Source organism: Paraburkholderia metrosideri (genome assembly GCF_904848625.1).
Taxonomy (GTDB): Bacteria; Pseudomonadota; Gammaproteobacteria; order Burkholderiales; family Burkholderiaceae; genus Paraburkholderia; species Paraburkholderia metrosideri.
On record NZ_CAJHCP010000018.1, the window covers coordinates 1 to 57006 of the forward strand.

Annotated in this window: 52 protein-coding genes and 2 pseudogenes (1 of these 54 only partly in view); 27 read left to right on the forward strand and 27 right to left on the reverse strand. The window is 59.6% G+C overall.

The features are described 5' to 3' along the window. Positions 1 to 459, reverse strand: a 459-nt coding sequence (locus LMG28727_RS34690) for a hypothetical protein (RefSeq protein ID WP_407945886.1), incomplete at its 3' end; no start/stop codon positions are given. A 31-nt stretch (positions 460 to 490) separates the two neighbouring features. Between LMG28727_RS34690 and LMG28727_RS30140 the strand changes: the two genes are divergently transcribed. Together LMG28727_RS30140 and LMG28727_RS30145 are read left to right on the forward strand one after the other, a co-directional pair. Next, positions 491 to 1633 carry a collagen-like triple helix repeat-containing protein gene (locus tag LMG28727_RS30140; RefSeq protein WP_328811511.1) on the forward strand — a complete coding sequence of 381 codons (1143 nt, stop codon included), beginning with the start codon at positions 491 to 493 and terminating at the stop codon, positions 1631 to 1633. Between the two features lie 90 nt (positions 1634 to 1723). Continuing rightward, on the forward strand, positions 1724 to 2989 hold the full coding sequence (locus LMG28727_RS30145) for an isoprenylcysteine carboxylmethyltransferase family protein (RefSeq protein WP_201645991.1): 1266 nt from the start codon (positions 1724 to 1726) through the stop codon (positions 2987 to 2989). Between the two features lie 111 nt (positions 2990 to 3100). Here the strand turns inward: LMG28727_RS30145 and LMG28727_RS30150 are convergent, their stop codons facing one another. Next, positions 3101 to 3964, reverse strand: coding sequence for an EAL domain-containing protein (locus LMG28727_RS30150; protein ID WP_236592483.1), 864 nt, complete (start codon positions 3962 to 3964; stop codon positions 3101 to 3103). A gap of 389 nt (positions 3965 to 4353) precedes the next feature. On the opposite strand from LMG28727_RS30150, the gene LMG28727_RS34860 reads away from it, so the two are divergent. Continuing rightward, entirely contained in the window at positions 4354 to 4632 is a 279-nt protein-coding gene (locus LMG28727_RS34860; RefSeq protein ID WP_201645992.1) for a transposase, read from the forward strand. Positions 4633 to 5164: 532 nt separating this feature from the next. Further along, on the forward strand, positions 5165 to 5491 hold the full coding sequence (locus LMG28727_RS30160; RefSeq protein WP_201645993.1) for a DUF4148 domain-containing protein: 327 nt from the start codon (positions 5165 to 5167) through the stop codon (positions 5489 to 5491). Between the two features lie 327 nt (positions 5492 to 5818). Here LMG28727_RS30160 and LMG28727_RS30165 read toward each other — a convergent pair whose 3' ends face one another. Both LMG28727_RS30165 and LMG28727_RS30170 read right to left on the reverse strand, forming a co-directional pair. Beyond that, positions 5819 to 6067, reverse strand: coding sequence for a hypothetical protein (locus tag LMG28727_RS30165; RefSeq protein ID WP_201645994.1), 249 nt, complete (start codon positions 6065 to 6067; stop codon positions 5819 to 5821). A 244-nt stretch (positions 6068 to 6311) separates the two neighbouring features. Then, on the reverse strand, positions 6312 to 7358 hold the full coding sequence (locus LMG28727_RS30170) for a phytoene/squalene synthase family protein (RefSeq protein WP_201645995.1): 1047 nt from the start codon (positions 7356 to 7358) through the stop codon (positions 6312 to 6314). Between the two features lie 408 nt (positions 7359 to 7766). Here LMG28727_RS30170 and LMG28727_RS30175 point away from each other — a divergent pair, with 408 nt between their 5' ends. From LMG28727_RS30175 to tehA, 3 genes are all read left to right on the forward strand, one after another. Next, a complete protein-coding gene (locus LMG28727_RS30175; RefSeq protein ID WP_201645996.1) occupies positions 7767 to 9257 on the forward strand; it encodes an ATPase domain-containing protein in 1491 nt (496 codons plus the stop codon). A 6-nt stretch (positions 9258 to 9263) separates the two neighbouring features. After that, a complete protein-coding gene (locus tag LMG28727_RS30180; RefSeq protein WP_201645997.1) occupies positions 9264 to 9614 on the forward strand; it encodes a response regulator in 351 nt (116 codons plus the stop codon). Between the two features lie 296 nt (positions 9615 to 9910). Then, a complete protein-coding gene (gene tehA / locus LMG28727_RS30185; protein WP_201645998.1) occupies positions 9911 to 10936 on the forward strand; it encodes a dicarboxylate transporter/tellurite-resistance protein TehA in 1026 nt (341 codons plus the stop codon). 111 nt (positions 10937 to 11047) lie between these two features. Here the strand turns inward: tehA and LMG28727_RS30190 are convergent, their stop codons facing one another. Continuing rightward, positions 11048 to 11539, reverse strand: coding sequence for a DUF4126 domain-containing protein (locus tag LMG28727_RS30190; protein WP_201645999.1), 492 nt, complete (start codon positions 11537 to 11539; stop codon positions 11048 to 11050). Positions 11540 to 11827: 288 nt separating this feature from the next. Between LMG28727_RS30190 and LMG28727_RS30195 the strand changes: the two genes are divergently transcribed. After that, on the forward strand, positions 11828 to 12706 hold the full coding sequence (locus LMG28727_RS30195) for a LysR family transcriptional regulator (RefSeq protein WP_201646000.1): 879 nt from the start codon (positions 11828 to 11830) through the stop codon (positions 12704 to 12706). On the opposite strand, the gene LMG28727_RS30200 is transcribed toward LMG28727_RS30195, so the two are convergent. Further along, complete coding sequence (locus tag LMG28727_RS30200) at positions 12703 to 12957, reverse strand: hypothetical protein (RefSeq protein ID WP_201646001.1); 255 nt, start codon at positions 12955 to 12957, stop codon at positions 12703 to 12705. The two genes, LMG28727_RS30195 and LMG28727_RS30200, sit on opposite strands and share 4 nt — an antisense overlap. Positions 12958 to 12983: 26 nt before the next feature. Next, positions 12984 to 13505 (reverse strand): lecithin retinol acyltransferase family protein, encoded by a 522-nt coding sequence (locus LMG28727_RS30205; protein ID WP_201646002.1) that lies wholly within the window; start codon positions 13503 to 13505, stop codon positions 12984 to 12986. Positions 13506 to 13983: 478 nt separating this feature from the next. Here LMG28727_RS30205 and LMG28727_RS30210 point away from each other — a divergent pair, with 478 nt between their 5' ends. Continuing rightward, positions 13984 to 14271, forward strand: coding sequence for a hypothetical protein (locus tag LMG28727_RS30210; RefSeq protein WP_201646003.1), 288 nt, complete (start codon positions 13984 to 13986; stop codon positions 14269 to 14271). A 5-nt stretch (positions 14272 to 14276) separates the two neighbouring features. After that, positions 14277 to 15047, forward strand: coding sequence for a PP2C family protein-serine/threonine phosphatase (locus LMG28727_RS30215; protein ID WP_201646004.1), 771 nt, complete (start codon positions 14277 to 14279; stop codon positions 15045 to 15047). A gap of 19 nt (positions 15048 to 15066) precedes the next feature. Here the strand turns inward: LMG28727_RS30215 and LMG28727_RS30220 are convergent, their stop codons facing one another. From LMG28727_RS30220 to LMG28727_RS30260, 9 genes are all read right to left on the reverse strand, one after another. Then, positions 15067 to 16428: a sigma-54 interaction domain-containing protein gene (locus tag LMG28727_RS30220; RefSeq protein WP_201646005.1), complete on the reverse strand. Its 1362-nt coding sequence runs from the start codon at positions 16426 to 16428 to the stop codon at positions 15067 to 15069. Next, entirely contained in the window at positions 16428 to 19484 is a 3057-nt protein-coding gene (locus tag LMG28727_RS30225) for a peptidase domain-containing ABC transporter (RefSeq protein ID WP_201646006.1), read from the reverse strand. Before LMG28727_RS30225 ends, LMG28727_RS30220 begins: the two co-directional genes overlap by 1 nt. A gap of 54 nt (positions 19485 to 19538) precedes the next feature. Further along, positions 19539 to 20291, reverse strand: coding sequence for a peptidylprolyl isomerase (locus tag LMG28727_RS30230; protein WP_201646007.1), 753 nt, complete (start codon positions 20289 to 20291; stop codon positions 19539 to 19541). A gap of 49 nt (positions 20292 to 20340) precedes the next feature. Continuing rightward, a complete protein-coding gene (locus LMG28727_RS30235; RefSeq protein ID WP_201646008.1) occupies positions 20341 to 21714 on the reverse strand; it encodes an HlyD family efflux transporter periplasmic adaptor subunit in 1374 nt (457 codons plus the stop codon). Continuing rightward, positions 21692 to 24274 (reverse strand): FHA domain-containing protein, encoded by a 2583-nt coding sequence (locus LMG28727_RS30240; RefSeq protein ID WP_201646009.1) that lies wholly within the window; start codon positions 24272 to 24274, stop codon positions 21692 to 21694. The genes LMG28727_RS30235 and LMG28727_RS30240 overlap by 23 nt, the downstream gene beginning before the upstream one ends. A gap of 227 nt (positions 24275 to 24501) precedes the next feature. Then, on the reverse strand, positions 24502 to 25986 hold the full coding sequence (locus LMG28727_RS30245; RefSeq protein ID WP_407945885.1) for an efflux transporter outer membrane subunit: 1485 nt from the start codon (positions 25984 to 25986) through the stop codon (positions 24502 to 24504). A gap of 219 nt (positions 25987 to 26205) precedes the next feature. Continuing rightward, on the reverse strand, positions 26206 to 26487 hold the full coding sequence (locus tag LMG28727_RS30250; RefSeq protein ID WP_201646010.1) for a hypothetical protein: 282 nt from the start codon (positions 26485 to 26487) through the stop codon (positions 26206 to 26208). 256 nt (positions 26488 to 26743) lie between these two features. Then, complete coding sequence (locus LMG28727_RS30255; protein WP_201646011.1) at positions 26744 to 27178, reverse strand: DUF4399 domain-containing protein; 435 nt, start codon at positions 27176 to 27178, stop codon at positions 26744 to 26746. Positions 27179 to 27224: 46 nt separating this feature from the next. Further along, positions 27225 to 27710: a DUF4399 domain-containing protein gene (locus tag LMG28727_RS30260; RefSeq protein WP_201646012.1), complete on the reverse strand. Its 486-nt coding sequence runs from the start codon at positions 27708 to 27710 to the stop codon at positions 27225 to 27227. 392 nt (positions 27711 to 28102) lie between these two features. On the opposite strand from LMG28727_RS30260, the pseudogene LMG28727_RS34865 reads away from it, so the two are divergent. Both LMG28727_RS34865 and LMG28727_RS34870 read left to right on the forward strand, forming a co-directional pair. Then, a pseudogene (locus LMG28727_RS34865) lies at positions 28103 to 28777 on the forward strand (caspase family protein); the annotation flags it as partial. Then, on the forward strand, positions 28778 to 30004 hold the full coding sequence (locus tag LMG28727_RS34870; RefSeq protein WP_407945887.1) for a formylglycine-generating enzyme family protein: 1227 nt from the start codon (positions 28778 to 28780) through the stop codon (positions 30002 to 30004). 28 nt (positions 30005 to 30032) lie between these two features. On the opposite strand, the gene LMG28727_RS30270 is transcribed toward LMG28727_RS34870, so the two are convergent. Continuing rightward, positions 30033 to 32231, reverse strand: coding sequence for a serine/threonine protein kinase (locus LMG28727_RS30270; RefSeq protein WP_201646014.1), 2199 nt, complete (start codon positions 32229 to 32231; stop codon positions 30033 to 30035). A 424-nt stretch (positions 32232 to 32655) separates the two neighbouring features. On the opposite strand from LMG28727_RS30270, the gene LMG28727_RS30275 reads away from it, so the two are divergent. From LMG28727_RS30275 to LMG28727_RS30315, 9 genes are all read left to right on the forward strand, one after another. After that, positions 32656 to 32934, forward strand: coding sequence for a hypothetical protein (locus LMG28727_RS30275; RefSeq protein ID WP_201646015.1), 279 nt, complete (start codon positions 32656 to 32658; stop codon positions 32932 to 32934). A 91-nt stretch (positions 32935 to 33025) separates the two neighbouring features. After that, positions 33026 to 33310 (forward strand): hypothetical protein, encoded by a 285-nt coding sequence (locus LMG28727_RS30280; RefSeq protein ID WP_201646016.1) that lies wholly within the window; start codon positions 33026 to 33028, stop codon positions 33308 to 33310. Between the two features lie 183 nt (positions 33311 to 33493). Then, positions 33494 to 33712: a hypothetical protein gene (locus tag LMG28727_RS30285; protein ID WP_201646017.1), complete on the forward strand. Its 219-nt coding sequence runs from the start codon at positions 33494 to 33496 to the stop codon at positions 33710 to 33712. Between the two features lie 316 nt (positions 33713 to 34028). Continuing rightward, positions 34029 to 34235, forward strand: coding sequence for a hypothetical protein (locus tag LMG28727_RS30290; protein WP_201646018.1), 207 nt, complete (start codon positions 34029 to 34031; stop codon positions 34233 to 34235). A gap of 264 nt (positions 34236 to 34499) precedes the next feature. Next, positions 34500 to 34655, forward strand: coding sequence for a DUF3309 family protein (locus LMG28727_RS30295; RefSeq protein WP_074771229.1), 156 nt, complete (start codon positions 34500 to 34502; stop codon positions 34653 to 34655). A gap of 167 nt (positions 34656 to 34822) precedes the next feature. Beyond that, a complete protein-coding gene (locus LMG28727_RS30300; RefSeq protein ID WP_201646019.1) occupies positions 34823 to 35623 on the forward strand; it encodes an SDR family oxidoreductase in 801 nt (266 codons plus the stop codon). Positions 35624 to 36295: 672 nt separating this feature from the next. Next, the gene (locus LMG28727_RS30305; protein WP_201646020.1) at positions 36296 to 36676 is read left to right on the forward strand and encodes a hypothetical protein; all 381 of its coding nucleotides are present in this window, start codon (positions 36296 to 36298) and stop codon (positions 36674 to 36676) included. Positions 36677 to 37208: 532 nt separating this feature from the next. Beyond that, the gene (locus LMG28727_RS30310) at positions 37209 to 37682 is read left to right on the forward strand and encodes an Lrp/AsnC family transcriptional regulator (RefSeq protein ID WP_201646021.1); all 474 of its coding nucleotides are present in this window, start codon (positions 37209 to 37211) and stop codon (positions 37680 to 37682) included. A gap of 72 nt (positions 37683 to 37754) precedes the next feature. After that, entirely contained in the window at positions 37755 to 37901 is a 147-nt protein-coding gene (locus LMG28727_RS30315; RefSeq protein ID WP_236592485.1) for a hypothetical protein, read from the forward strand. A 58-nt stretch (positions 37902 to 37959) separates the two neighbouring features. Here LMG28727_RS30315 and LMG28727_RS30320 read toward each other — a convergent pair whose 3' ends face one another. Continuing rightward, positions 37960 to 39198 (reverse strand): YbfB/YjiJ family MFS transporter, encoded by a 1239-nt coding sequence (locus tag LMG28727_RS30320; protein ID WP_201646022.1) that lies wholly within the window; start codon positions 39196 to 39198, stop codon positions 37960 to 37962. 319 nt (positions 39199 to 39517) lie between these two features. Here LMG28727_RS30320 and LMG28727_RS30325 point away from each other — a divergent pair, with 319 nt between their 5' ends. The 3 genes from LMG28727_RS30325 (at position 39518) to LMG28727_RS30335 (ending at position 41684) form a co-directional block, all read left to right on the forward strand. Continuing rightward, entirely contained in the window at positions 39518 to 40180 is a 663-nt protein-coding gene (locus tag LMG28727_RS30325; protein WP_201646023.1) for a nitroreductase family protein, read from the forward strand. Between the two features lie 178 nt (positions 40181 to 40358). Beyond that, positions 40359 to 40838 (forward strand): hypothetical protein, encoded by a 480-nt coding sequence (locus LMG28727_RS30330; RefSeq protein ID WP_201646024.1) that lies wholly within the window; start codon positions 40359 to 40361, stop codon positions 40836 to 40838. Between the two features lie 12 nt (positions 40839 to 40850). Then, complete coding sequence (locus LMG28727_RS30335) at positions 40851 to 41684, forward strand: 4'-phosphopantetheinyl transferase family protein (protein WP_201646025.1); 834 nt, start codon at positions 40851 to 40853, stop codon at positions 41682 to 41684. A gap of 16 nt (positions 41685 to 41700) precedes the next feature. On the opposite strand, the gene LMG28727_RS30340 is transcribed toward LMG28727_RS30335, so the two are convergent. The 6 genes and pseudogenes from LMG28727_RS30340 to LMG28727_RS30365 form a co-directional block, all read right to left on the reverse strand. Further along, a complete protein-coding gene (locus tag LMG28727_RS30340; RefSeq protein WP_201646026.1) occupies positions 41701 to 42399 on the reverse strand; it encodes a 4'-phosphopantetheinyl transferase family protein in 699 nt (232 codons plus the stop codon). Between the two features lie 87 nt (positions 42400 to 42486). Next, a pseudogene (locus LMG28727_RS30345) lies at positions 42487 to 42660 on the reverse strand (MFS transporter); the annotation flags it as partial. A 228-nt stretch (positions 42661 to 42888) separates the two neighbouring features. Further along, positions 42889 to 43554 (reverse strand): DUF799 domain-containing protein, encoded by a 666-nt coding sequence (locus LMG28727_RS30350; protein ID WP_201646027.1) that lies wholly within the window; start codon positions 43552 to 43554, stop codon positions 42889 to 42891. Positions 43555 to 43564: 10 nt separating this feature from the next. Then, the gene (locus tag LMG28727_RS30355; protein WP_407945888.1) at positions 43565 to 43924 is read right to left on the reverse strand and encodes a DUF4810 domain-containing protein; all 360 of its coding nucleotides are present in this window, start codon (positions 43922 to 43924) and stop codon (positions 43565 to 43567) included. 74 nt (positions 43925 to 43998) lie between these two features. Then, complete coding sequence (locus tag LMG28727_RS30360) at positions 43999 to 44667, reverse strand: CsgG/HfaB family protein (protein WP_201646029.1); 669 nt, start codon at positions 44665 to 44667, stop codon at positions 43999 to 44001. A gap of 48 nt (positions 44668 to 44715) precedes the next feature. After that, positions 44716 to 46473 carry a ShlB/FhaC/HecB family hemolysin secretion/activation protein gene (locus tag LMG28727_RS30365; protein ID WP_201646030.1) on the reverse strand — a complete coding sequence of 586 codons (1758 nt, stop codon included), beginning with the start codon at positions 46471 to 46473 and terminating at the stop codon, positions 44716 to 44718. Positions 46474 to 46957: 484 nt separating this feature from the next. Here LMG28727_RS30365 and LMG28727_RS30370 point away from each other — a divergent pair, with 484 nt between their 5' ends. Then, positions 46958 to 47125, forward strand: coding sequence for a hypothetical protein (locus LMG28727_RS30370; protein WP_201646031.1), 168 nt, complete (start codon positions 46958 to 46960; stop codon positions 47123 to 47125). 365 nt (positions 47126 to 47490) lie between these two features. On the opposite strand, the gene LMG28727_RS30375 is transcribed toward LMG28727_RS30370, so the two are convergent. Beyond that, positions 47491 to 47763, reverse strand: a complete 273-nt coding sequence (locus LMG28727_RS30375) for a hypothetical protein (protein WP_201646032.1) — start codon at positions 47761 to 47763, stop codon at positions 47491 to 47493. Further along, positions 47760 to 48956, reverse strand: coding sequence for a hemolysin (locus LMG28727_RS30380; RefSeq protein ID WP_236592500.1), 1197 nt, complete (start codon positions 48954 to 48956; stop codon positions 47760 to 47762). The genes LMG28727_RS30375 and LMG28727_RS30380 overlap by 4 nt, the downstream gene beginning before the upstream one ends. 83 nt (positions 48957 to 49039) lie before the next feature. On the opposite strand from LMG28727_RS30380, the gene LMG28727_RS34390 reads away from it, so the two are divergent. Both LMG28727_RS34390 and LMG28727_RS30385 read left to right on the forward strand, forming a co-directional pair. After that, positions 49040 to 49225 carry a hypothetical protein gene (locus LMG28727_RS34390; RefSeq protein ID WP_236592487.1) on the forward strand — a complete coding sequence of 62 codons (186 nt, stop codon included), beginning with the start codon at positions 49040 to 49042 and terminating at the stop codon, positions 49223 to 49225. A 185-nt stretch (positions 49226 to 49410) separates the two neighbouring features. After that, positions 49411 to 49713 (forward strand): hypothetical protein, encoded by a 303-nt coding sequence (locus LMG28727_RS30385; RefSeq protein WP_201646081.1) that lies wholly within the window; start codon positions 49411 to 49413, stop codon positions 49711 to 49713. Positions 49714 to 49970: 257 nt separating this feature from the next. On the opposite strand, the gene LMG28727_RS30390 is transcribed toward LMG28727_RS30385, so the two are convergent. Next, positions 49971 to 57006 carry the 3' portion of a hemagglutinin repeat-containing protein gene (locus LMG28727_RS30390; protein WP_201646033.1) on the reverse strand. Its footprint extends 1943 nt past the window's final position, so 7036 of the gene's 8979 nt are visible here — the last part of the coding sequence; its start codon lies off the right edge, out of view; the stop codon is at positions 49971 to 49973.

The following is a 57006-nucleotide window of genomic DNA, read 5'->3' on the forward strand; positions in this document are numbered from 1 at the left end:
TACTTCAGGTACTTCAGGTACTTCAGGTACTTCAGGTACTTCAGGTACTTCAGGTACTTCAGGTACTTCAGGTACTTCAGGTACTTCAGGTACTTCAGGTACTTCAGGTACGTCGGGCACTTCGGGTACTTCAGGCACGTCAGGTACTTCAGGTACGTCGGGCACTTCGGGTACTTCAGGTACTTCAGGTACGTCGGGCACTTCGGGTACTTCAGGTACGTCGGGCACTTCGGGTACGTCAGGTACTTCGGGTACTTCGGGTACTTCGGGCACTTCGGGCACTTCGGGCACGTCAGGTACTTCAGGTACTTCAGGTACTTCAGGTACTTCAGGTACTTCAGGTACTTCAGGTACTTCAGGCACTTCAGGTACTTCAGGTACGTCGGGTACTTCAGGCACCTCAGGCACCTCAGGCACCTCAGGCACCTCAGGCACCTCATCCACTCCGCTCGGCACCATCCTCACCAACGGCGGCAATCTCGTCACTGCCGTGGGCACAACCGTCTCCGATACCGGCACCAAGGTCACCGGCACATCGGTCCCCGGCCTCAACAGCGGGACAACGACCAACCTCGGCGCCGCTGTCACCGATCTCGGCAACGGCGTGAAGGCACTGGGCAACGGCACCATCGCCGGCCTCGGCACCTTGGGCAGTTCGACCAATCCGCTCGGGCCGACCTTGACGTCCACCTCCACCGTCGTCTCGGACGCCGGCTCAGCCGTCAAGGCAGTCGGCGGCGTCGTGTCGAGCCTCGGCAGCGGACCGCTCGCGCCGCTCGCACCGGTGACGTCGACTTTGGGCACCGTCGTCGACGGCGTCGGCACAGGCGTCATCGCGGTCGGTTCCGGATTGAACAAGGTGCTCTCCAGCGGACCGGTTCAACAGGTCGAGACACAACTCAGTTCGGCGATCAATCCGATCACCACGACCGTCTCCAACACGACCCAGACAATCGGCAACGCCACCGGACTCGGCGCACCGCTCAACGGCCTGCTCAGCACGATCGGCAACGGACTCGCTTCCGCCGGCACGAAAGTGTCGGGCGCCACCGGCAATCAGGTCGGCAAGGACGTCGGCGGAATCGTGAGCCAGTTGGGGAACACGGTCACCAGCACGGGCGGACTGCTTACGGGAGCCACCACCAATCCGCTTGCGCCGCTCACCGGCTTGCTGGGTGGAATCGGCGGCACGGGTAGCGGCAGCGGCGGCACGATCTCCATTCCACCACTGACCGGTCTGCTCGGTAATCTCGGCTCCCTCGGCTCCCTCGGCTCCCTCGGCGGAACGGGCGGCACGAGCGGGACGACGGGCCTTGGCGGCCTGCTGAGCCCGATCACCGGTCTGCTCGGCAAGGGCGGCGCCTCCGGCACGACGAATCCGCTCGCGCCGGTCGTCAGTCTGGTCGGATCGCTGACGGTGACCGTCACCGGCGGTGTCAGCGCAAGCGCAGGCACCAGCACCACCAGCACGACGCAAGGCGGCACGGCGAACAATCCGCTGAGCACGCTCATCAGCGGGCTGACAGGCGGCACCGCAAACGGCTCAAGCAACACGTCGAACAAGAATCCGCTCGCGCCGGTGACAAATCTGGTCGGCGGATTGCTCGGCGGCATCACCGCGGGTGGCAAATAAGCGTTACTTCAAAGCGTTATTTCGACGAAACGGCCGGGCCTCAAAAAACCAATAGCCCGGCCGCCGCAATGTCATGACGACGAGGATGACATGAACTCCACTTTCGACACTGTCGCGCCCATTCGCGACTCGCGACCGCGCTCGGCCACACCGTTTTCGGTCGGCCTGCTCGGCATCGCGGCCGGGCTGTTCACGCTCTGGCTGCTGCGCGACAGTACGTCGCTGGACGGCGCGACCCGCAGCACGATCGCAAGTCTTGCGATCATCGCCACCATCGCCGTGTACGAACTGTTCGTCGCACGCGTTTATCTGCGTCCGAGCGCTGGCCTCGCGAGTGGAGCGTTGCGTCCGCTGAGCATCGCGCGCGTCGGTTTGAGGCTGGGCGCACTAGCGTCCATCTATGCAGGCATCGGCCTGCTCTACTGGCTATTACCCGAATACCACGGGGCGTTCTACAACCCGTTCTGGTCGCTCCTCCGTACGCTCGCGCCGTATGTGATCGTCGCCGCGCCGTTCTACTTTGCCTGGATGGACCGGCATCAAAGGGAAACCGATGATGCGTATCTTGTCTGGGCACGCCTGCTGTTTCGCGGCGAACGTCCGTCGGGCTGGCGACCGGTGCGCGAGATGATGGCAGGCTGGATGGTGAAAGCGTTCTTCCTGCCACTGATGACCGTCTATCTGTCGACCAATGCGGATCACCTCAGTGCATCGTTGACGACTGCACTTGACGCGCCCTTTTCGCTCGCGTCGTTCCGCTTCATGTACGACCTGTCATTTGCAATGGATCTGATGTTCGGCACTGTCGGCTACCTGTGCACATTCCGAATTCTCGACAGCCACGTTCGCAGCGCAGAGCCGACCACGCTCGGCTGGCTGGTTGCGATCATCTGTTATCAACCGTTCTGGTCGTTGATCTCAAGCCAGTACATCCACTACGAAGGCTCAGTGTTCTGGGACAACTGGTTGATCTCACTGCCAATCGTGCGGATCGTGTGGGGCACGGTGATCGTCGCGCTGCTGTTATGTTATGCGCTCTCCACGATCTCGTTCGGCTTGCGGTTTTCGAATCTGACCAACCGCGGAATTATTACTTCGGGACCCTATCGATTGACGAAGCATCCCGCGTACATAGCGAAGAACCTGTCGTACTGGATGATTACGGTGCCATTCATTGAGCCACTGGGATGGAAAGTGGCGGTGATGCATTGCGCGGCGCTGATCGCGGTGAATCTGCTGTACTTCATCCGCGCCAAAACCGAGGAACGGCACCTGATGAACGATCCGGAATATCGCGCGTACGCAGAATGGATTGCGAGAAATGGGATGGTGGCGAAGTTGACCCGGATATTCTGAGTCGCGCGCGGGTTCCCTCGATCCATGCATCTGTTTGAGATGCCCGCGCTACCTGGTGATTTTTATCCGATGGGTAGATAGTCAGAATCTATAAATTGAGTACGGCTCTCCTCACCCTACCCACTTCCCCAACCCCGCCTGCGGCCGCGAAAACGCAAACCCCTGGGCCAATGCGTGCGGCCATTTGCTCACCCACTGCAACTGTTCCGGCGTATCCACACCGTCGACCACCACTCGCATACCGAGCGAATGAAGCAGGTCCATCAGCGATGCCAGCACCGCACACGCGCGCTTATCGCGCGGCACCGCGCCCATCAACTCGCGCGCGATCGTGATGGTGTCCACATCGAGCGCGCCGAGCATTGCAAGCGACGATGTCCCATTACCCCACTTGCCCAGCGACAACCCAACGCCCGCCTCACGAAGCGCTGCGGTCAGCGTACGCAACGTCAGCAGCTTCGCCGCTTCAGCGCTATCGGTCACTTCAATTTCAAACAGATCGAGCGGCACGCCATAAGACGCAGCCACACGTGCGAGATCGTCGGCAAATGAATCGAGCAACGCAATTTGCGCGGGAACCGTGATCGCGATCGGCACCAGCGGCATCTGCGCGGCAAGACAAGCACGCACTTCGCGGCATACGCTGTCAACGACAAAGGCCGCCATTTCGTGCGCGACCTCAGGATTCTCAAGCGGCATGTTGAAGATGCCGGGAAGCAGCAGCCCATAGTCAGGATGCGCCCATCGAACCTGCGCCTCGAGCCGCGCGAGTGTGCCGTCAGCCGCGCGATAAGCGCCCTGGAACACGAGATGAAATTCGCCAGCGCGCAGGCCGTCGCAAACCCGGCTTTCCAGTTCGCTCAGACCCACGGAGGGATCGCCAGGAATCTGTGGATCGTTGGCAACACTTGCCACCATTGGCATGGTGAAAGAGCGCGCCAGCGATATGTGTTTGGCATAGTCGAGCGTGTGCATGGCAATGGCACTTTCTTTTAACCCGGCCAACGTACGCACATGTCGTGCCAATTCGGAAATGCAAGCGCAATAAAAATGGGGGACTACGCTGAAAGCCCCGCCCCACCGCATTTCCAGCGATTTTCTACCCAGCAATCTAATTGCTTGTGCTCGGCAATCAAACGTTTGCGTGCGCCGACGTTACGTAGCGTCACGCCGCGACGTAACAGAACGTCTCACATTTGAGACAGCAAAGGCTGCAGCTTTCTAAAAGACCAGCGGAATTTGACGGCATTTTTTACCCGATCGCGCTGCACCTTTACGATTTGACCCGTTAAAAAAGATTGACTAGTATCCGCAAAACGCAGCAACACCGACTGCGAATTTCTCTAACAGTCACCAAGTAGCCGATGCTAGAAATTCCTCTTTCCGATACCGATTGGGCTCGCGTTCAATGCCTTTTCCCCGAGCTAGCTTCTACACGCGGCCGCCCCCGACGTAGTGATCGCGAGATCCTCAATGCGGTCCTTTGGATACGACAGCAGAAAGAAAAATGGCACAGGCTGCCTGCAACATTTCCCCCCCAGCAGACCTGTTATCTCCGTTATATGGAGTGGAAAAAGACCGGCACTCTAAATCGCGTTTATGAGCTTCTTTTCGCTGTAGAGCCGGAGTTGTCAGGCTGCTGATTCAAGCATTGAATCTCTCCACATACGTACGAATGCAGAAACATTCGGCCGCATGTGGAGCAGGGCCTAACCAGGCAACCGCTTGACTTAAAGCGCTGCCAAAAGAATCGCTACGCGGGTCAGACGATCGTAGTCATCGCTGCGTCGAGACAGAACAATCAGACAGGCCCAAAATGGTTAGCGATCCTTCCCGACCTGAATGAAAAATTCACCGATCAAACAAACGGGATAACTGAACACTCAATGCCATCAGCGAGACTCGAAAATCCCCGCTTCGACCTATCGCAAACCTAACCTTCACCTTCGTCTCTACGACGTATGGTCAGCAGATAATTCGACTACGTCCCCAAAATGACGGATCGAATCGCCAATTTTTTGCGCTGAACAGTTCCGGGCATTTATCTCAAATTTCACAATAAGCCTTAACTGAATCGGCCATTACTCTCGCCAGTTCGCAAAACTACAATGTAACTACTGAGTACGAACAACATCGTTCGCAGCAAGACAAAAACCGAACTGGAGGTAGTTCATCATGAAATCGCTTATTCAAGCTGTTGTTATCGCCGCTGTAGTGGCCGCCCCTGTCGCATCGTTTGCTCAATCCAATCAGCCGATGACCCGCGCTGAAGTGCGCGCAGAACTGGTCCAACTCGAAAAGGCGGGTTACCAACCCGGCATTTCCAGCCCGCATTACCCGGCCGATATTCAGGCAGCACAAGCTCGTGTGGATGCGCAAAATGGCACAGCTCAACCCGCGGAAAGCAGCTTTGGTGGTGTCGTGAGCGGTTCGTCGCAATCGGGTCAATCGAGCCACGCAGTTCAGGCAAATGGCCCGCAGTCGATCTACTTCGGCCACTAAATAGCCAGGGCGCATGCTGCATTGCAGCAGCGGTTCGACATAAAGAAGACGAGCCGCAGTCGTCAAGCGCCACGTGTTAATGCGCCGCTCAGCATGCTGGGTGCGCAAGTCCGGATATAAACGAGCTGGCCCGCGACCGGGTTTCTCCGATCGCGGGCCAGTTTTGTATGGTTTACCTCCGTCATCGGGCTCCCGATGACTTCGCCCGGTCCCTCGCGGTCCGGGCGCTTTTTCGCTAAAGCCTCGCGCTGCCCCTCTGTCTATTGCCCTGACCGGTCGCTCGAAGCGCCCCGTTCAGGCAGGGTTGTCAGCGAAACGGCGAGCGGGTTAATCGCGCGCGACCAGATCGCCCACTTGACCCCGGCCAGTAATCAGGCAGCTCGACAGGAAGTTTTCCCCTTGGCTGCTGGCCCCGACCTCTCCAAAACCCTTCTTCAACGCGTCCGACTTCACCATGGATGCACCTTGGTGGCAGGTTATTGTCCCTATTTCTCCTGCCTGCGCGCGCATCAAGGCTCTATCAGCCATCAGATAACCGAGCAACAGCACGACGGCAATATTGAACGCTTGTCTCATGGTTCGCCTCCTCTTTAGAAGAGACTAACGCGAACCGGAGGTGACTGGTGTTAGGGGTTTCCCGATTAATAGTTAGGCAGTGATGCAGATTAAATCGCTTCACGTGCGGTGCGATTCGCTCTACGGGGCGGGATCAGGTTTTACCCGTAGTACGCCGAATCGCGCGAAATTCCGCTACCTGTCTGCCATTTCCCGCCTTGACAACGAATCACAGCGCGAGTCGCGCAGACATCCGCCTTATCACTTAAAGACGCGCTTCGATCTGCCGGATCCTCTTTTCGACCGCGTAGCGCACCCGTGCATTCGACGGCACGATCAGCAGCGACGACCCGATAATCTGATACACCCGGTTCCGCCGTACCTTGGATACCTTCTGCGGATCGAGCCACGCATCGTTATCCACCAGCAGAAGTAGCGTCTCCAGGCCGATCAGAATCGGCCACAAACACGCGAGTCGCAAGCGCAACGACAATGCGGGAATCGCCAGCGTATAGTCGAGCGCCTCGCGGAAATGATCGAGCGTCCTGCGCAGAAGTTCGACCATCAGCGGCCGTGCACGCATCGAGTTTGCTGGCAGCAACAGATCCTGCGGGCTCAAGCCGGACTGATCCAGCATGGTCTGCGGAAGGTAACAGCGGCCAATCCGCAAATCCTTGCCGCAATCACGCAACACGTTGGTCATCTGAAGCGCTTTGCCGAAACGCACGCCTCGACGCGACATCGTGTCGGGCAGTTCTTTCAACGTCCCCGGCATATGTGCGTACGTCATCGTGGTCCAGAACTCGCCGACACAGCCCGCTACCAGATACGTGTATCGATCCAGCTCGTCATACTCCCGTAGCGCGGCGATCTGACCGGAACGTTCGTCGGGGAAAGTGCGAAGGTCGAACTCCATCCCCTCGGTCAGCGTCGACACGATCCCCCGTACCGCGCGGCGGTCGGACTCGCTCAGTTGCTTCAACACGCCGATTGCGGGGCCCAGCGATTCGAGCAGGACTTTCTCGTCCGACTGGTCCTGCCGGCCCGCCACTTCAGTTGCCATGCGTTGGAACAGTGCGCCGTCGTCCGCGGCGCCGTTCACCTGATCGCGCAGCGACAGCAGCAACGCGAGGCGTTGCTCGGGTGAGATCAGCGACGTGTCGGCAATCGTATCGGCCGCGCGTGCGAGCAGGTAAGCGAGGCCGATCGGATCGCGCATGCCGGCCGGCAACACACGCAGCGTGAGATAGAAGGAGCGTGAAACGCCTTTCAGGAGCGGGCCGAGAAGGAAGGCCCGGGTCGGATTCGGCATGGAATGGTTCAGGTCGATGTTAGGCAGGTGCAAGGCAAAAAAGCGGCCCCAGATCGGGCGCTGCCGAATTGTATACGGCGAAGCGTTCCCGCCGCGCCATGGCGCTTGCAGGCGGCGCGGTGCCGGCTGCGTGTCGACGGCCTTCAGGCGGCAGTGGGTGAAGAGTCGGCAGCAGCGTCGGATTCGTGGTCAATCAGCACCGGTGGCTGACGTATTGACGCGGACCACCATCCGCCCACCGCTGGCCGGTTCGCCAAGTGCCGTCAGCCTGGATAGAATCTCCCGCAGCCAGTCACGGCAAGCGCCCGTCCGACTTCGGGAACGCCAATTGCTAACGAGGTTTGGTTCAGCACCAAACGGCTCGCGGCTACGCCGTCGCTTCTCCGCACTTTGAATGACACATCGACAATGACTATCCACGAATCCCAGACGTCCCCCCGGCCTAGAGCGACGCGATCCAACGTGGAAACAGGTGTCCCCGGTTTCGACGAGATCCTCGGCGGAGGCTTGGTGCGCGGCGGCGTCTATCTGCTGGAAGGGATGGCGGGCGCCGGCAAGACGATCCTGTCGAGCCAGATTGGTTTTCATCGCGTAAGCCAGGGCGAGAAGGTGCTGTACATGACCTTGATCGCCGAGTCGCACGACAAATTGCTAGGGCATCTGAAAGGCCTCAGTTTCTTCGACGAGAAAGCCGTCGCGCAGCAAATGCTGTTCGTGTCCGGCTATCACGAGTTGATGCAGGATGGGCTCGACGGCTTCCTGAAACTGATCGCGTCGAGCATTTACGACTACCGTCCGAGCCTGATGATCATCGACGGCTTTCGCAGCGCACGCGAATTCAGCGAGACCGAACTGTCGCTGTCCAAGTTCATCCACGAATTGAACGCGCTGGTCGCCGCGATGGACTGCACCACGCTCTTGCTCGCACCGCTTTCCGGCAACGAACCGCATCCCGAGCACACGCTGGTCGACGGGCTGATCGAACTGAACCGCTATAACGACGGCATGCGCCGCGCCCGCGAGATCGAAGTGCACAAGATGCGCGCGCGTAATCATCTGATGGGCAAGCATTTCTTCCGCATCGCCGAAAGCGGGCTATTGATGTTTCCACGTCTCGAAGCGCAAGGTGCAGGTCAACCGGGTCCCGTCGATCTGAAATCACGCCTGGGCTTCGGCCTGCCGCACCTCGACAGCCTGCTCGGCGGCGGCTTCGCGCAAGGGTCGACCACCACGTTGATCGGACCGTCCGGCGTCGGCAAAACCTTGCTCTGCCTGCAGTTTCTCGCGGCGGGCGTGGCGCGCGGCGAACGCTGCCTGTACCTGGGTTTTTATGAAGGACCGCAACGCCTGATCGGCAAGGCAGAAGCGGTATCGATCGCATTGACCGACGCTTACGAAGACGGCCGCCTCATCCTTCAGTGGCAACCCGCCATCGAACTGGCCGTCGACGAACTTGCGGCCACCGCGCTCGCCACAGTCAGGCAGACCGGCGCGACGCGTATCGTGATCGACGGGGTGGAGGGTTTTCGCGACTCCGCGTTACGCACCGAGCGCTTCGGCCTGTTCCTGAACGCGCTGCTGCACCAGTTGCGCGAAGCCGCCGTCACCACGTTGCTGACCGAAGAGCTGCCGCTTTACGCCGATGCCAGCCATGCGAAGGGCGTGCGGGTTTCCGCATTGACAGAAAACCTCGTGCTGCTGCGCTATGCCGAATCGGAAGCCGGTTTGCGGCGCATGATCTCGGTGGTCAAGCAACGCGAAAGCGCGCACGACACCTCACTGCGAGAACTGGTGATCTCATCCGCGGGCCTCGACGTGATCGAAGGCCCGCCCGGTGCCGCCGGTACGCATCTGGCGGCGGGCCTGTCGCCCACGCTGCCGTCGCGACGGACCCTGTAGCCCGCCATGAAAACGATTCTGGTTGTGGACGACGAGTTCGACATCCTCACGGTATGGCGACTGCTGCTGGAGCGGCACGGCTATCGGGTGTTGACGGCGTCGAACGGGGCCGCCGCGCTCGAGCAGATACGCCAGACCCGGCCCGACATCATCGTGTCGGACTGCATGATGCCGATCATGTCGGGGTTGCAACTGTGCGCGGCGCTGTATGCCGACCCCGATCTGCGCGACCTTCCGGTCATTCTGTGCAGCGCGGCGTCGGACATTCCAGTACAGCCGAACCCCCATATCGCTTACGCGCGCAAGCCGCTTTCCTTCGACGACCTGCTCGCCATGCTTCAACGCATGGAGGCATGACGAAGCGCGTGACAGCCGTGCCGGTGGGTCTGCGCAGACCGCTCCGGCTGAATACTCGCTTTTCGAAGTCGCGCTGGCCGTGGGCGCTTCTTCGCGTCCCTCGCCTCCAGAGATCTCGCATTTCAAATCCGGTCGCACCAGAAACATCGCGAATTCGCCGTCATCGAGGTTGAGACGATCGCGCCATTTCCCGAGCTTTGCCAGCGTTCACTGATTCTTCGCCAGCTTTTAAAGTAAGCCATCGATCGCGCACAGCCAGAACATCGGAGCGCGTCGCAACTTTCGGAGGCTCGGTGATGAACAGCAATCGTGGCTCGATTCCAGTTGCTTTCTTCGGAATCGCGGTGGGCGCCCTAGCGTTCGCCAATCTGTGGCGCGTGGCGATCAGGGTGTGGCACCTGCCTGCCGAGGTGGGAACCCTGTTGACGGTCGCGGCTCTGGGCGTATGGGTCGTCATTCTGGCCGCCTACGGGCACAAGTGGCTAACCGACCGCGCGACGGCCCGCGCGGAAATGCAGCATCCAGTGCAAGCGTCGTTTGCGGCGTTGGGGCCCGTGTCCAGCATGCTGGCTGCGCAACTTCTGCAGCCGTATGCACGCACTCTGGCGCTCGCGCTGTTTATCGTGTCGGTGATCGCGCAACTGGCGCTCGGCGCCTGGTTACACGGACGGCTCTGGCAAGGCGGCCGCAAGCCCGAACTGACCACACCGGCTATTTATCTGCCGACTGTCGCGCCGAGCTTCGTCGCGGGAACAGCCGCCGCTGCGTTCGGTTTTCATCAGGTGGGTGAGCTGTTTTTCGGAGCTGGGCTGCTCTCTTGGTTCGCCATCGAATCGCTGGTCCTGCATCGTGCCGCCGTGCATGAACCGCTGCCTGCCGCGCTGCGCCCGATTCTCGGTGTACAGCTTGCGCCGCCGGTTGTGGGTGGCGTGACTTACCTGAGCCTGACCAGCGGTACGCCCGATCTGTTCGCGATGATCCTGCTTGGCTATGGGCTGTATCAGGCACTGATGCTGCTGCGTTTGCTGCCGTGGATTCGCGAGCAAGCGTTCGGGCCTGGATACTGGGCTTTCAGTTTCGGGGTAGCGGCATTGCCGACAATGGCACTGAGGATGGTCGAACGAGGCGCAACGGGCCCGGTTGAATGGGCAGCTCCGGTTCTGTTCGTCGCGGCAAATGTGATTATCGGCATTCTGGTCGTGAAGACTTTGGGTCTGCTGATGCAAGGCAAGCTGATTCCTGCTGCCGCCACTGGATCCACAGCCGTCCAGCCTGCGATTGCGCAAACCCGCACTGATTCACGCATCGCACAAGCTAGCTAACAAGCAAGAAGCCCCCCGATGCAGCGAGACGTCCAACGCCGTTTCGCTGCATCGCAGCAGCATGGGGTAGTCACTGGGCACCTTGGGCCTGAACCCCGCCGACAGTGACACTCAGAACCCGTGCAGCGACACGACGATCAACGCCGCGCCGACCACCGCCACCACATCTTCAATCAGCGCCGCCGGCGCATCCCGCCCAAACGTCCGCGCCATCGCGGCCCGCACACTCGCACCGCCGACCGTACCGATCACCGCGCCGACGACACCCACCACCGCGCCGAGCGCTCCCACAATCCAGCCGCCCGCCAGGCCACCGTGCGCCCCGCTGATCGCCGCCCCACTCAAGCCGCCGAGAATCACTCGCGCGCCGAATTGCATCGGCACTTTGCGGCTCGGCGTTTCGGGTAATTGATCGGTAATCAGTTCGACGACGGCGAGCACCGTGAAGATATAAGGCGTGGCCTTGAAGCCGAGAAACGCGAGCGATGTGCCCGCCAGCGGCAACCATCCGGCATACGCCGCCCAACTGACGGCAGCGGGAGCGGTCATCGCGCGAAGGCCGGCGATGATGCCGATGAACAATGCCAGGACATACACGGACATAGTGGACTCCGAATCAGGACAATGATGCGCAGTGGGACAAGCCGACGGTTTATATGGACGAACGTCGGCAGAACGTGTCGAGCATTTCACCTGGACAGTCAACTTCTCACCGCATCAATCGAGGCGATCCGCAGTTGATCGCGCGGCTGCCCCAATTCGGTGTGGCCCTAGTGTCGCACAATTCGACGGATGAAACCCAGCGATGGCCGCTGCCCGCCGCGGCGCTATGGTCGGGGCCATTAAACAGTGATAAGTTAGGCGACTCACAAGAAAATCTAATAGCTTCCGATGAGACCGCATCTCCCGCTGAATGCGCTGCGCGCGTTCGAATCATCCGCGCGGCATTTGAGCTTTACGCGCGCCGCACTCGAATTGAATGTCACGCAGGCGGCCGTGAGCCAGCAGGTTCGATCGCTGGAAGACCGATTGGGCACCACGCTGTTCAAGCGCTTGCCGCGCGGCCTCGCGATGACCGACGAAGGACTCGCACTGCGGCCGGTGCTGACTGACGCGTTCGATCGGATCGAAGCGGTGCTCAAGCAATTCGAAGGCGGTCACTTTCACGAGGTATTGACGATAGGGGTAGTCGGCACGTTCGCGGTCGGCTGGCTGATGCCCCGGCTCAAATCGTTTCGCGACGCGCATCCATTCGTCGAACTGCGATTGCTGACCAACAACAATCTGGTCGACCTCGCCACAGAAGGACTCGATTTCGCGATCCGCTTCGGTGACGGCACGTGGCCCGGCTCGGTCGCGACCCGTTTGCTCGACGCGCCACTCGCCTTGCTCTGTACGCCGGAGATGGCCGCGCATCTGTCGAAACCCGACGACCTCGCCGACGCGACCCTCCTGCGCTCCTATCGCGCCGACGACTGGATGAACTGGTTCAAGGCCGCCGGCATTTCGCCACGGCCGGTTCGCGGACCGGTATTCGATTCGTCACGGCTGATGGTCGAAGCGGCAATGCAAGGCGCGGGAATCGCACTCGCGCCCGCATTGATGTTCGATCACGAGATCAACACAGGCCGCCTGGTCCGTCCATTCGATGTGGAAGTTCATGCGGGAAGTTACTGGCTAACCAGCCTGAAAGGCAAACCGATGACGCCGGCCATGGTGCTGTTCAGTCAATGGATACTCAAGGAAGCCGCCCAGTACTTGCCGGGCTAGCAAAGCGACACGCGGCGATGACCGTTCATTGCGGGCCGCTCGATTTGCTGCGGAAATACATTCCACGAACCGTCGTCATGACGGAAGAAGAAGATCGACAGCAGACCGCCGGGTCGCAGCGCTTCCACGCAAACATAACGCTGATGCTGCGACGCGCGATGGCAAAACTGCACGACACGAGCGGGCATCGACGGTGTCGGGGCGAGCCATTTGTCGACGGCCCAGTGCAAGGTCTTTTCTGCGGTAACCATGATGTTCTCCTTGAGTCTCGATGGATTCACGCCAGGCGCGCAGCAGTTTCGCCGCTCTTCACCCCGCTTTCGACAAACGCTTTCACGAGACACACCAGTGCATGCACGCCGGCGCGCGGATGGCGCAGGCAGCAATGCACCTGTTCGCTACGGCTTTCCCCGAGCAGACACCACGCGCAAAAGTGTTCACAGTTGTTGGTCAGCAGGCGATAACGGTTCTCGCCGAGACGGGAGCGTGCGCGGCGCACCGCTTCATCGCCGACGTAGCGGGCGCTCGGCGTCGAGCGGATCGTCAGGGGATGGCCGGCGGCGAAGTGCGACAGTTCCACTTCTTCAACCGGGCCGCGATGCGCTGAACTCGCAAAGCCAGCGTAGTGAACGACCCGACCGTTTCCCACGTAAATGCCGTGATGTTCGTAACCACGCCGTTGAGTGACGAGATGCGCGCCAATCGGCAGATCAATCGTGGCAATCGTGGATGAAGTTGCAGGAAGAATGTCTCGTTCATCGTCGGCTACGTTGCCCGTTTGAAGAGAGAAAGTATTCATGGCTGGCCTCGTTTCAATTTCCAACACTGTTGCGAGGTCTTTTGCATCTTCCGGGCCATGCGCTGAAAAGCCCATGTTTAAAGGGGTTTTCTGGTTTTCAATGGGCGTGGGGCAACGCGGGTGTCAGCCGTGAACCAACAGAATTCACGTTGAAGTGTTGGCGCGGACCGCCCCTTGGCTGTTTATTTGCAACTGCAGAGCGGCAAACGCTGATTCATTCGAACAACGCAGAACGCCGGTCGCATGTGTTGGGTCTCACACCGACCCGATAGCAAGCGTGTTGGGTCAGCGCTAACCTATGGACGCCCTTTCGCCCACGGACTAAGTGCGCAAGCGCACAGAATTGCCATGCAATCAATGTGTTATGACAACACGCAATGGATCGCCATCAATTGGCACAGCACTTGCAATAACACGTTCAGACCTTTTAAACCGCGCGCGCCACCTGTCGGTCACGCGCGGCCAACCGGAGAACGACATGGCTCACATCACAGTGAACGATCTCTCGCTCAATCTCGCGCTCGACCGCAAAGCAATGGCGGCTATTCGCGGTGGCGGCGGGGCTCCATGGGTATATGGCTGGATTCAGCCCTATGTTCGCGACACGCCGAGCATTGGACCCGTCGTCAACCTGTACGACGTGTCCAACAACTTCTACGCTAACCAGATGATCAATCAATTCCAGTCGGTCGACGTCCGCAATACCGGCGCGAACTCGAACATCAATGTCGCACCCGACGCACTCAGCCGGAACAATTCGGTGTAACCGTTGTGACCTGTACGAGCCAATTTCGCTGGACGTCGTCCGCGCGTTCCGACGCCGGACGCGTCCGCGAGATCAATGAAGATGCCTGCCTCGACCAGCCCGGTACCGGTCGCTGGGCCGTCGCCGATGGCATGGGCGGACACGCGGTCGGCGATCTGGCGAGCCGTCTGGTCATTGATGCGTTAAGCCGGATCGCGTCACCTGTCAGCATAAAAACGCTGATTGCCGATGCGCGTGCACGCTTGCAAGCGGCTAATCAGCAACTCAGAGACGAGGCCGCGCGCCGTCAGGTGCAACGCATTGGAAGCACGGTCGTCGTGTTACTGGCCTGCGATCGATTCTGCGGCTATCTGTGGGCCGGCGATAGCCGCATCTATCTGTATCGCGGCGGACAATTGCGGCAACTCACGCGCGATCACAGTCAGGTGGAACAACTCAAATCACTGGGCGTCATTACCGATGAAGAGGCACGGCATCATCCGGCGCAGCACATGATTACGCGTGCAGTGGGCGCAACGGACGTGCTGGATCTCGACGACGATGCAATCGAAGTCGCCGACGGCGATATATTCCTGCTCTGCAGCGATGGTCTGAGCAATGAGCTCAGCGACGACGAGATGATCGCGGTACTGAGTTCGGCGGAACGCGAGAGCGTGTCGGAAGAACTGGTCGAACTGGCATTGGCAAGGGGTGGTCGCGATAACATCACCGCTGTAGTCGTTCAGGCGGAAGACCTCAATGGCGCCGATAAAACGCTGTTGAATCCCGCACCCTGAGACAGGTTGCCACTACGCGCTACCCATCCCCTTCTTCTTCGTCATGCTCGTCAGCGCCATTTCTATTTGCTTGCGGCATAGCGCGATTGCGAAACTCTTTCGAATGCAACCCGTGTTTCTTTAAAAGCATCTGCAAATGCGAGCGATTCATGTCGATGCGTCTCGCCAATTCAGCGACGGTGCCGTTCACTTCGCGCAGCCCGCGTTCCAGAAAGGCTTTTTCCGCATCGTCGCTAGCGGCTCGTTTGGCGTCGCTTAGCGACATCAGATTAGCCACGCTGATCGGCTCCTGGCCGGTCGCCGATGCCGAAGCGTTAGCCGAAGCAGCCGCCGACCCCGGCGCCGCGGGCCGTATGTCGACCGGCAAATGATCGACATCCGCCATATCGCCCGCAAGGCACGACACGCGATACATTACGTTGCGCAATTCACGGATATTTCCCGGATACGCGTAATTCAGCAGAAAGTCCCTTAAACGAGGGGTCAATCTGACCGGCCTGCGCTTCAACGTCCCGGCGGCCTCGTCGCCGAACCAGGCGATCAATAGTGGAATTTCATCCCGCCGCTCGCGCAGCGGCGGCAGCGTGACGTGGATCACGCTCAGTCTGTAGAACAGGTCTTCGCGAAACTTGCCCTCTTCGCTAAGCTGCCGCAAATTGCGATTGGTTGCGGCGACGATCCGTGTGTCGACGGCTATCGTTTCATCGGAGCCAACCCGCTGAATCTCGTGCGCTTCCAGCACACGCAGCAGTTTGACCTGCCCTGCTAGCGGCAACTCTCCGATCTCGTCAAGAAAGATCGTACCGGTATGCGCGCTTTCAAATTTCCCCTTGCGATCATTCGACGCCCCGGTAAAAGCGCCTTTGCGATGCCCGAACAATTCCGATTCCAGCAGATTGTCCGGAATCGCGCCGCAGTTCACGGAGATAAACGGCTTGTCCGCGCGCGAGCCGTTCGCGTGAATCACTTTGGCCATCAACTCCTTGCCCGTACCGCTCTCACCGTCGATCAACACCGGCAAATCAGTCGGCGCCGCTTTCTCGGCAATTTCAAGCGATTCGAGCAAACGCGCATTGTCGCCAAACGTCCCCTCGAAAATGAAGCTGCGTTCGAGCAATGCCTTACGGCGCGCGCCACGCGATTGGTCGACATGCTCGTGCGGCTCGGCAGAGGTCGCCGCCTGCACGAAGCGCTCCTTGTGCGACAGCTGCATCACTTCGTCGCGCAATGAAGTGGCCTGCCGCAGCAGCTTGTCGATATCGGTGCGCTCCAACCGTGACGACCAGCGCAACGTGGAGCGCAAAATCTCGATTCGTTCGATCAGTCCCGCGTAAGAAATCGCGGGACTGGGCTCTTCAATCTGGTCGAGAATCTTCATCATCACGCACTCAACTGTTTCTGGACCAGTTGGTAATACATACCGCCGCGCTGGATCAGCTCATCATGGCGGCCCTGTTCGACAATCGCACCTTCATACAGTACGAGAATCTTGTCCGCACGCATGATGGTGCTCAACCGATGGGCAATGATCACCGCCGTACGACCCTTCAAAATGTCATGCATGTTGCCGAGAATATTGCTTTCCGATTGCGAGTCGAGTGCGGAAGTCGCTTCGTCGAAGACGAGAAAGCGCGGGTCGTGATAGAGCGCCCGCGCAATGCATAGTCTTTGTATCTGCCCGCCAGACAGACCAATGCCACGCTCACCGACAATCTGCTCGTAGCCGAGTGGCATCTTGCTGATGAATGCATGAGCGTCGGCCATCCTGGCGACTTCTTCAATGCGACGCCGGTCGGGCGCGTCGTCGCCACTCGCAATGTTCTCCGCAATCGTGCCGGAGAACAGCAGATTGCTCTGCATCACGTAGCCGATCTGCGCACGATAATAGGCTTTATCGACGACGCCGAGATCGTAGCCGTCGATCGTCATCTTGCCTTCGCTCGGCGTGTAAAAGCCGACCAGCAGTTTCGCAAGGGTAGTCTTGCCTGAACCGCTTCGGCCCACTATGGCGATCAGCTCCCCCGGTTTGATCTCGAAACTGATGTTTTCGAGCACATACGCGGAGTCGTTTTCGCCATACCGGAAGTAGACGCCGCTCAAGCTGATGTCGCCCTGCAATTCGGGCAACATGACGCGCGACGGTAAATCTTGCGGCTTCTGCTCCGGTTCGATATCGAGTACGTCGCCGAGACGCTCCATTGCGACACCCGCGTCGTTCAACATGCTCCATAAGCCGACTAGTCCCATCAACGGGCCTAATACGCTGCCCATGAAAGCGTTAAACGCAATCAGTTGACCGATCGTCATTTCGCGCGCCAGCACCAGATTCGCGCCGACCCATAGAATCGCAATCGTCGTCGCCGCATTGAGCAACTGGCTGCCGAATCCCACGAGAATATTGAACGCATGCGCACGATACTGGACTTCAAGGGCTTTCGCGTACTTCTTCTCCCAGCGCAGGCGCACGGGCCGTTCGATACCCATCCCCTTGATTGTCTCCACGCCTGCGAGCGCCTCCATCAGAAACGACTTCGATTCTGTCGACGCAGTGAACACCTCGCGCGCGTAGCTTTTAATTTTCGGCGTGGCGAACGCGGTCAGCGCCATGATCGGAATGACGAACGCGATCAGCACAAGCGTCATCTTCACGTTGTAGACAAACATGATCGTGAAGTAAATGAACACCATCAACAGGTTCAGCGCAGTGGTCACAGTCGATTCGGTCAGAAACGCGCGGATCGTCTGATTCTCCTGGAAGCGCGCGAAAATATCACCGGTTTTACGCTTGGCGAAAAACGAAAACGGCAGCGACAACGTGTGCTTGAAGAACTGCGACATCATCGCGAAGTCCATATTGCGGACCATGAAATTCGCGAGATACGCGCGAATCGTCGACATCAGTTGAGAGAATACGTTGGCGATAATCAAGCCGCCTATCAGCAGATGCAACAGGCTCACGTTCTGATGCACGATGACGCCGTCCAGGATGTTCTGGATGATCAGCGGTGGAATCACGCCCAATACCTGAATCACGAAAGTGGCAAGAAACAGATGCCCAAGAATCTTTTTATACGGCTTGAGGTAGCCGACAAAACGTATCCACGGAGATCGCGAGGCCGACATTTGCAGCAGATGCGGGCCTCCGGTAAATAGCAGACAGGTGCCGCTCCAGCCGCGCTCGAAGTCTTCCACTGTCAACTTTCTGAAGCCGAGCGCCGGGTCTGCGAGCCACACGTATTCTTTCGACAATCCGTACACCACGACATAGTGGTAGCCCTCCCAGTGCACGATGAACGGCAGATCAAAGCCGCGCAAAGAATCGAAAGTACACTGCACTCCACGCGCAGTGAAGCCGAGCGCCTCGCCCGCACGCGCGAGGCTGTCGAGTGTGGCGCCCTGCGTGGTGACATTGGCCAGCTCACGCAATTTTCCTAACGTCATGGGAATGCCATAGTGACGGCAAACCATCGCCAGGCACGCAGCACCGCAATCCATCTCTTCAGCTTGCTCGACCAGCGCAAAACGTCTGATCACCTTCTCGCCGAATTCCGGCTTGCTCTGTAAATCAAGCATCAGCGGCAGTTTACGGCGCTGTTCAAGCCGCTTTTGCCGCTGCAATTCGCGATCGCCGTAGCGAATCCGCTCATCGAGTACTTCTCGCAACTTCGGATTACGTTCGAGAATAAAATGAACCGTGCGCTCCGGAATCACTAGCAAACGGGTGTCGGTGGTCGCGATGACCGAAGCCATCTGTTCCTGCCGCATCAAGCACGCTTTCTCGCCGAATATCTCGCCTTCGCCGAGCGTCGCGAGCGTGTAGTCATGACCGTCCTCATGTCTGACAATACGCACTTCGCCTTGACGCACTACATAAAGACGCCGGTCGTCGCGACCGTCCTGCTTGAGAATATCCTTGCCCGCCGCAACCCGTTTTACGCCTACGCTGCGCACATACTCTTCAAGTTCGGCCTTATTCAACTTGCCGCGCAAATCGAACAACTGCGCGACAAAGCCGCCGGCCGAACTGATCGCTACATAGCTCGCGACGAACGCCAGCGCGGTCTGATTGGCTGCCATGACCGGTTCGATTGCGGCGCGTGGAATGAACAGCAACTCGGTCTTTGCCGACGAGCGCACCGACGCTTCGTGCACATACGTACGCAGCATCGCAATGTCGGCGAATATTTCACCGGCCTTGCGCACGCCCATACTGATTTCCTTGCCGTGCTCTTCGGTGAAGATCCGCACCGAACCCGAACGCACGACATATAGCCCGTCGGCCACCTCGCCCGTCGAGCAGACCGTTTCGCCAAATGAATAGAAACGCGCTTGCGCATAGTCGGCAAGGCGTTCGATCTCATCGCGCGAGAATGGCGAGAGAATTTCCACCGAGGCTAGAAACCCGGCGGTGGATGGCGCGGTCTGGGGTGCATCCATGTGTTTGCGGACCTCGAATCGGCGGGACGTTATGCTGTTATTTCGCTGAAATAGCTATCGCGCTTCTATGACGTGCTCCTGCGCGCGTGCGATCAGCCAGCTCTCGCGCAGCAAACGTCGAACTTCGGCGGCTACGTCCGCATCAAGCGTTGCAGGGTACTTGGCGGTCACTGCGAAAATCTCGTAGCACGATCGATCCGCAGAAGGAAACGGCCCAAGCAGATCGCCCACCGCCGCATTAAAAATCTTCGCCTCAATCTCCGGCTTTAATGAGCCTCGCAGTACTTTGCCGATTACGCCACCCGCCTCACGTGTATCGGCGATCGAATGTTCCCGCGCCATGTCGGCGAAACTGTCCGGATCGTCATGTAGATACGAAATCATTTCCTTCGCTTTTCCCTCGCTGTCGAGCACGATATGGCTCACCTCGATCGAGTCGAACTTCGGTGAATTCAGCGCGAAGTAGTCTCTGATCGCAGCCTCGTTGCCGACCTCGTCGAGCATCTTCTCCTGATACAAACCATCGGTAACGAATGCCTCGAATTCGTCGAGACTCACGTGGAGGACATCGAGGTACTGATTCATATCCGTCGCACGATGCAAGCCGCGCACACGGCGAAATTGATCGGCGCGCTGCTGGATTTCATCTGCCGTCACGGCGATGCCCTGCTTTTTCGCCGCGTGCACCGTTAGTTTGTCGCGCACAATCTGCTCGATCAGACTTTCGAACTGGCCAGTCAGCTTTAGAAGGCGGACGAACTCGGCCACATCCACGACTTCATCATCGATACGCACTATCGCGGTCATTTCATCGGCTCCTTAGATTGACGTGTAATCGGCGCGCTCAATTCCGTTCTCAACCTGCTACCTCTCTGAACGGATCGAGACCGAGGTCGATCAGGCGCCGCTCGCGCACCACGATCTCCGCGTTGGCCGTCATGCCATAACGCAATGGATAACGCGTATCGGCGATCTGGTAGTAGTTTCTGTCGAGCGTCACGCGACCCTCGTAGACCGGCTGCTTGTCCTGCAGCGACGGCTTCGTCGCCGGCGAGATATAGGCGAGCGTGCCGCTGATCAATCCATAACGCTGATACGGAAACGCATTGAATTTGAGCTTGACCGGCAAGCCTTCATGCAGGAACGCCCGATCGTGCTCGGCGATTTCTATCTTCAGAACCGGTCGCGCGTCTTTGGGCGCAATACCGCCAAGCGGCGCGTTTGCCTGAATCTTGTCGCCGCGTTGCGTCGACGTCACGTCTGTGATGACACCCGAAACCGGCGCGAGGATCAGCAGGAAATTGTCTTTGTCGATGTTCTCGAAGCGAATTCGTGCGGCCGCTTCGGATACCAGCCGGGCAGTCTGCAATTGCAGACGCAGTTTGTCTTCCGCGTCGGTAATGTCCCGCACCGCCGAGTCGTATTGAAGCTGAAGGTCCGTAGTTTGTTGCCCACTGGTTTCGAGTTGCGCATTCGCCTGCGCATATTCGTGACTCAGGCGGAAGTCCAGTTCAGTGAGCCGGGATTGCGCGACACGATATGCGTTATCGGCTTCCATCGCGGCAGTGCGCTTCTGTTCGACCTGCAATTCGGCGATACCGCCGCCGCCTGGTTGCGCGAACAGCTTTGAATAGCGATCCAGTTCCTCTCGTGCAGCCTCACGCGTGCGGCGCGCGTTATCGAGCACGCTGCGTGCTTCGTCCAATTCGGCTTTCTGCCCTTCTGCGAGCTTGGTCGTGCCTTCGGACACGCGGTTTTCGTGTTGCCGTGCTTCCACTTCCATTTGCGCCTTCAGCGCGGCCGCTTTGCGCTCCATCAACGCCTTCTTCTCGGGAAACTGTTTCCAGTCACGCTCGGCGTCTTCAAGTTTGAGTTGCGCCTGCAGCGCGTTGCTGGCCGCCTCGATCGCGCCGCGCGCGTTCAACCGTGCGAGCACGTCACCTTTCGATACCGGCTGTCCTTCGGCGATATAGAGATCGGCCAGTTCTCCGTCGATCGGCGCATAGATGCGGCGCACCTCCGATTCCGGCGACAACGTGCCCTGCGCGGACACGATCACATCGGCGCGCCCCACGAACGACCATAGCAGCCCGGCGACCACCAGAGCGACCATCGCCCAGATCAGCGCCCGCGCGATCTTCACTGGCTCGGCGGTCAGAATCGCGATGCCTTCGACGCTGTGATCCTCCAGCGCCTCCGACAGCGACCTAGGGTGATTGTCGCGCTTCACTCTGGCCGCCTCCGATCAACGCCAGCTTTGCCTTCAGCAGGCCGGGCTCCAGCACCATGCGCAATTCCGTCAGCGAGCGGCGCTGCAAATCCGCCTCGGCTTCGATATCGGCGAGCAGGCGGTCGAAGTCGGCGGGATGGTCCGCCTTCAATTGCGTGTAGATACGCATGCCCTGTTGCGCCGATGTTTGCGCGTCGGAGAGCAAACGCGCCTCACTGCGAAATCCTGGTGAAATGCCGGCCTCCAGCCGTTGTGTGCCGCCAATCGGGCCGCTAGCGCGATATTGTTTCCACAGACTCTGCGCGCGCAGCAGGAGATCCTGCGCGCGCGCCAGCGCCTTGTCGTGCAGTGCCGCCACGTCTTTCTGAATCGATTGCACGAACCAGGAATCCGCTGCGGGGTCGAGACTTGCATAAAACGACAACAGGTGCTGGTCGTAGTCGCTACTGCCACGCGTTTTCTGCAAATCGCTGAATTGATCGAGCAACGCTTTCTTGTGCGCCAGTTCTTCACCAAGCACGTCGGACCACGGCCCCGCAGGCATCGTCTGCAAACTGGACAGCGCTTGCTGTGTATCGCCGCGCTGCCATGCGGCGTCCACCGCATCCTGACGCTGGACGACATCCGCCGACGGCAAGCGGTTTGCAGTGAGTTGCCGGAATTGGGCCTGAAACGGCGGCGTGGTGAAGTGCGCCGACTTCATGAGCGCGAGCAAAGGCGTCAATTGGCGACTGAGCGCGGCATTCAGCAGAGCGGTGTATTCGCGCAAATCGGCCCGCACCTGATCGAGGCCGGCAAGACGTGGATAACGCTGCGCGTAATCATCAAGTATCGGCGGTAGCGCGTCGGGCTTATCCTGCGCCAGTTCGGTGCTTATCGAACCGTTGAGACGATCAATTGCGGCGACATACACCGAATCGTCGCTCTCCAGTTTTCGCAGATGACTAAGCGCCTGCGCGTACGGCTCGGCAAATACCGGCACATAGGACGCGATTCGATCGAGTGCGCGCTGATGACTCTTCGAGTCATCGTCCCACCGTTGCAGCAGACTGTTAATGGTGGCCTCATCCGCATACATGTGAATCGGCGCATCAGCGCCGCCACGAGTTGCCACGAAGCGCTCCAGATCGCCCACCCACTGCAATTCTCCGACCAGCGAGGTTGCGTCGGTATTGTTGGCGCCTAGCGATCTCATCTCCTTCAGCAACGAGTCCGCCTGATCGAATTGCGCTTTTTCGAGCGCGTTCAGCCAGCCGGGAAGCTTCGCCTTCAGTAACGCCTCGCTCGCCAGCGCGCTGACCTTCGCGTCTGCGGGATGAGTCGACAAGTAACCATTTGCCGCCACGACCGCACTGGTGTAATCGCCGCTTGCCAACAGACTCTTCAACTCTCGCTCCGACGAGCCATGCAGGTACAGCCCTACGCCGATGGCGCCCAACAGGACAACTCCCGCACTGCCCCATCCGATAATCCGTTTCACGCCAATGTGATCGCCGTCTGCAAAAGCCTTGCCGAGTTCAGTCGCGAGCAGGCGCCAGCGCCACGGCTTTCCTTTGGCCGGTCTCGCGCTGCCTGCACCTTTCGCGCCAGTCGCATTGGCCGCCTGATGCACACCGTTTGCGTTACGTGTTCCATTCGTGCTCCCCGCCTGCGCTGTGATCGGCTGCGCCGCTTCGTTGACTTCGTCTTCACGCTGCAGCGCCGGATCGACGCAAAAGATATCGAGGAACGAATGCGCCGCGCCGACAAACGTTGTCTTGTCAGCATCGACTGCGTCATCGGCTGCGGGATTAAGGAGTAATTGGGTCACAGTGGGCTCGACTTCCGGGGGCTTCTGCAGCGACACCCTGTAGACGAAGTGGTCGCCGCCAAATGCAACGAGGTCGCCCTCTACAAGCGGCATTGCCGACTCATCCAGCCGCTGCCCGCCGACGAATGTACCGTTCGTGCTGCCGAGATCTTCGACGTAAAGTTCGCCGCCCTTCAGAAAGATGTGCGCGTGACGGCGCGAGATGTAGTTGACCTGATGCGGATAGCGCTCCCTATAACGCGAAAAAACCTCGTCCGCCTTGCTGACGAGAAAGGGGAACGCGTGCACCTCGATGGGCTGCAAGTCCAGGTCGCCGCGCTCGGGAACCAGCAGCAGCGCCGGCGCGGACGATGCACTCGCCGCTGCGACGATGCGCGCCCGTGGCTCGATGCTCACGCGATAGCAAAGCTCGCCGCCAAAGCATAATTCGTCGCCGGCCCTCACGCGCGCGGGTGTTTGCCGTACTGCAACGCCATTCACCGTCGTACCGTTCTTGCTGCCGAGGTCGGCGACGTAAGCGGCGCCATGCTCGGTGAAAATCCGCGCATGACGGCGAGACAGCCGCGCAATTCGTTCGGTGGGGTAGTCGGTGAAAGGCGCCTCGCTGCGGCCGATTGCGAACAGGTTGTCGACGATCCGGATCGCGTCGAGCGCCGGACGCTGCGCCGACGCAACCGGCGACAGCACGATGTCGAACGCAGCTTCCACTGCGGCGTTCATCTCAGCAATCGGAGTTTCGCCTGTGGTCATTTTTTATCTGGATCACTAATCGTTTACCCGTTGCTTTGGGACGCAACGGAAACGGGACGAATGACTACCGCGAAACAGCGTTTTTCTGAAGAGCCGCGTGAATGCAGGCTGCTTAAAGATTGTAAGTCACGCATGGCGAGTGTCAATTTCCAGATCATCGGTTATGAAAGCAATTAATGCGTCACATGCAGCCTAAATATCCGCGCGGTACGCCATTGCGGATTAGCTCAGTGTTCCTTTACTTGCGCCTCTACATCGACGCTCGGCCAGCCGCCGCCTAACGCTTTATAAAGCAGCACAGTGTCCGACAGAATCAGTTGATGATTGGCGAGCAATGCCTGCTGCGCTTCCAGCAAGGTCCGCTCGGTTTCGAAAACTTCCAGTTGCGACACCACACCAAGGCGCAATTGCGACTGAATCTGATCGGCCACTATTTGCAGACGATCCACCTGTTGCTGCAATTCCACACGCTGTGCCTTGTGCGAATTCAGATTGACCAGCGCGTTCTCCACTTCTTCAAATGCGCCCATCACGGCCACGCGGTACTGCTGTTCGGCTACCGTCGATTGCGCCTGCGTAACTTTCACATGCGCCCGCACGCCGGGATCGAGCAGCGGAATATTGATGCTGGGCATAAAACCGTAGGTGAACGACTTCAGCAGGTCGGTCAGTGCGAAACTGGCCGTGCCACCATGCCCGGTGAGGTTGATGGTCGGCAGTTGCGCGAGTTTGGCCTGGCCGACCAGGTCGTATGCTTCAAGTACTCTGAACTCTGCAGCCACTACATCGGGACGCCGTGCCAGCAATTGCGCAGGCAGTCCATCCGGAACGGCTGGCAATTTCACGCGCTGCTGCAAATGCCCTCTGGGCAATTGAAATTCGCCTGCTGGTACACCGACGAGCGTGCATAGCGCGTTATTGGCGATATCCCGTGAGCGGCGCAATTCGAGCAACTCGTTCGTCAAACGGTTGATTTCGGCCTGCTGACGCAGCACCTGGGTTTGCGGCACGAGGCCATTGCTGCGTTGACCTTCGTAGATGGCAAGAATCTGTCTATTCGTGACCAGCGTCTTCTGCTGCTGATCAATCTGGTCGTCGAATTGAAGAATCTGGAAATAGGTGCTGGACACGTTCGACACCAACTCGAGGTAACCCGCACGCCAGTCCGCCTCGCTGGCGTGGAATTCCGCCTTCTGCGCCTGCACGCCTTTTTCGACTTTTCCCCAGATATCGATGTCCCAACTCACCTGGCTCGCGACGTTGTACTGTTTGGAGAACGTTTGACCCGTGGTCTTTTCAAAGTCGGCGCCCATACCGAGATCCATCGTCGGCAATGCGCCTGCTTTGGCTTCGCCGATCTGCGTGCCCGCGACATCGATACGTGCGGCCAGTACCTTGATATCGAAATTGCCGCCAATCGCCCTGGCAATCAGCGTGTCCAGATACGGGTCCTGGAAGCCTTTCCACCAGTCGGGCTGAATCGTCGCCGCAGCCGATACCGAGGCGCCTTTCTGATCCGACCACGACGCTTTGGCCGGCGTATCGGGCCGCTTGTAGTCAGGCATGCTGACATCGACGCACGCGCACAACGACAGTGCACACGCCAATGCCGCACAAAGGGTGCGCGGCGTGTGCGTCGCGCGAAAGCCACGCTGCAACGATGCGATGAAGAGAAAGCGCTGGCGGACCGATGAATCAAACAACGCTGACACGATTGTCTCCGATACCACCTTTTTGCACTGCGCGAGAAGAGCACCCCTTTAGTTAAAGCATCGCCTGCACGGCCTCACCTTCGAAGCGGCGCTACAAGTCGGCGTGGGGATCGGGCAGAGAAGCAGAAGGTGCGTGGAAAGAACGATTGAATAACCGATGTTTTTGATGAACTGGCTGCGCGGAGATGAAGTGCCATGCGTCCGCGCAGCCGTCGCCGCTCAGGACACGTAGATGTTGTTGCTCGAATTCAGATGCGGATCGATCGTCGTCGTCACACCTGCGACAAACGCAGCGTTGTTGCCAGTTGCGTTCTCGATATTCAGCGTCGAGCTGATCAGTTGAGTGCCGTTGACCGTCTTGCTGTTGTTCGGCGCGTACATCGGCGTGAAGTTGAAATATGACGAAGACGGGCCGAAGCCGTTACCGCCGCGCACGGCGCTCATGGCCTTGCTGTCGAGTTGTTCGGTGATGGACAGGTCTTTGATCATCAGCGTGTTCATGGTAAATCTCCTGAGAAGGGGAACTGCACAGTGTTGCGATTAGGTTCGAGCAACTTGTCTGCTCGAGTGTCACTAATGCATGGGCTGTGCCAGTGTGGGTCTCCGTTCTCTGAAAATCTTCCGGATGCCTTTATACACAGGGCTTTGGGAATAACGCATATTCAAATGCGCCGAACACTCGGGCGAAACCCAAAGCGTGAATGCCGGATCACAGCCAACATGTCGCGCGAAGCTGTTGGCCAGATCGCGACATCGATCATCGTGCAATAACCGTAATTTTTTTCGAATACACCGGCGGGTTGTGCGGCATATGCATGTCATCGCCCATCAACAATTGCAACGTGTGCTTTCCCGGCGGCAACTGGATTGTCGTTTCAGTTTCACCCGCGCCGAAATGCAGATGATTGCGATCCGATGGAATTTCCTGATCCATCGGCGGCAGGTCGGTATCGATCAGCAAATGATGGTGACCGGTATTCGGATATTTGACGCCTTTCGGCGCCACGCCCATATAGCGCAGGCCGAACCACACTCTGAAAGGCTTATTGGCGGCCACCACCTGGCCGTCATTCGGATAACCGATATAGGCATGGGCGGCGGCTGGCGCGGGTGTCGCCCCGGCCAGAGCTGAAACGGGCAACGCCAATGCCGCCGACGTCACGAACGCCGCGACCGCGATGATCTTGTACATAAGGTCTCTCCGTCCTGATCGACCCGCTTTGAGCGAACGGATCGCGCTAGTTCTTTAGCACGGTGATGGTGATTTTTTTCGAATACACAGGCGGCACGTGAGGTACGTGGTTGTGGTCGCCGAGAATCAGCTGCAACGTGTGCTTGCCCGGCGGCAGTTCGATACGCGCGTCCGTTTCACCCGCACCGAAGTGCAGATGGGTGCGGTCCGACGGAATTTCCTGGTCGAGCGCCGGCAGGTCGGTGTCGATCAATAGATGGTGATGGCCCGTATTCGGAAACGCGACACCTTTCGGGCAGATGCCCATATTGCGCAGCCCCATTCGCACCCACAGCTTGCCGCCATGAATCACGGCGCCGTCTGAAGGCCAGATGATGTACTCCTCCGCGCCTGGCGGCGACGCGGTCTGTTCCGCTTGCGCCAGGCTGCCCACGACTACAAGCGTCGCGCACATCACCGCGCGCAATGCGGCAAGACGTCCATGGATGCCACCGCGCCTGTTGGACACAACGGGGATCAGGGTTATTCGCATAGCGCACTCTCCTGAAGAGTGGTCATGGCCACCTCGGTTGCGCGGGGCAGGCCGAACGATCCGGCTGGATATCGCGGGCGCGAGTGACTGGACGACCGCATGGTTAAAACGGCCATGCCGCGCTACTTTGTGAATTAGCTTAGGACGTAACTTGCCAAAAAGATACGCCACACTCGTTATCCATATACCGCGTTGGGTACACGCGGACAGTTGTGACGCACAAAGCGCGTGCTATGGTTATTAACAGGTTGTAGATGGATGGTCGATAGCGGCATCGATGCTTCGCGCCGGGTACTTCAACAATCGCTGCGGGCAAGGTGGTCCTCGAATGCCTATGTTCTGTCCGGGACAAACAGGATGTGAAGATGTGGCGAATATTCATGCTGATGTGCATGGCTGGGGCAATCCACACGCATTGCGATAATGCCTATGCCGCAACGCAACGCGAGGATGCGAACTGGAGTACGAATTCGCTCAACGCACACGCCCCACGTGTCGCGCTCGTGATTGGCAACGGCGCATATGGCAGCGTTGCCGGTCCCGTCCAGCACAATGCTCCGCGCGATGCCGAAGCGATGCGCGACCAGCTGCGTGCGCTCGGCTTCGACGTGATCCTGCGCACGAATGCCACGCCGCAGGAGATGCAACAGGCGATCGGTGAATTCCGCCAGCATCTGGAAGCCGGGGGCACCGGCCTCTTCTATTTCGCGGGACACGGGATGCAAATTGGCCGGCAGACACTGCTGATTCCTGCAGGACTCGACACACGCGCTCCCGCATCGGTGATAAGCAACAGCATTGACCTGCGCACCGTATTGCAGGCAATGCAGAAGCCGCGCGCCGGTCAACTGAATGTCGTCATTCTCGACACGTGCCTGAACAATCCTTTTTCCGCCGGCGCAGCAACCGGCACATCCGCCCTTCCTGCCCATACCGTGGTTGCGTACGCGACGGCAATGGGCAACTTCGCCGCGGACGGCCAACAGCACGGCATTTATACGAGCGCGTTACTGAATGCACTGAACAGCGCGCCATCGCGGGAAAGTTTTGCCGGGCTGCTGCAACGGGTGGCCACGCGGGTTGTCGATATCACACACGGCGCGCAAAGGCCCTGGATTGCAGCATCGCAGTCTCTGTCCTTCAGGCTGGCTGCAAACGCTCGTGACGACGACAGCAACGCAATCACGCCGCTTGCGTATAACGAAACCGTCGTTAGCTCACATAGCCGAGGCATTCTCCCCAAAGACAGTAGCGAGCAGTACGAGATCACCTTCTGGAATTCAATCAAGGACAGCACCTATCCCGCCGATTACGATGCGTATCTGAAGGCCTATCCTAATGGGCGGTTCGCCACGCTGGCTCACGCGCGCATCGATCGTCTTCGTGCCGCGGCGTCGAATCCTCCCGCCGTCACGTCACCCGCAGCGCCTGCCGTTGCACCGGCGCCTCAAGCGGCTCGCCCAGCAACGCCGCCAGGCGCCGCCGCGCAAGAACACCCGCATACCACGGCAACGCCAATAGCAGGCACGCCCGCCACCGCAGCGGCCACAACGAGGCCGGTGACGCACCCGCCAGCGGCCGGTGAACAACGCGACTGTGCCACCTGTCCCGTCATGATCGCAGTGCCCGCCGGCTCGTTTCCGATGGGTAGCAACACCGATGACCCTTCCGAAAAGCCTGTTCATCATGTGACCATTGCTGCACCGTTTGCGATCGGCAAATATGAAGTGACAGTGGAACAGTGGAATGCCTGCGTCGCCGCGAATGCGTGTCAGAAATTGACGCCCGAGAGCAACGCCAACAAAACCGCACCGGCACGCGACGTCAGTTGGGACGACGCACAACAGTACGCAAAATGGCTCAGCAAGATAACGAATAAGCCGTACCGTCTCCCCACCGAAGCCGAATGGGAATATGCAGACCGTGGCGGCACCACCTCCGCCTACTGGTGGGGCGATCAGATGCGCAAAGGCAACGCGAACTGCAAGGACTGCGGAGATCCGTGGCATAAGGAAGGGCCAGAAGCCGTCGGCTCGTTCGCCCCGAATCCGCTGGGTCTTTACGATATGAACGGCAGCGTCTGGGAATGGACCGCCGATTGTTGGCATAACAGCTATCAGGGTGCGCCTGCGGACGGTCACACATGGGACAGCCCTGGCTGCGACATGCGCGTCATTCGCGGCGGTTCATGGCGCGAGGACGGCACCTATATGCTCAGCGCCACGCGCTTCAAATACAGTGCGGGGGTCCGTCAGTCGCAAGATGGGCTGCGGGTCGTCAAAGACCTCAGGTGAGCGCATAACGTGCGCGACTTCCGTGTATTCAAGGCACGCGAGGTTTCGTCGTGATCGGCGCAAAATCGGCGACGAGATGATCCTGGCCGTACTTTCCGCCGATTTGCGCGAGCCGCGTATTAAGTGCGCGCAGATAGTCGGCGCGCGATTCGCTTTCCGCACGCGGCTTGTCGAATAGCGGCACGGGCGTAATCAGCAACACCACCATCTCCGAACCAAACGGCTTCGAAATGATCCAGTCGCCCGCACTGCCAATCGTGGCCGAATAGTGCGGCGGCGCCTGATTATCTTTCGCGCGCGGGCTAGGCACCATGTGCACGACGCTACCGTCCAGCTGGTAATAGTCCAGATTCACATACGAGTCGTAGCCGGGCGTGCTCACGTCGACCACTAGCGGGTCACCGTCGTTCAACTGAGCGCCTGGCGGCCGTACATGCAATTCAGCCACGCGCCCCGCTTGCCAGTTACGAACCCAATAAGGCGCAAGTGCCTTGACGGTGTCGCATTTGTCGTCCGCGAGCGGTTCGACTTCGAGTGCGAGGGTGCCGACGCCCGGTAATGCCGTCAGCGTCTCCTTCAGATGCGCCACGCCATAACGCTGCGAAACGTAGCCGTGCACCGTCAACGAATGATCCTGCACAGCCGCAGACAGCGCGGAACACGGCACCTGCGCGAGAACAGGTGTCACGGCAGCCAGAGTCAACGCAGGTTTGGGCGCGGGCGTCGTGGCTAAGGGCGGCGCAACAGGCGGTAAAGCGGCTACTGCCGAAGACGGCGACGCAGACGCTGTCGGCCCCGACGACATCGCAATTGCCGAGCCGTTGACTGCGCTCGCGGTGTCCATCCTCAGCACAGCAGACGCAGATTTCTCGGTCGTAGCTGCCGGCTCGACCGCACTCCGGGCCTTTCCGGCATCAGTCGTAACGCTGCTCTGCCGACCCGGCCCCGACCGTAATGCAAACACGCCCACAGCCGCCGCGCACACCACGGCAAAACTCGCGAGTCCCACCTTTGCCAACGTGCCCGACTTTTCCGCGCGCGCTTCGTTGTCGAACTCGGCGATAAAGCGCGTCACGCTCGATATGCGCGTGGCTCGATCGAACGACAACGCCGCACGTAACGCGCGCCATTGCTTCGCGTCGAGATTGGGTGGCCGCTGTAGCTTGAAATCGGCATTGCGCGCCTGAGTCGCCGACAAGCGGTCAAACGGATGATGGCCCGTCAACAACTCGTAGGTGATGCAGCCGAGCGCGTAGATATCATCACGCGGATCCGGTTCACGATGTTCGATCATTTCCGGACTGGCATAGGCAGGCGTCAATGCACCGAGGCTGCCCGGATCGAAAACCGTGGCATCGCTCTCTTCTTCCGGACGCTGAAACACGCGCGCAATGCCGAAGTCGATCACTTTCACTTCGGCGTTGGTGGTCAGAAATACGTTGGCGGGTTTGAAGTCGCAGTGAACGAAGCCGCGTTCATGCGCGTACGCGAGTGCGGCACACATGCCGCGCACGATCGGTAACGCCGCGCGCACCGGCATGCCCTGGTACCCGGGCGTGCGCAGCAGCTGGCTGAGCGGTTTGCCGCTCAGATACTCCATGGTGAGATAAACAATCGGGCCATCGCGGTCGAAGTCGTAGACCGTGATGATGTTGCGATGCGCGAGTACTTGCGCCTTGCGCGCCTCACGCTGCAACGCGACCAGTGAATTCGGATTACCGCGGAACTGGACGTTGAGAACCTTGATCGCGAGATACGGCTTGCGATCCGACGCTTCGAGCTTGCGCAGATCGAGTGCCTTGTACACCGTACCCATCCCGCCCACGCCGAGACACTCTTCCAGTACAAAGCGGTTATTCAGGGTATCGCCAGTACCTTTGATCTGATCGTGTGCGGCGCCGCCGCTAGCACTCGCGGCATTGGCCGCGTTCCCCAAACTTCCCCCACTTGCGGAACGCACCGACGGAATTTCCACGGTGGTCTGAATGCCGGTTTCCTCGCCGCCGGCCGCAACGTTAGATACCCGCAACTGCTCGATGCGTCGCCGTACCTCAACGTAGAGGTCGTCTGGCAGAGGCGCTTTCCGATGCGCTGCGCCGAGCATCTCCAGCAATTGCGTGGGGGCGACTCCTTCGGTTGTCAACGTGCTGTCGAGTTGAGCCACGAACTCGTCACGGGAGAGCTCGCCGTTCTGAAAGTCGTGAATCACACGCGCAAGGCTAGCCATTTGTGCGAAGCGCCGCCGCTGCCGTTGGGCCGGATCGTATGCGACCGAAGCCACGCGGGCCGATAGAAGAATTCCCGTAACCAGTTACATGTGCCGCTTCGATACTAGCTCCCGGTCCACGCTTTCGCAAACCAGGATTGGCCCGCGACACATGGCGCATGCGCTGGACGCAGGTGTCGTTCGATCTCCAACAGCATTCGACCGAGTGTCGGACATACACCACCGCTCGCGCGCCAATCCACTGAGGCGCGGCGTTTCCCTGTTCACCCGTGATCCACGCGAAAGCCCTGTGCATCAAGCCTTCTACAACTTTATTAGGAACCTTGACTAAAACTGGCACAGGCCATGCATTAGTGACTACCGAGCAGACAAGTTGCTCGAACCCAACCGAAAGACGTAATTTTTTTCTTCCAGGAGATTCACCATGAACACGCTGATGATCAAAGACCTGTCCATCACCGAACAACTCGACAGCAAGGCCATGAGCGCCGTGCGCGGCGGCAATGGCTTCGGCTCGTCGACGTCTTACTACAACTTCAGCCCGATCTACGCGCCGAACAACAGTAAGAACGTCAGCGGCACCCAACTGATCAGCAACGAACTGAACATGCAGAACGCTACGGGCAACAGCGTTGCGTTCGCCGCCGGCCTCAGCTCGACGCTCAACCCCAGCATCAACTCGGGCAACAGCATCCACGTCTAAAACGTGACGAGGCGAGGTGCCCGCATTAGCGGAGCACTTCGCCTCGCGCCTTCCACGCCCGTCGTCTTCCGCGCACCTTTGGAGAATCACCATGTCATCCCTCACGATTCGCGATCTGTCCCGCACCCGCGAGCTGGACCGCCGCGCCATGTCGGCAGTGTCTGGCGGCACGGGAAGCAACGTGCCTGGCCTGCCCTCGGTGGCCGGTCTCAGTGGCATTGCCAATGTCAATGTTTCGGTCAATCAGAACCTCACTCAGATGCAGTACGTCAATGTGGCGGCCCTTAACAACGTCGGCGTGATTGGTGCGGGTTTCGTGCCGCTGCATCTGAACGTTAGTCCGTCGCTGTGGGGTGGCAATTACGCTACGGTGTGACGGCACGCAGTAGAAAGGAACCGGAGATTGTCCGACTACTGCCGCATCATTGCCAACCCACAAGCCGCTGACGGATTTCCTATACTGATAGTGCGACGAGACCACTGCACATCGAATAACAGCCTCGAGCGGCGACCGGCCCATCGCACCGGCCAGCCGCTCGATTTCTTTTGTGGAGCCACCATGGCCAAGCTCATCATTAAAGACCTCGCGGATAGCGTCGAACTCGATCGCGAAGCAATGGCCGCGATTGTCGGCGGTGCGCGAGTCGGTGCGCGCTCGAGCGTGGCTGCGCCTCTGGTGCCGGCTTCGAAGCGGGTCGTCGACTATCCGCCTGGCTTTCCCGGCGCGCATCGGCAGATCGCCATAGCAGCTTTGCAACGCATCAGACAGGGTAGCTAATTGCGCTTTCGCGGATTCCTCGCAACGGAAACGGCACACGTCATCTGCGCGTGCCGTTTTTATTTTTGCGGAGCGCGCGAGCGTCGCGCACCCACCATTTGAATGTGTTTCGTAGGGCCCGTCACAACACTTTTTCCCGGCTTCGCGTTGACTCGCCTTCCCGCATAAGCAGCACGCAGCGCAACAGGCCGCCTGGATTGGCACGGCTAGCACGCTTCGCATTGCGCACCGGCGCCGCTGGAAATTGGCATATCCCTTGCAGAAGTCAAAGCGGGCACCGCGTCGTGCCCGTCTATCTACTGTCAGGAGTACCGCCATGAAATCCATTGTCATCATCAAAGACCTGCTGTGTTCCACGGCTCACGCGCAAGACGAAGTCACGCTCGCCGCCGATCAGATGAAAACGTTGCACGGCGGCCGCTCGGTAGTTGTCTCCGTCAACGGTGGTGCCCTCGGTCATGTCGACGATTGGGATATCAACACGGCTATCTTCGAAGGCCGCATCGGCGGGACCTATTTGTAGGACGCACGAGCGCACTGCAAATGGAAACCGGCATGTTGGGCCCGTCTCTGCGGGAAGACGTGCCGGCTCAGGATGGGCTTGAACGAGGTGCCGGCTTTCTTGATGGGTAGCGTGCGGCTCGACAGCTCCGTGACGATTTTCCGGCCTGGGCATGGGGTTTGCTCAACAGGATTATCGATACTGCCGTTCGCGTGCCGGTCTTCAAAGTGGCATTGCGTGGCTGTCGTGAAGGCAGATCCTATCAACCAGGCGGAGGTCATTAATATGTTGGGAACTATTCTTCTGATCGTGCTGATTCTTCTCCTCATCGGTGCGTTGCCTTCGTGGCCGCACAGCCGTGCGTGGGGCTACGGACCAACGGGTGGGATCGGTGTCGTCTTGATTGTCGTTATCGTGCTGCTGGTTGTTGGGGTGATATAACCGGCGCAGATTAGAGCGCTCTACGTGCGTAAAGGGCATTAGCCCGTTGACGCATCCGGCCGGCCGCCGGATATCCATGCAGTTCACTGTACGGATATCCGGCGGCTTCATTATGTCGATAGACGAATCACATTCACAAGCCGTCATGGCAGAGAACGGAGAACGCGATGGAAAATTTACTCGCCAACCAGGTTGCCCTCGTGACGGGCGCCAGTTCGGGCATCGGTTATGGCGTCGCCAAGTCTCTGGCGAAAGCGGGCGCGGCGGTGGTGTTGAATTATCATTCGCATCCAGAATCAGCTGAACAACTGGCTGACGAGATACAGCAACACGGCGGCTCAGCGTTTGCGGTTCAGGCGGACGTGTCCGATCCGTCACAAGTAGAGAAGATGTTCGCGGCATGCCGGTCGCGCTTTGAGAGCGTGGATATCGTCGTCGCAAATTCCGGTTTGCAGAAAGACAGTGCATTTGCCGACATGTCGCTGGAGGATTGGCAAACGGTGTTGGCAACCAATCTGACCGGCCAATTCCTGACAGCCCAATCCGCCGTCAGAGAATTTCGCCGACGTGGTCACAGAGGCAACTCCAACGCACTCGGCAAAATCATTTGTATGAGTTCCGTGCACGAGGTGATTCCTTGGGGCGGCCATGTCAATTACGCTGCGTCCAAAGGGGGAATTCAGATGTTCATGAAATCTCTCGCGCAAGAGGTGGCGCCAGAACGGATTCGTGTGAACTCGATCGCGCCCGGAGCGATTCGCACGCCCATCAACAAGGACGCGTGGGATACAGAGACCGCGCTGAAGAAACTATTGCAGTTGATTCCATACGGCCGTGTGGGCGAAGCTGAAGATATCGGCAATGCCGCGGTCTGGCTTGCGTCAGATGAAAGCGACTACGTGGTAGGAACAACCTTGTTTGTGGATGGCGGCATGACGTTGTATCCAGGCTTTGCGGATAACGGCTAACCGTCGGCATCCCTACACGCGCAAGTGGAACTACTACGCGAATGCAATGCGCTGAATCACAGGCCTTGCCGAAGCCCTCACCGCATCAAACAATCTTTTCAGCCAGTGCATTGCGCAAGGGCGTAATCGTCGTCGCAGCGGTGAGCCACGCACGAATGCACGGACGCTTTGTGCGGCGCTCGCGCGCCTCAACACTACGCTAACGCGACGTCGGAATACAGCAGGCACGCCCAATGCTCAATCAACTTCGTATTCAAACTTCGATACGAAAGGAGATCACATCATGCCTTATCTTCTCGGCTGGCTTCTCGGCGTTCCTTTGATCGTACTGGTCATCCTGTACCTTATCTTTCATTAAATTCCCGAATCCTGATGACATTGCCGACCTGAGAACCGATCACGGGCCGATTTACTGGCCCTGTACTGTTCTCTGACTACTGGACGGTCCTCACTGCTGGATCGAAACAAAACAAAAGGCGACGCTCACATTCGGGGGCGCCGCCTTTTGCACATTGCCGCAAACCGCGTAATGCGAAGCGTGGCGCGAGCGCATCGGGGCGTGCGGTTTTTTTCTTGCACTGCGCAAAATAGCAGGTAAAACTAGTTTCGCTTGTTCAGGACAATGCCATATCTGCACACGTGCACTGACGCAGCACGCGCAAGGAGGGACCGATGGCAAACGACGAGTACACGCTGTCACATCAGGAGGTGGTGAAAGCCATCCTCATTGACCAGCACATTCACGAGGGCCTATGGACGCTCAACATCGATTTTCATGTCGAGACCAGCCACGCTCCGCGAGTCCACGATCCCACTCTGACGGTTGCAATCAAAGGCGTCGGCATCATGCGCGCGCCGCCTACCGACCCATTCGCGGTGGACGCGGCGCTGATCAATCCAATGCCCTCACAGCTCATCGAAGAAGCTGCGCAGATGAGCGCTCAAGCGGACAGTTCGCATCAGGGCGCCAATGGCAGCATGCAATTCTGCCGTGATGCGTATCGGCATATCGCTGTGCAGAGCGCCATAAAAACGCGCTCTAAAATTAGCTAGCCGGTTGGGCGGGAGCGATTTTTTCCGCCCCACGCAGACATCCGAATCGGGCGGTGATCAACTCGGTGGTCCACGCGGGTGATCGACTCACTCACCGGACCGCCGGACTTCACCGCTCCCGTGTCGATTAGCCTGCTACCCATAATCGGTTGACCCCACGCATACGCCCGGACCGCTGCAAAACGGCTCGCAGGCGATGCAAAAAATTGGCGCGCGATTCACGCGAGCCCAGCCATTAGTCGGGAACATGCACCCATGCCCGGCGAGCCCAACTCCCGGCGAGGGTGACGCCGGAATTCGCCCGCATGCCACCTTCCTGTGAAGGCAGTGAGACACCCGCTGGCAGCTTGTGGCCGCAATGGACGCAGGCAACAAGCCCGCGACCCGGACCGCGGTCCCGGGCATGAATGCATGGTGAAAATATACCCGGATCATTGTTGGATAGGCTTCTTAATGTTCCGTCCTTCACCACCAAATTCGGAATAGTCTCCCGCTATAATCAAGTTTGTCAGAACAACTTTCCGAATCCGCCATGACCACCCGAAATCGCCCGCTCGACAATCAGGATCGCAAGATCATGCGCGAGTTGCAGAAGAACGCCCGGCTGACCAACGCGGAACTGGCCGACCTGGTCGGCATGTCCACTACCGCTTGCTGGAACAGAACGCGGCAGCTCGAAGAGTCGGGCTTGATCCGGGGCTACGTTGCGCTCATCGATCAGGAAAAGCTGGGTCTTTCGGACACGGTCCTGATTGAAGTGACGCTCGACCGGCATGAAGAAGAAACCTTGCATCGCTTCGGCGAAGAACTGGCGCTGCTGCCCGAAGTACTCGACGCTTATTTGATTTCCGGCGAATACGATTACCTGATCAAAGTGGCTGTTCAGGGCACAGCGGGCTATGAGCGCTTCTTGCGCGAAAAACTTTATCGGATCGCTGGTATCCGTCACAGCCGGTCGATGTTTGCACTTCGATGCATGAAGAGCATCCCGTCGGTTGCGGTTTAATCCATTCGGAGAAGGCGTGGGTTAGTGCGCAAGCTTTGCTGACTTCAACGGCATCCATACAGACTCGCTGGAATGAACGAGCATGGGCTCGTCGCGAATGCGCTGTGTCTATCCGAGACCGATTACGGCGAGTCCGATCCTTCACACAGGCCAATGTCGATCAGCCTGTGGGCGCGATACGCGCTCGACAATTTCGCCGCCGTCGCCGGCACGGTCTAACTAGGCTCGCCGATTTCAAATTTCAATCGTTCGCCTAAACCGCCCCGCGCAGGCGGATTCACGCGTCGCGCAATGGTTTCTGGCAGGCTGCCAATACCGCGCCGGCCGCCAGCAACAACGCCGAATACACCAGCCCGCGCGCGAGCCCCCCCCCATCCGACACCCATCCGATCACCATCGGCCCGACGATCTGTCCAAACGCGAACACGATCGTGAACGCGCTGATTCCCTTCGCCCAGTGACTTGCCGGGAAATTGTGCCGGACGAACGCCGTGGTCGAAGCGACCGCCGACAAAAACGTCGCGCCAAACAGCACGCCGGACACGAACGCCACCCACGGCTGCGTGAACAGCGCGGGCAGCAGCGTCGCAATCGCGAGCAATGCGTTCAGCACCGCGAGCGCCTGGCCGCCTCGCATCCGGTCGAGCAATCCGGACCACACGCGGGCCGAAACGACCGTCGCCAGTCCGAGTAGCAGATAGAAGCCGGTCACGACCGTCGCGCTCATCCCCGCGTTGCGCAGCAGCGCAACGATGAACGTCATGTAGCCGATATAGCCGACGCCGAACAACCCATAGCCCGTCAGCATCTTGCTGAAACGTGGCCAGCGTGGCGCGTCGATGACACTGGAAACCTGAGCCGCCGCTGCCGTGCTCGCATGCACACGCTCGATCTTGCGCGCCGCGTTGATCGCGACCGCCGCGAACACGACGCACGCGGCCGCCAGCGCGAACCACGCGAATTGCCAGCCGTGCGCGGTGTTGACGATAGTGAACGGCACCAGCACCGATGACGCGACGATGCCCCATCCCGTGCCACCGTAATAGAGACCGAGGATAAGCCCGGCGTCCCGCGGTCTCGCCGATGCAAGACGCGCCGCCAGCACGCCGCCGCCGATAAAGATCGCCGCGCTGCTTGCACCGGTGATCACGCGCAAAACGAGCAACGAATGCGTGTCCGCGAGCAGTCCACTGCCCGCCATCAGAATGGCCGTCGATACACATCCAGCCCCGAACAGCGCGCCGGCCGACCAGCGGCGCGCGAGTCGCGGGAAAGCCAGCGCGCCCAGCAGATAGCCGAGCGCATTGGCGGTATTCATCGCGCCAGCCTGAGCGAAGCTCCAGCCGAGGTCGAGTTTCATCGACGGCAACAGCAGCGCGTACGCGAAGCGGGCGAGCCCCAGCGCGATCGCGCTTCCCAGCGACAGCGCGGCGGCCAGCATCAACGTGGGAACGCGTTGGGCGGCGTCGGGGAAGGTGGTTTGAGTCGAAGCTGTGTCGAAGGAAGTGCGTGACATGGGCTGGCGTAAGTGGGCGGGAACGCTGCGGGCCGGTTATGGCGAACGATTTTTATGTGCCGCCTCGCCATCATAGCCGGGCGCAGCATGCGGCCTTGACCGTTAGTTGCGTCAACGAGCGAGAACCTGCACGCTTGTGCGATTTTTTTGGCGGCCTTCGGCTGTGCAGGCGTATCTCACCAGCTGAGCGATAGACCACCGCCGCTCCGCGCCCACACCACAAACACGCATCAAATCAGCGCCGCATAAATGAGAATGATTTGCATTTACTGAAGAATTGAGCGATGATTCATCCCACGCCATCATCCGAACCGATCTCATGACCACGCTCGACCTCAGCCGCGCCGATACCCCCACGTCACGTCCAGCCGCGACTGCCGCCACCGCTGGCTACGCGACGCCTGAAGCATCGGCGGTACTCGACGTGCTGCTGTCGCGCCAGTCGCATTGGCCGCTCACCGAGCCCGGCCCGGCCAACGCCGAGCTCGATCTGATCGTCGACACCGCGCTGCGCGCACCCGATCACGGCAATTTGCGGCCATGGCGCTTCGTCACCATTCGCGGCGAAGCGCGCGGCGCGCTCGGCGATCTGCTGGTTGATCTCGCCTGCGCACGCGCGCCCGGCGAGCCGCGCTCGGCGCATGCGCATCGTCGGCAGAAAGCTTTTGCGGCGCCGCTCGTGATTGCGCTCGGCGCGGCGCTGTCGGTGCATCCGAAAGTGCCCGAAGTCGAGCAGTTGCTAGCGGCCGGCGCGGCGGCAATGAACATGCTGAATGCGATCCATGCGCTCGGCTACGGCGGCTTCTGGGCCACCGGACCGGACAGCTACGAAGCGCGTCTGCACGACGCACTGGGTTTCGCACCGAACGAACGATTGCTCGGTTTCCTGTTCGTCGGCACGCCGAAAAACCCGGCACAGCCGCCGGTGCGCCCAGCGCGCTGCGCGCACGTGCGCGAGTGGCTGCCGCCGCAATCGGCCTGAAGCTTGAGTTTCAAGTGAAGTGGGCACTCGCCCGCATCGACCACGATCGATGCAGGCACCTGACGCGAGCCCGGCGTCACCGCCTATCCGTCGCACGCGTTCTAGCGCTGGCCTGCGACGCGGCTTCCGTTCAACCCGGCCGGCGCGACTCATGGACCGTGTCCATACAGGAGCATCGATGAACTTCCGCTCTCAATTCAGCAGCCGTCCCGAACTGATCGACGATCATCCGGTGGACGCTACCGATGCGCCCGAACGCACAGTCCTGACTGCCGTGCGTACCTGGCTGCGCCCGGCGTGTGAGACCGCGCGCGGCGGCGTGCACTGGCGCGACATTCTGAGCGGCGTCGGCTTGCGACAGGACGGCATCGAGCATTTCGATCTGCTGATGCGCTCGCTGATGCACGTGTCGTATCGTCCACTCGACATGCGCTGCCGTTGCGCCAGCGATCTCGGCAAGGATGAAGCGGTGATTCTGCAAACCATCGCGCTGCTGCAGAAAACGCACAGCGGTGCCGCGTTGCGCATGTTGAGCGAATGGCTGCCCGCGCCTGCGGTGAGTGGCGTGTTGAAACTGATCCGCTGGTTCGCTATCGATCTGCTCGACGCCGGCGTGGAACTCGATGTGCAGGCGCGCCGCGTCACGTACATGCATTGAGGACGCAAGCCCATGCCCATGGAACTGGATCTGGCGCCTACTGCGCTTGCATCCGAACCCGTCACAGCCAGCCGCGCGATTTCGCAAACAGTCGAACATGCCACATCGCGTCCACGCACCGGAACCGCGCATGAGACTGCAGCGACGGCGCTCCCCGCTTTCCGGTCGCATCCGCTGACGCGGCAGTATCCGCACAGCGTCGCCGCGCCGCGGGCGGGCGAGTTGCATCTTTGGCGATTCCGTTGCGAATGGCTACCGGTGCCGGTTCAGGAAGGCGACACATGGTTGTCGAAAGCCGAACGTGAGCGCGCCCGGCTTCATCCGAACGCCGCGCTGCGCAAGCGCTTTATCAGCGCGCGAGTGGTGGTGCGCTGGATCGTCGGCAATCTGTTCGAATGCGAGCCGCAGCATGTCGAGTTGCAGGACGACGGCAACGAGAAGTTACGCGCGCGTCATCCTCATGATGGTCGCGGCATCACTATTGACATCGTGTACGGCGGCATCTGGATCGTGATCGGGATGGCGTCGGCCACGCTGGGTCTGAGCGTGGTCACGCCTTCGCCCGGCAGCGCGCCTGACGAGTCATCCGATGCAGCGCGGCGACGTGCGCGTTATAGCAGCCTCTGCAATGCATTGCGCTACGCGCCAGTGGATATCGACGGCGCTCTTCTATTGAGCGATAGATCAAGCTGCGCTCTCGAACTCGGCGAACACGGCTATTGGTATGTGCTAGATCTGCCGATGGGTGGCAAGATTCGCGCAGCCGTCGCGATTGCCCAGCAGGTGACGATGGTGCACACGTTTGGGTGGCCAAAGGGCGTCGTGTTCGATCGGCTCGATAGCTGATCGAAACGCGGCGCGACTACCTTGAGAACGGCGTCTCCGACCACGCGAGACACGCGGCATAGGAATCCGGCGCGGCCAGCCAGTGTGCGGAAATCGCACGCATGCCGTCCGGAATAGCGTTGCGCAAGGTCACGCGCGATGTATCGCGCGGCAGCACGCTCAGATGCTGCAGTCCTTCGACAACGCCCACTCCCGTTGTTTTAACCAGCGCCTCCTTTGCCACCCACGCGTCGTAAAACGCCGCACGCTGCTGCGTGATGTCGAGGCGTTCAATCCACATCTTTTCGGCGGGGTCGAGCGTCAGCGGTGCAACCGAACGCCAATCGAACTGCGCACGCATCTGTTCGATATCCACGCCGACGCGCCGCACCGCAGACATCGCAATCAGCCCGTGCGAACCGGTATGCGATACGTTGAAATCGATCCGATTCGACTCTGCCAGATGAGGACGACGATGTGCATCGTGAGTAAAACGAAGGGCATGTGGCCCGATGCCGAGGTATTGCGCGAGTCGCTCACGCAGCGCGACTCGTACGGTTGCGAAACGCAGTGTGTCTTCATGACGAAGGAATTTGCGTGCGCGAGTCCGTTCGTCGTCGCTGAGCGATGAGAAAGCGTCGTCATCTAACGACAGATTAAAAGCCAGGTCGACCCGCCATAACGAAATGTCGGACGGCGCGTCGTGGGGCAATGGAATTGACTCGATGGAATACATCGCAGAAGTTCGGACGTGAAAGGCGGGTTCGCAGAAGACTAACCGCGACTCTAACCTGGATCACGTTCGATACGACGATGTCTTCAGTCAACTACGCGTCGCTTGTTTCGGCACGCCGGGCAGCAACGCCACGCCGCTCACGAATAACAACGCAGTGAGCAGATACAACGCGTTGTCCATGCTGCCCGTGTGCGTCTTGATCAGACCGATCACCCACGGGCTCACAATTCCGCTTGTGATGCCGATGCTAGTCGTCGATGCCGCAGAGCGTGTAGTTCGCTAACTTGCCAGAAACAAACGTCAGGTGCGGGAATAACTCGCTCGGGAGTTGGAATGGCGCCCGCCGGTTGAGTTGGCCCATTGCCGCACGATGCATGCAAGTACTGGAGAAACCCAGCGTTTCCCCAGTCTCGCGCTTGCTCGAAGATCGATGCGCGGCGTACCGCGCATCCTTCATCTCAGCGGCGGTCGTCACGCCGACTGGCGTGATCAATCCGTGCCGAATTTCGACGACCTCGGTCCGAATAACAGCCCATTCGGCGGCCCCGCGTGCAGCAGCCGATAACTCGTCACAGCGGCCATATCGTGGCTCCTGTCCGTCAGCGAGTCTGCAATCTGCTGGACAGCCGCAGCCACGAGCATGCTGACCAAACCCGCACCGCCATAGTTATTGCCTTCGTTGCTGTTGGCTGTCGCGCTCCCCTGCCACAGCACATCACCGGTCTTCAGATCCACCAGTTTCGCCGACGCGGTGACAACAGTCGCACTGGCGAGCACGCGGTACGAGGTACCGAATTGTGTGATCTTCGAATACAGCACCGCGTCGGCGCCGAAAATCTCCCGAAGCTTCGCGGGCGAGGTCGCCTGAATATCCGCCGCGACGGTCAGACCGTTCTGGCGGAACGTCTCATCCATCACCGCCACCGGCACCACGTAGTAACCCGATTCGGCGAGCGGCATCGTCATCTGGGAAAGCATGCTGTTTGTCGCCTGTACATCGGTCGTTTCATTCTCGGGCGGCAGCACGAGGATCGAATGCGGCTGGCTGTTTTTGAAAGCCGTGTAGTCAGCATGTTTGACCGGTTGCGCGCACGCCGCCAGCAACGCGACCGTCGAAAGCGCAAACCAAAGTTTGAAGCAAAGGAATCTGGACATGGGAACTCGATCAAGGCTGTGGGGTTTTCTGCTTCATCAGGAAATCCATGTAGGTCGCGGATTCCGGAAACAGATGCTTTTCGGCTCCGAACTGCTCCATGGCCGGGCCGTCCTTGCCAACGCCCGCGTACAGCATTCCGAGTTGCGCATGAAAACCTGGCGGAGGCATGGCGCCTTTTGCGCGAATCTCCTGCAGCGCTTTTTCTAGTGCGTCGATCTGCTGCTGCGGATCCTTGCCACCCTTGAGATAGTCGTAGACCGCCGGTTCGTAGCCGGTCCACTGGTAAAGCGGCGGACTGCTTGCCGCACATCCCGTCAGCAGCAGCGCTACTGTCATTGCCGGCAGTCCCATTCCCCGTATCGTGCTCATTCGTTTCATCGTCAATTTCGTCGGTGTGATGATGTGTCGCCGGAAAGTCCGTGCAACGTGATGACCGCGTGCGCCTATCGTGAAGCTTTAAGCACGCCTCCATCGACTTGCGCGGCCAGATGATTGACGGCCTCCTGAATCGCGAGGTCAAGCACCTTGCCATTCAACGTGGAGTCGTAGCTGGCCGTTCCCCCGAAACCGATGATTTCGCGATTCGACAGACTGTATTCGCCCGCCCCCTGGCTCGACGCTACGACTTCCGACGTCGTGGTATCGACTACGTTGACACTCACTTTTGCGTAAGCCACCTGATTCTTGCCGCTGCCGAGAATGCCGAAGAGTTGGCGATCACCCGTTTCCTTGCGGCCGAACTCGGTAACGTCGCCAGTGATGACAAAGTTCGCGCCCTTGATCGCCTGCCCCTTTTTCATGAAGCCGGCTTCCTGACGGATTTCGTCGAGGTTGTCCCGATCGAGCACATTGAAGCGGCCACTCTGTTGCAGCGCGGTGATCAGGATGGTTTTGGCCTGGCCTCCAAGGCGGTCGACCCCATCGGAGAAAATTCCTCGCATATAGCTGGACCGGTTGTCGAACTTGCCCACGGCCATCTCGATGCGCTGACCCGCGTAGGGAGTCTGGGAAATGCTGACCGGCTGGACCGGCAGCGAATGCGAGGACTCTGTTGCACATCCGCACAACGCCAGGACAGCAGCGGCCACCGAAACTCCATAGACTTTTGACATATCTATCAATCTCCTTTTTTTGGTAAAGCAGTGAGGATCAAACGGTAATCAGAATTGCGCCGTCACCTGAAAGCCAAGCGTGACCCGCGCTGTCGGAAAACCCGAAGGTTTGTAGATTGGAGTGCCCGCGAAGAGGTCATAGGCGAGTGCACCGGCCTTTGTCGACGCACTGCCCCTGATACCTATCACCGCACCCGCGAGTTGCGTCCCCACCAGGAGCGCGGCGTTCGGCCCGAACACATGTCCGTAGTCGATGCCCGCATAAAGCGACTGTCCGGTCGAGTTGATCGGCAACTGAAATTCATTACGCCAGTAAAAGCCGCGCTCCGCCGCCAGCATCGTTTCGCCGTCGAAACCGCGCACCGTGTAGCGGCTGCCGATAGTCAGGTCGTCGATGTAGTTCAGCGTGTAGTTCGTGAACTGTCCGTGAACGCTCGTCACGTAGCGAAGAGTCTGGGTTGCTAGTTGGAACGGGATGGACAGGTTCGCATCCAGCACGGCCATGTGGAAGCGGTACGTTGGCCCATTCACGTAATAGTCCGGCGTTGCGCCTAGTCCACCGATACCCTGACGGTAAGCGAGACTACCGTCGAACTGCGATGCGCCGAAGTAATGCCGATCGGTCAGACCGGCTTCGATGAATGTGTTGTTGCGATGCTGTTGCGGGATATCCGTATCTTCGATGAAGCTCTCGCCAAAACGCTTCGTCAGCCGGAACTGCGCGCCAAGTATGTTGTTCTGGCTGCGCATGAGCACGCGCTGGAGTTTGAAGTCCACCGTCTGCGAATTGCCGGTCGAAACGAACGTCGCATTAGCCCCCGCGATCGGCTGATAGTACGAGTTCGTATAGGCCGACAGCGTGCCGGTCCAGTAGCCCCACGGGATCGAATACGAGCCGTTCCAGCCGTGGGAACCGAGACGTTTGTCGCCAAATTCGAGATCCTGGCTCACGCCGACGTTGAAGATGTCGTTCACGCCGAGTGGGTTGTCGATGCCGAGGCTCAGATTACCTTGCAACCTTCCCGTTGCGCGCTGGCCCGAGTTGTCGATCGAGGCGACTACTGTCCAGGGCTTCGTGCGCTTTACTTCCAGTACTACGTCGCTTTCACCGGGGACGTTCGTCGGGACGATCTGCATGGAAACGTCCTGACTGCTGACGCGCTTCATCTGCTCGAGTCCCTGTTCGAGGTCGCGCAGATTCAGCACGTTGCCATCGCGTGTGGGGAATGCAGACTTCCATGTGTCGCGTGGTGCATTGTCGGCAAAGCGAATCCTGCCGATAATGCCGGGCACCAGTGCGAATTTCAGCGTCCCGGTTGAGAGGTCCTGTTCGGGTAGTAGTACGCGTGTAGTGATGTAGCCACGGCTCAGGATGGCTTGTTGCAATCCCTTCACGATAGCGTCCAGCCCCTGTTTGCCGATGCATGCCCCAGCATAGTGGTTCACCCATTCGCGCGCGAAAGCGAAGCGGTCCAGGCTTAGCGCTGATGTGCCCTGCGCGCGCGCTGTATCGGGCAAGGTGACGGGCACGTCGAGTACGAACGATTCAATACGGAAGCATGGCGTTTCAACTGGCAGTTCAGGCCAGTTTGAAATGCGCTCAACCGTTGAGCGTACGGACGGCGCATTTACTGCAGCAGCGCGCTGCTGTGATTCGCGATGCTCCTTCACCTGCTGGTTCTGTTCGGCATTGGCGCGTGCCGCTGCAGCGGTATCTGCTCGTGTTGGTATCGGCATCTGCTGCGCGTGGGCGAGTGATGCCAGAGCTGTGAGCGGCAGGGCTGCCAGCCTTTTTATGATTTTCATTACTGGACTGGTCCTCGATTCTGCGTGTCGTGCGTTGTTCGCCTGCGTCTATCGAATGAGCTGAGTAGTACGCCCCGTTGATCGTAGTGGGTGCGTTCTTGCCATGCGGAGCATTCATCGGACTACCGCTCATTCCTGCAGGTGTGCTCGGACTTATTTATAGAGTCGCCGCCATCGTTCAGGGTCGCGGTGTCCGGCGCATACCCCTATCACTCGCATCTGACACGGCCGCCGTTGTCGAAGTCGATTTTCCCTGGACGCAACAATCGCTTGCAAAGCAAATCGCCCCGACGCATTTTCCAAACGACATATTTTTTCTCCGACGCGGGCTTTTGCCTGAAGGCGGGAGTCTGCCAGATGACGCGTTTCTTGTGCTATCTCAATTACATCGTATAACGAAGCATCATTGACTTCCTCGGGGTTGATGGTGTGCGCAGCGCGACGGCAAACCCGCCCGAACGGGACGTATCCGTACTACTGTTCCATGACCGCGCAGGCCCTTGCATACCGCCCCGACACTTACCACGTCAAGGCCGCGCAACGCGCCGAAGGGCACCTGAATGTCATCGGCGTGTGTCACCGCAGCAGCCAGATGCAACACTTCTGCATTGGCCGCGCTTTCGGCTGCAGCCTGCGCAACCGCTTCGCCTGACTCAGCGATAGCAGCTAAAGTCGAAATAGCGCCAGTGTTGGCAGGGTGCACGTCGATGCTGGATAGCGTTGGCTTGAGCACTTTTCGCTAGCGCGGCAACGCCGGTGTTGATGAGGAATATGCCCGAGGCAATACGTCGGACTAGGCCTGTACAGCGATTCATGCACCGAGCCAGCAAGGCGTACCCGACGGTAAAATAAAGTGTCTTGGCGATCGCATTATTGATCGTCGAGACGCGCTGCGTTGCCGAGGCTTGCGGGCGAAACCAAAGGGAACCACTACGGTTGCTGCCATTAGCGCCGCCACCACTCGCAGGATCGAAGACAGGTGGAGTACCAGCTGTGCGACGCCGAATTTCGTTCGCTTCATTTCGGTTCATCCTGCTTATCGTCTTCGGTTTTGTAGCTCTCGCGCGCCTTCTTGTAGCTGTTGTCGAAGGGTTTGATATTTAGCAATTTGGCCCGACTGGTCATTCCACCGACAAGCACTGACAAAAAGCCGACTAACAAGAAAACTCTGGCCCAAATGACTGGGAGTTCAAATTCAAGTGCGATAGCGGCAAGTCCTATTCCCATAACGATTAGCGTCAAGCGAAGCCATGAAGCTAGGTTGCCGTTGTCGATGAATCTGATCTTCATTTTTTCCCCTTGGAAGTTTGCGGCCCGAAAATGCCATCTATCTTTTCTTGCACGTTCATAGCCACGCCACTACCGTTTACTTGATTCACCAACTCATTCACGGCAGGGGTCAACATGGGCGATGCCGCCGATATGTAGTTCGATGCAATAGACGTAGAACCATTAAAAAGGTATTGCCCAGTATTCGGCTTAGCCAATTGCCCAACGGCATCTGCGGCGATTCCTATGATTGGTCCGCCGTATGCAATACCCTCACAGACTACTGAGCAAGGTGTTATCGACGCACCCGCTGCCGCAAGTGACGATACACGTCCCGCGTTAGTAGAAACCATCCCCGCTGCATCTGTCGTTGTGTTACGCATGAAGTCCGCGTCGCTCTTGTCGAACTTGGTAAACGGTCCCGTTATAGATGACGACCTCGAACGGGACAACGGATCGTATGAAACTGTGCCCGGCACGTCGGTGGCAGAGTTCGACAGAATATATGACTGCAATTCCAGATTCGCCTGTGCCGTTATCTGCGTCAGGATCGGCTTGCCGTCGGCCGTTGTTCCTGCCGACATCCACTGTGCGCCCGAGTCCGTAGGTGCCTGACCAATGAGGGTCGTAGGTGCGCCTGATTCGTTGGTTCCGTTCGAGGTTGCGCCCATGATGCGCATCTGGTCCTCAATTTGCGCCTGCGAATACAGTCCGCCGCTCTTGTCGGCGAGTTGCTTGGCTACGGCCTTTTCTTCGGGGTGCAACTGCCGGTTGAAGCGATCCACCGCCGAACCCGCCGTTGCCCCAGCCGCTCCACCTACCCCGCCTATCCCCGTCGCGGCCACATTCGCGACGATGTTACCCAGCGCCTTGTCCAGATCGGCGTTACCCGTCGGGCTCGAATCCGCGATGGGCTGGCTCAATTCATCAAGCTTGCCCGCCGACTTCGACGCGATCGCTGCGCCCACTGCTGCACCCGCTGCACCTCCAATACCGCCGGAACCCAGCCCACCCACCACCGCTGCCCCCGCCGCCTGAAGTTCCGCACGCGAATTGCCGCCGTCCTTCCACGCATCCATCCCCGCCTGGTCGCCAGTTGCCTCCGCTTCCCTGTACTTCGAATCCGCGTAATCGCCGATGCGTTGCGCCACCGCCGCCGATGCGGCCGTTACCGCGTTCATCAGATCGGCCTGGTTGTTCACCAGCTGGTTCACGTCCGGCAGCTTCTACCGTGCCGTTCGTGCGGCTCGTGTCGCGGCTCAGACTCGCGATGTCCTGCTCCTGATTGGCACCGTCGGTGACGTTGATCGTGCCCGCGCTGATCGCACTACGTGTTGTCGCGTCCGAACTGCCGCTATCGTTCGCGAACGTCGGCAGTGCACCGCCCGTGTCCTTGCCCGACGTCTGGCCCGTGGTCGCGTCGTTGTTCCCGCCACTGCCTGCGGTAACACCTGCACTGATGCCCGTGCTCGTGGCGGTGTAGTCGGAGTGATTTTTCAGGTCCGAGAACGAGAGCGTGCCCGTGTTGAGCGTATTCCTGTCTGCGTCGGCATCACTCGCAATCAGCGCGCCCTTCAGGTCGGTGTTGCCCTTAACGGTAATGTCGAAGCCGTCCGTGCCCGCGTGTATGCCCGACTGCTCCTCGACACTCGCATAGGGGAGTTGACCATGGCTGATGCCAATCTTAAACCACGTCGGGCACGCGACGAACACGTCACGCGCATTTCCGTCCCGCTTGAAGCTGACCACGCGCACGAACACGACAGGCGTATGACCTTTCCCTGGATGCAGATCACCGATGCCATGCTCGAACACGCGGGCTTCCTGCCGGGCAACCAGGTCCTGTTCAGCATCGACTACCGGCACGGACATATCACCATTACCCCGGACTATGACTACAGGATCGCCAGCAGGTACATGACCGAACCTGAAGCCGAAGCCATGCTGAAACGACGCAGCAGACGCAACTGAGCAACACCCATAAACAGCAAACCCGGCCGCGGCCGGGTTTGCTTTGTCAATCATGAATGAATGGGTGATGACTATAAAGATGCGGCTGGTATCAACCTATTTCAATATCGACCCCATATCTTAGCGATGACCAAATAGCCAACGACAGCGACAGCTAGCCCGACAAATATCCAATAGAATATTTTTTCGGATTTGCTCATTTTGTTCCACTTCTCTGGCGAAGGACCACCACCCACTGCAGGCATTTCCACCTCTTACTATTGAGCAGATTTTCCGACTGGCATCGAATGACTCCACGGAATAACCCCATAAGATATCTTGTCACCAGCCGTTCCAACACCCACTTCAACGGCAGTAGCACCGCCATAGCCGTGCGTAACAGCACCAACGATATTGAATGGCAACGGCGTTGGTATAGATATAAATGCCTGATTGCCGTCACCGTTCATAAAATTATTAGTTGACGCAGCATTATTGGCCCCAAAGATCCAACCGACCGTGGCACTGGCCCCCAACGACCAATTAGTCGAAGCAGGATTACCTTGTGCGACGCCGAAAGCCAGATATTTTGTGCCGTCGTACAGGTTTATAGCACCCCCAGCCGTACCAGACAGCACCCCGAAATTCAATGTTGCGTAGTTGGGCTGGAGAGTCCCGGCGGCAGCATCTGCATTTGTCCCCTGAGCCTGAATCGCCGCATTCAGCGTCGCATCACTGCACTGCGCCCCCGCTGGACACACCTGTGATACCAGGTCTTTCGGTTTCCGGTGTGCCGACTGGTTATACAACTCAACATTCGATGCAGTGCTCGCCCCAACGCCGCCACCGACCAGCGCACCGCCGACGCCGGCAACCACATTGGCTGCAATGTTGCCCAGCAGTTCCGAACCGGTAGCTGAGCCCACGCCCTTGTAGATATCTTCCAACTGCTTCGCCATCGCTGCCGACAGCCCCGCGCCCGCTGCACCCTGAAGGGCTGTTCCGAAAACACCGCCACCGAGCCCACCGATCAACGCCCCACCCGCAATATGCAGCGCTGTTCTGTTCGTCCCACCCTCATCCCAGTCAGCCGCCTCCTGCCCATACTGCGCAGCGAGCGCCGTGTCACCTGCGGCAAGGGCGATCTGCTGGTTGTCCTGAGCTTCTTTCTGCTTGCCGTCCGCATACTGCCCGATCCGTGTTGCCACCGCTTCGCCCGCAGCAGTCACCGCGTTCATCAGATCCGACTGGTTATCCAGCAGTGCGTTCACATCCGGCGTCTGCGCCACCGTCCCGTTCGTGTTCAACGTGTCGCGATTCAGCGCGGCGACATCCTGCGTCTGGTTCGCGGCATCGGTCACGTTGATCGTGCCAGCACTCACGCCGCTCTTTGTCGTCGCGCTGTCGTTGCCGCTGTCGTTGGCGAACACCGGCAGCGCACCGCCTACGTTATGGCCCGACGTGACACCGTGAGTGGCGTAGTTGTTGCCGCCGTCACCCATACTACCGCCCACAGTGATGCCACTCGAATGCGCGTTGTAACTCGACGTGTTCTGGATCTCGCTATACGTCAGCGTACCAGTCGTCAGCGTGTTTTTCGACGCATCGGCATCGCTCGCAATGAGCCCGCCTTTCAGGTCCGTGTTACCTACAACGCTGACCTTGAATCCACCGTCGCCAGCCAGCAAGCCCGCCTGTTCGCTGACGCCTGCATAGCTCGCATTCGCGTTGCCGTTCTGCGCGCTGACACTGCCGCTCACACCGCCCATGCTGGCGCTGAAGCCGCCACCCGCGCTTTGCTGATGAGCATCGCTCGTCATCGTGTCCTGCACGCTCACGATATTCAGATTGCCGCCAACGCTGGCCGTAATCTGTCCAGCGCCCACATTCGAGCCGATGATATTCGTGTCACCACCGGAAATGATCGTGGCGCTGTTGCCCGCCGTGACACGCGTGTTGTTCCGCATCGCGGCGTCACTGTTGCCGTTGCCGCTCGCTTTCGAAGCGGACGCATCGACACCCCAGCCATTCGTGCCGTACGAAATGCCAATGCTCGCGCTGCCTGACTGGTTCGTGCTGCGTGTCGAATCGGTGTCGGTCGTATTGACTAGATTGACCTGATTCGTCGCGGCCAGTAACACGTCGTTCGCTGTCACGTTCGACCCGGCGATGGTCACGTTGCCACTACCGGGTGTGCCGTTGCCGGTCGCAACGAATGCGGCGGTCCCACCTGCCGTGACGGTCGACCCCTTCTGCGTGGTCGAATCTTCCGTGAAGGTACTTGCGGAATGACTCGATCCGAAGCTCAATTCGACTTTCATCTGCGGCGTGGTGCCGGATGCCAGGTCGCTGACGAGACCGCCCGCAGCGAGGTTCGCATCCCATGCTGCGCTGGCTGCCGCAATACCGTGCAGTGCCGACGCACGCCCATCCTGGCTCCGGCCCGTCGCGCGAGACTGATCGACGGCATTCGATACCGCATCAATAACCGGCGCCTTCAGCGCAAGCGTAAAGCCGCTCTGCTGGACCTTGTGCGTTTCGTCCGCATGGGCCGTGTCGGTCGCCGCGTCAATCGTGACGTTCGCACCCGTGCCGGTGATATTCCCGGCTGCAATCAGGTCGCTACCGGTCACATGCAGATCGTTGCCCGCCGAAATGTTCAGGTTTCCATTCAGCGAGCCAATCGTGCTGCCGGTGTTCGCCACCTGTGACGTAATGGTCGAATCGGTCTGCGTCTTGGTGCCAACCGATATACCGATGCCACCACCCGAGCCGATACCGAATTCGTGTTCCTTGCTGTAGCTCGATGTGGCCTGGGTGTCCTGCGAGGTTGTGATATTCACGTTGCCCGCAGCCGCCAGATTTACATCGTTCGTGCCGACGACCGTTGCTCCCTCGACGGTCAGATCCTTTCCGGCGCTGATCTGCACGGTATCGCCCGACACGGTACTCGCCACGCCGATGTTCGCCTGAGTGCTCTGCGACGTGTCGGTAGTCGAGCCATGAACGAAACTGCCGCGCTTCGATTCAACGGCGACAGCGCTATCGTGCTCCTCGCGTGCCTCGTTGATGGTGACATTGCCGGATGCTGCGATCGTTGCCGTACCCGCACCGTTGTCCACGCCGTTCGTTACGCCCGCCGTCAGCGACGAACCGGTCAGCGTCACGTTGCCGTTGCCCGCGTCCGTGCTGAGCGCCCCCAGCGTTGCGTTACCGGCCGCCGTGAAGCTCGTGCCGATCGTCTGCTCGTCATACGTATGGTCGACTTCCTGGCGCGTCTTGCTGTCGGTGGCAACATTGTCATACCGCACGGTATCCGTCACGGTGGTTGCCGTCAGGTTGCCGCCCGCCACAGCCGCGAGGTCGCCGCCCGCGCTAACCTGCGCGCCCCTGAGCGTCATGTCGTTGCCGCTTTGAATCGCAAGGCCGCCACCCGCCGAGATCGCGCTGGTCTGGTTCGTCGTGCCACTCGCTTCCCAGTGATGCTGGTCGTTCAGCGTGACAGACTGGGACGTGGTCGACTGCACCGCATCCACCGTGATGTCGTGGCCTGCCGTGATCTGCGCATTACCACCCGCCGCGATAGTCGCGCCATGCACCATCAGGTCGTTGCCGGCTGCGATCACCATGTCACCAGTCGATACAATCGTGCCCTGCGCGCCGAGCAGGGTCTGACTGACCTTGCTGTCGCCCGCAGCACTGCTGACACCAACGGCATCGACCAGCGTCGCATTGACGATGTTGTTCCCCGCCAGCACCGCCACCCGATTGCCGCTAATCATGCCCGACGCGTTCACCACGTCATTCGTCGCCGATACCACCGTCGTCCCGTTCGCGCCGCTACTTGCGACCGTGCCGCCCCGATTCAGGATATCGGTCGCGCTGACCACCGTCTGCGTGCCGCCCTTGATGACGCCGGAGTTGGTCGCACTGCCAGTGGCGTGAATCTCGACATCGTCAGCGGCAATCAGCGCGCCGGTTGGTTGCAGGTCATTTGCATGGGTCTGCGCGAGATACACCACTGGCGCGAGCACCTGCTGCGTGGTGCCATCGGGCAGCGTCACCGTCTGGCTCACCAGCCAGACGATATCGCTCGTCAACGCATCCATTTGCGCCGCCGTCAGCGCAATACCCGGCTCAAGTCCGAACTGCTGCGCGACATTCACGCCACTCGTCATCAGCGCGGTGTATTCATCCAGATTGTTCGTGTACCCCTGCAGATACACGCGGCCCGTGAGCTGCGTGATCTGGTCTCGCACCATCTGTTCTTCATACATGCCGTCGCCAAGACGCTTCTCGACGCTCTGCGGATTCAGCCCCAGTTGCTTGAGCATGTAGTCGCTCGAGATGAAGTTCGTATAACTGGTCAGGCGCGGGTCGGTGACGATCAGGTAAGACGCGCCGGGCGCAGCTTGGTACTTATAAAGGCCGCTCGTCGGCAGCGTGATCTTCAGCGCGCCAGTCGGGCCCGCAACCGATTGCGGCGCATTGATCGTCTGGGTCTCGCCGGTGGCGAGGTTAACCGTCTGCGCGCCACCGCCCGTCATGCCGCCCACTGCACCATTTGCGCCGAGCGTGCCGCCCGTCGCACCGGTGGCCGAGTTAGCCGCCGCCACATTCGTATTGTTGATGTCGGTCGCGCTGATCTGCACCGTGTTGTTCGCGACGATCGTCCCGCCAGTGCCGCCGATGGCAACCGGCGATAGCACAATCGATGGCTCGGTCACCAGACCCACGTCCCGCGTGGGATTCTCATTCCACGCATAGGTCGAAGCGATATCCTGCCGCTGGTACTGGTACAGCGTCTGGCCCAGATTGTTGACCTGCGTGCCACCGTAGCTGCCGCTCGCGGAGGGATCGAGCGCGGTGTCTTGCGTGGTACTGCCGATCTGGATCGAGCCTCCTGCAGCAATCGCGCTGTACTTATTGTTCAGCGTCCCAACATTGGCGAGAGTCAGGTTGCCGCCAGCAAGAAGCTGGGCCTGCTGCGCCTGGGCCGTCACCTGATCCTGCTGGATGGTCGTCGTGGTGTCGCGCGCAATCTCCACACGCTGGTAGCCATTGTGTGAGTCACTGCGCACCGGATATTCGGTGGCGGGGTCGTAGTTGATATTCGGGTCGTAGCCATCCCAGTACGTGACCGTAACCGAGCCATCGGGATTCGCCGTGGACGTGTTGTACCAGATGGTCTGCTGGCCGCCGTTCACGCTCACGACCAGCGCGCGGTCCGTAGCGTTCGGGCCCGAGGTTTCCGAAACCACGTCGGGGGCGGCGTAGGTGGTTGTAAGCGGTGTCTTGTAGGGACCCGACCAGACCGAATCGCCACAGCCCGCATTCCCGTCGCCGTTGGCAGGGGTACAGGCGATGTACTTGCTGCGTTTGGTCTGGTGCACTGTCGAAACGTCAGTCGTCACGGTCTCGACAGTCGGTGCGGGGCGCGAGTTTGTCAGCGTCTGCGTCGCGATTTCGTTATTGCCCTGTGCCTCGACGGTGGACTGGTCGTTGGTGACCGAATTGCTGCGGTTCGCGAGCAGGCCGTTTGCATCGCGTGCGGCGTCGGCGGCGACGTTGATATCGCCGAGGCTGAACAGGTTCGCGCCACCCGTGTTCGAGATATCGCCCGATGAGTAGAGGTTCAGTTGCGAAGCGGCGGCCATGATGGCGGCGGCCCCGGTATTGGCGATGGACTGGCTGCCATTGAGGGTGACGGTGTTGCCGATGATGGTGGCCGTATTGGTGAGCGTGGCGCTGTTCGTCGTAACGTTGTCGCCCTCGATGCGACCTTCATTGGTGATCGCGTTCGCCGCGTTGACAGTCGTGCTGGCTGAATTCAGGTCGGCACCCGCCTGGTTGTCCACGTTCGTCGCGTTGAGCGTAAGCGCATTGACCGCGCCGAGCGCTCCCTGATTCGTGAAGTTGCCTGCGGTAGTGAAGGTCAGGTCGTGATTCGCCTGAATCAGATTGGCCGCGCCTAACGTGTAGTCGCCGTTGAGCGTGATGGCGCCATCGTTGCCGGCAATAATCCTGCCGTCGCCGGTAAGCTGATTTGTCGTCAGGCTCAGGCTCTGGTCGCTGCCGATTGCGCCGCCCTGGTTTGCCAGCGTGCCCGCCGTAATGGCTACGCTACCGCCACTGCCGGTATCGTTGCCGATCCGTCCCGACGTGTTATCGAGCGTCGTCACGTTCAGATCGAGCGCACCGTTGGCGTGGATCGACCCGCTCTGGTTCATGACCGCCGCGCCCGCCTGGTCGAGCCTGAGATTATTTGCGCCAGAGAGCGAGCCGCCGGTGTTGTTGACCGACTGCACGACGTTCAGCGCCAGGTCCTGGCCCGACACGATTTGCGCGCCATCCGTGTTCGACAGCACCTGCGCGTTCACAGTCACGTCACCATTGCCGCCGATGGTGCCCGCGCCATTCACGCCACCCGTATTCGAGTTCGTCACGGTCGCGGCATCGACTGTCGTCGCGCCGTTGCCAATGTTGGCGATGCGGCCATCCGTATTGTCGAGCGATGCGCCAGCGACAGCGAGTATCGCGCCCGCGCCATTGGCCTCGATCTGGCCACCGGTGTTGTCGATAACACCCTGCGCAGAGGCTTTAACTGTGCCGTTGCCCTGAATCATTCCGGCGCGGTTGCCGAGCGTGCCGCCGGATTGCACCGACGCCGCGCCACCCGCGATGACTGTGCCGTCCGCATTGTCGACACTGCCGCCATTGACGGACACGTCGCCATTGCCTCCAATCAGGCCATTGCCCGAATTGGTGAGTGCGCCGCTGGCGCTCACGGTCGTCGCGGAAGTGCCGCTGTTGGCAATCGTGCCGCCATCGTTGACGATGCTCTGCGCCGACACGGCGAGCGCGTCATTGGCCTGAATCGTGCCACCGGCATTGTCGAGCGCACCTGCATCGGTCACGGTGACGTTCTGCGCGCCGACATAGCCGCCCGCGCTGTTATCGAGCGAGGCCAGTTTCAGCACCGCCGAGGACTGGCCCGCGAGCTTGCCGCCACGGTTTGACACCGCGCCGCCCTCGATGGAAAGCGCCCCGTTGGTCGCGACCGTGCCGCCGTTATTCGACAGTGTTCCGGTATTGATCAACAGCGTACCGTTGCCCGAGTTCGCAATCGTGCCGTGATCGTTGACGAGCGTCGCAGGACCGAGCGTCAGGTTCGCTGCGTTGGTCTGCAATGAGCCGTTCGTATTGTCGAGCGTGCCTGCGACGGCGATAGTCGTTGCTCCCGTGCCGGTCTGCGTGATCGTGCCGCCGTGGTTGACCAGGTTCCCAGCAACTAGCGCAAGCTGGTCCGCGCTG

What these genes read in the sequence shown, in the direction of transcription:
- LMG28727_RS30195 (WP_201646000.1), top strand. Translation starts at nt 11,828, where the DNA reads ATGAGACCGCATCTCCCGCTGAATGCGCTGCGCGCGTTCGAATCATCC.
- LMG28727_RS30290 (WP_201646018.1), top strand. Translation starts at nt 34,029, where the DNA reads ATGAAATCCATTGTCATCATCAAAGACCTGCTGTGTTCCACGGCTCAC.
- LMG28727_RS30225 (WP_201646006.1), bottom strand. Translation starts at nt 19,484, where the DNA reads ATGGATGCACCCCAGACCGCGCCATCCACCGCCGGGTTTCTAGCCTCG.
- LMG28727_RS30285 (WP_201646017.1), top strand. Translation starts at nt 33,494, where the DNA reads ATGGCCAAGCTCATCATTAAAGACCTCGCGGATAGCGTCGAACTCGAT.
- LMG28727_RS30350 (WP_201646027.1), bottom strand. Translation starts at nt 43,554, where the DNA reads ATGTCCAGATTCCTTTGCTTCAAACTTTGGTTTGCGCTTTCGACGGTC.
- LMG28727_RS30295 (WP_074771229.1), top strand. Translation starts at nt 34,500, where the DNA reads ATGTTGGGAACTATTCTTCTGATCGTGCTGATTCTTCTCCTCATCGGT.
- LMG28727_RS30370 (WP_201646031.1), top strand. Translation starts at nt 46,958, where the DNA reads ATGACCGCGCAGGCCCTTGCATACCGCCCCGACACTTACCACGTCAAG.
- LMG28727_RS30255 (WP_201646011.1), bottom strand. Translation starts at nt 27,178, where the DNA reads ATGTACAAGATCATCGCGGTCGCGGCGTTCGTGACGTCGGCGGCATTG.
- LMG28727_RS30320 (WP_201646022.1), bottom strand. Translation starts at nt 39,198, where the DNA reads ATGTCACGCACTTCCTTCGACACAGCTTCGACTCAAACCACCTTCCCC.
- LMG28727_RS30220 (WP_201646005.1), bottom strand. Translation starts at nt 16,428, where the DNA reads ATGATGAAGATTCTCGACCAGATTGAAGAGCCCAGTCCCGCGATTTCT.
- LMG28727_RS30145 (WP_201645991.1), top strand. Translation starts at nt 1,724, where the DNA reads ATGAACTCCACTTTCGACACTGTCGCGCCCATTCGCGACTCGCGACCG.
- LMG28727_RS30310 (WP_201646021.1), top strand. Translation starts at nt 37,209, where the DNA reads ATGACCACCCGAAATCGCCCGCTCGACAATCAGGATCGCAAGATCATG.
- LMG28727_RS30165 (WP_201645994.1), bottom strand. Translation starts at nt 6,067, where the DNA reads ATGAGACAAGCGTTCAATATTGCCGTCGTGCTGTTGCTCGGTTATCTG.
- LMG28727_RS30160 (WP_201645993.1), top strand. Translation starts at nt 5,165, where the DNA reads ATGAAATCGCTTATTCAAGCTGTTGTTATCGCCGCTGTAGTGGCCGCC.
- LMG28727_RS30335 (WP_201646025.1), top strand. Translation starts at nt 40,851, where the DNA reads ATGCCCATGGAACTGGATCTGGCGCCTACTGCGCTTGCATCCGAACCC.
- LMG28727_RS30280 (WP_201646016.1), top strand. Translation starts at nt 33,026, where the DNA reads ATGTCATCCCTCACGATTCGCGATCTGTCCCGCACCCGCGAGCTGGAC.
- LMG28727_RS30200 (WP_201646001.1), bottom strand. Translation starts at nt 12,957, where the DNA reads ATGGTTACCGCAGAAAAGACCTTGCACTGGGCCGTCGACAAATGGCTC.
- LMG28727_RS30315 (WP_236592485.1), top strand. Translation starts at nt 37,755, where the DNA reads ATGAACGAGCATGGGCTCGTCGCGAATGCGCTGTGTCTATCCGAGACC.
- LMG28727_RS30240 (WP_201646009.1), bottom strand. Translation starts at nt 24,274, where the DNA reads ATGACCACAGGCGAAACTCCGATTGCTGAGATGAACGCCGCAGTGGAA.
- LMG28727_RS30230 (WP_201646007.1), bottom strand. Translation starts at nt 20,291, where the DNA reads ATGACCGCGATAGTGCGTATCGATGATGAAGTCGTGGATGTGGCCGAG.
- LMG28727_RS30355 (WP_407945888.1), bottom strand. Translation starts at nt 43,924, where the DNA reads ATGAGCACGATACGGGGAATGGGACTGCCGGCAATGACAGTAGCGCTG.
- LMG28727_RS30375 (WP_201646032.1), bottom strand. Translation starts at nt 47,763, where the DNA reads ATGAAGATCAGATTCATCGACAACGGCAACCTAGCTTCATGGCTTCGC.
- LMG28727_RS30205 (WP_201646002.1), bottom strand. Translation starts at nt 13,505, where the DNA reads ATGAATACTTTCTCTCTTCAAACGGGCAACGTAGCCGACGATGAACGA.
- LMG28727_RS30190 (WP_201645999.1), bottom strand. Translation starts at nt 11,539, where the DNA reads ATGTCCGTGTATGTCCTGGCATTGTTCATCGGCATCATCGCCGGCCTT.
- LMG28727_RS30260 (WP_201646012.1), bottom strand. Translation starts at nt 27,710, where the DNA reads ATGCGAATAACCCTGATCCCCGTTGTGTCCAACAGGCGCGGTGGCATC.
- LMG28727_RS30170 (WP_201645995.1), bottom strand. Translation starts at nt 7,358, where the DNA reads ATGCCGAATCCGACCCGGGCCTTCCTTCTCGGCCCGCTCCTGAAAGGC.
- LMG28727_RS30275 (WP_201646015.1), top strand. Translation starts at nt 32,656, where the DNA reads ATGAACACGCTGATGATCAAAGACCTGTCCATCACCGAACAACTCGAC.
- LMG28727_RS30150 (WP_236592483.1), bottom strand. Translation starts at nt 3,964, where the DNA reads ATGCACACGCTCGACTATGCCAAACACATATCGCTGGCGCGCTCTTTC.
- LMG28727_RS30330 (WP_201646024.1), top strand. Translation starts at nt 40,359, where the DNA reads ATGAACTTCCGCTCTCAATTCAGCAGCCGTCCCGAACTGATCGACGAT.
- LMG28727_RS30305 (WP_201646020.1), top strand. Translation starts at nt 36,296, where the DNA reads ATGGCAAACGACGAGTACACGCTGTCACATCAGGAGGTGGTGAAAGCC.
- LMG28727_RS30250 (WP_201646010.1), bottom strand. Translation starts at nt 26,487, where the DNA reads ATGAACACGCTGATGATCAAAGACCTGTCCATCACCGAACAACTCGAC.
- LMG28727_RS30325 (WP_201646023.1), top strand. Translation starts at nt 39,518, where the DNA reads ATGACCACGCTCGACCTCAGCCGCGCCGATACCCCCACGTCACGTCCA.
- LMG28727_RS34860 (WP_201645992.1), top strand. Translation starts at nt 4,354, where the DNA reads ATGCTAGAAATTCCTCTTTCCGATACCGATTGGGCTCGCGTTCAATGC.
- LMG28727_RS30210 (WP_201646003.1), top strand. Translation starts at nt 13,984, where the DNA reads ATGGCTCACATCACAGTGAACGATCTCTCGCTCAATCTCGCGCTCGAC.
- LMG28727_RS30175 (WP_201645996.1), top strand. Translation starts at nt 7,767, where the DNA reads ATGACTATCCACGAATCCCAGACGTCCCCCCGGCCTAGAGCGACGCGA.
- LMG28727_RS30360 (WP_201646029.1), bottom strand. Translation starts at nt 44,667, where the DNA reads ATGTCAAAAGTCTATGGAGTTTCGGTGGCCGCTGCTGTCCTGGCGTTG.
- LMG28727_RS30180 (WP_201645997.1), top strand. Translation starts at nt 9,264, where the DNA reads ATGAAAACGATTCTGGTTGTGGACGACGAGTTCGACATCCTCACGGTA.
- tehA (WP_201645998.1), top strand. Translation starts at nt 9,911, where the DNA reads ATGAACAGCAATCGTGGCTCGATTCCAGTTGCTTTCTTCGGAATCGCG.
- LMG28727_RS30365 (WP_201646030.1), bottom strand. Translation starts at nt 46,473, where the DNA reads ATGAAAATCATAAAAAGGCTGGCAGCCCTGCCGCTCACAGCTCTGGCA.
- LMG28727_RS30270 (WP_201646014.1), bottom strand. Translation starts at nt 32,231, where the DNA reads ATGGCTAGCCTTGCGCGTGTGATTCACGACTTTCAGAACGGCGAGCTC.
- LMG28727_RS30340 (WP_201646026.1), bottom strand. Translation starts at nt 42,399, where the DNA reads ATGTATTCCATCGAGTCAATTCCATTGCCCCACGACGCGCCGTCCGAC.
- LMG28727_RS30385 (WP_201646081.1), top strand. Translation starts at nt 49,411, where the DNA reads ATGGCTGATGCCAATCTTAAACCACGTCGGGCACGCGACGAACACGTC.
- LMG28727_RS30300 (WP_201646019.1), top strand. Translation starts at nt 34,823, where the DNA reads ATGGAAAATTTACTCGCCAACCAGGTTGCCCTCGTGACGGGCGCCAGT.